Consider the following 57,671-nt stretch of genomic DNA (forward strand, 5'->3'; position numbering starts at 1 on the left):
CCTATAGGCATAATACCTCCAAGATTGAAGTAATGGAATGTATAGGAGATACGATTACCAAAATGGTTGGTAAGAGAATGATGTATTGTGAATTGGTGAGTTGAAGAAATTGAACTCTACTTTCCTTGATACTATTCTTTGGAAGACTTCTCCATCACATCATCCAGAAGACTATGCACATCTATCTGTAGATTTTTACAAATGTTGATGACCTCCGTGAATGTAAGATACCGTTCTCCTACTTCATATTTGTTGATGAAGGTATGAGGTGTATTCAGGAGTTCTCCCAAGTCTCGTTGAGTCATATTCAACTCTAAACGTTTTTCTTTTAATATTTTACGAAGATTTTTCTCTTCATTACTATTTCTGTTCCTCATTTTGGAACAATAACAGAGAATAAGATTGTACCAAATTTAGGTACAAAAGTATTTACAAGTCATTCGATATTCGGTAATAGGTCTTCAATGTTCCTAAAATGGGAACAAACCTAGATAAGAACTATGAAGACATTATCATCAGTAAAGGCCTTATTCATTTCCCTAAGCCTATTTGGTTCATACACCATTCCCTATTGTTTGGCGGCAAAAACTGCCGATGTCACGATTAATGGAGATATTATAGAAGATAACGAAAAACATCATAATACCTCCTCAAATGTTTCATGCGCTTTATTGATTTCTTCAGGATCTTCCTATACCGGAACTAATATTGTAATTTCTACAGTGTGTAGATCTAATTCTTTTGGGGATGCGGCGATTTACTCAAAAGGAGGAAAATTTCTCAATTTAGGAGCGAATTACGGTTGGTCCTCAGTTACCGTATCAAAGGGAGGCGTGTGGGGTAGTTACAGTTCAGTGATCGAACTGAGTGACATGACCGAAACATCTACTATCTACAATACGAAAATTTATAATTACGCAGATGAGGGAACAGGTATTCGCCTCTGGAATAATTCAAACCTTCTCCTTGATAATGTAGAAATTTATAATGCCTCAGATACGGCGATCCACGCGAGTAGAAACGCTACAATATCAAATAAAGGTAATGGAATTATTAGAATATCGACAACAGGAGATAATAGGGCTTCTATATCCGCAAGCGGAGATTCAAAAGTAACTCTTTATAACACACATATTGAAAATAAAAAATCCAGTACCAGTGGGGTCTTGGTTGGAGATAGTAGTACTATATCTCTTACAAATTCATCTATTTCTTCAGTTAATAACAACACACTGATTTCAGGTGCAGGAAATCTAGAAGTTAGTCTTAATAACGTGGATTTGTCTAAATCTAAAAATCAGAGAATATCCGCTTCATCTGACTTAACTGTTAATATTCAGAATGGTACTTCTTTCGATGGTTATACTTCTCAAGAAAATGATGGTTCAATTAACATAAATTTAACAAAATCAAGTTGGAACATAACTAAAAATTCTACTTTGTTTTCTCTATCACTAAATGAGAATTCATTTTTAACATTTAATTGCGGAAATGGAGATAAGTTCTACTATATATCCGCTGGTTCTGTTTTCATGGATAAGAGTAGTCAAATAAGGCTTGATCTTGATGAGACGAAAATTTTGAGTATGATCTCTTCCGGTGATGAATTCCAACTATTTTCGGGCGATTTGACGAATTATGATCTTTCAGATATTGATATGTTCAACTCTGACGGATCATATAAATTAACTTATGAAGAAGGGGAATCGGGAAAGGGATGGTTCAAATTAATAGGATATGACGTTGTTCCCGAACCATCGACTTCTACCATGAGTCTATTAGGAATTATGTGTATTATTTTGAGAAGACGGAGGGTTTGATAGAAAAAAGGAAGATCAACTTACGATCTTCCTTTTTTCTATATTGTTCACCTTCAAATAATGAGGATGTGACGAAAATATTATAAAATAGTTTGGTTAGTCAAGTATGTAGGTCCCAAAAATATTTTTTCAAAAGACTCCCACGCGTTCCGCATTCCAGAATTCCCGCGCCTTCCCGATGCCGTATTTTCCCTTCCGGCCGTATCGGTTTCCAGTTTGTGGACGAGTTGTCCCTCCAACGGGAAATTTTTGAAAAGAATGATTCCCCCGCGGCAGAAAAATGGGTGGGAAAGGATATCCCTTTGAAAAAATGAATTAAAGAATCAGAGCGTCCCCTGACTGGAATTCCGGAACGGTCACCAGGGCTCTGCCGTCTTTTAACGCCACTACCTGCACCTTGCGTTCCTGCATTCCTGACGGCGTTTTTACCTGGATGGAGCTGCCGTCCCTGACGGCGGAAGCGGGAATCCACGCGGAAACGGGAACTTGAACGTTGATGGCTACTTGAAGAGCCATATTGACGGGAGCCACTTGCCACTCGGAAACATGGGAGGCATTCGGCTCCAGGGAGGCAATCAACACGGCGGAATTGCTTTTGGAATCCAGCGCCGCATCCACCGCCGTAACGCGGCCCAGCCACTGCAGCCGTTTTCCATTATTCAGCACGCAAGAGGCGGTCAGAGCCGTATTCACCTTGCCCTGCTCATCCCTGGGCAATGCGGAAAATTCTTCCAGCGGAACGGGAATCCGTATCATCCGCTCCTGAAGAGGAATTACTTTCCCCACCGGCTGCCCGGCGACCACGCGGGCACCGGCTCCCACAGAGCATTCCACCACCTGGCAGGTATAGGGAGCTTCCAGCACCGTATCCCGGAGGGCCTGTTCTGCTTCCGCCACATACGCCTCCGCGGCGTTCAGCCTGGCGTTTACGGCTCTGCGCTGCGGCACCCGGAGCACCAGTTCGGATTCCTTTCCGCTTTTGGAGACGGAGCTGTATGTCTTTTTGATGGCTTTCAGGGCTTCCGCCTGCTCCGTAGAAACATCCAGGCGGGCCTGTTCCAGTTCCGCCTGAGCGTTCGCCAGCCGGGCGCGGTATTCAAATTTTTCCAATTCCATCAGGGGGGTTCCCTTCAGGACAATTTCCCCCACATTAAACAGGGGATGCACTTTGTCCACCTTTCCGGAAACGCTGGGAGAAAGCATCGTCAGGTAGGAGGCCTTCACGATGCCGGGCGCGGAAATAAAAAGAGTGTTCGTCTGCAGCCGGAGGGGTGTCTCCGTTCCTGCGGGCGCGCAGCCCCTGTTTCCGGAGGAGGAAAAAGAGACGGACGGCTCCGTTACAATAGCCGTGCCTATCAGAAGCGCCACAATCCCCAGGCCGATGCCTATGGACCAGGACGTTCCCTTTTTTTGAGGGGCCTCGCTCATCAACAGCTCCGGGGGAAACGCGTCCCGTTATTTGGGATATTCCGTCTCCATGATGTGGGAATAGGCCTCCGCCGTTTCCACAGCCACGGTTTCAATATTCTTCATCAACTGGGCAAACTGGGCTTCCGTGAGGTCCATGCCTTCCAGAACGAAGGACTGGCGGTAATAAACATACCCGCTGTTGGGGTCCAGCTGAAAGGCGCCGGCCGTCTGGTCCGCGTTCAGTTCGCTGAGGATAATGCTGACTTCCACACGGCGGTTTTCAGGAACCTTGGCGGCAAAAAGCACGTCAATGACCAGCGTCTCCGGACGTTCAATCATGGTGTACAGGAGGCTCACCGGGGTGAACGTATCACAGGGGACGAATGCGATGCCTGTCTTAATGTTGTGGTCATCAGCGGAAGTAATCCATTCCGTTTCTTCCCCTCTCTTTCTGAGAACGGTGTACACACGGTCCAAAAGGCTGAGATGCTGGTTTTCCATATTGAAAATTGTTTAACAGGGGGTTGCTTGCAAAGGCGCATGCAACGTACGCGCCCGTTTACTGAATTCAAGCTTACTGGCATCCTTCTGATTCGTCAAGCTCTCCTGACGTAAAGAAATTGAAAAAACACGTATGCGGACGGCATAAAAATACAGACGCCGTCCGAAAAGGGCGGCGTCTGGAAAAAACGCGTGCACCGGGAGTTCCGGCTTCTTTCCGAGGTTCTTTTTACAGGATATCCCCGGGCTGGTAGCCCGCTCCGTCCGGAAACCTGTCCGTCACTTCCTTCACCATGGAGCGGAATGCTTCCACCTGGGCGTCAGCCATGCCCGTAGCGGAGGAATTGGAATCAAAAATGCGCTGAAGGTCCGCCCGGTCTATTCCCAGGCGCCCGTCTTCCGCCAGGCGGTCCAGCAAATTGTTTTCCATGATTTTCCCGGCCCGCAGGTCATTGGAGACGGCCACGGCATGTTCCTTGATCACCTCATGGGCGGTCTCCCGGCCAATGCCGCGCTTGACGGCCTCCATCAGGATGGTGGTTGTCATCAGGAAAGGCAGGTAGCGGCGCAATTCCGCAGCCACCACGGCCTCATACACGCCCATCTGGTTCAACACGGTCAGGAAAGTTTCAAACAGTCCGTCCGCAGCGTAAAAGGAATCAGGCATGACGACACGGCGCACCACGGAGCAGGAAACGTCCCCTTCATTCCACTGATCCCCGGCCAGCCCGGAAATCATCATCAGGAAACCCTTCAAGATGACATGGAAGCCGTTGACGCGCTCGCAGGAGCGGGCGTTCATCTTGTGCGGCATGGCGCTGGAGCCAGTCTGTCCCTTGGCGAACCCCTCCGTAGCCAGTTCATGGCCGGCCATCAGGCGCAGGGTCTTGGCGAAGGAGGAGCAGCCGGAGGTGAGTTCCACCAGCCCGGAAACCACGGAGAAGTCCAGAGAACGCGGATATACCTGCCCCACATTCATCCACTTGGCAGGGATACCCAGGTGGGCGCACACGCGGTCTTCCAGTTCCAGCACGCGGCCGGCATCCTGCCCGAAGAGGGAAAGCTGGTCAAGCTGGGTTCCAACAGCGCCCTTCAGTCCGCGCACGCTGTAACGGTCCATGAGGGAAATCCAGGAACCCAGGCCGTGCACGATGTCTTCCCCGAACATGGCGACGCGCTTGCCCATGGTCGTGGTCTGCGCGGCTACATTGTGCGTGCGTCCGGCAATGGTCACGTGCTTCCATTGTTCAGCCAGGGCGCTCATGCGGTTCAACACGGCCACGGCCTTGTCCCGGATGATTTGCATGGACTTCCATATCTGGAGCTGTTCCACATTTTCCGTCAGGTCCCGGGAGGTCATTCCCTTGTGGATATGCTCGCATCCGGCCAGTTCACAGAATTCTTCTATGCGCGCCTTCACATCGTGGCGCGTCACGCGTTCACGCGCGTCAATGGAAGGGAGATTTACCTGGTCTTTCACCCGTTCATAGGCCTCAATCACCCCGTCCGGAATATCCAGCCCCAGATCCTTCTGGGCTTTCATCACGGCAATCCAGAATTCGCGTTCCAGAATGATGCGGCCCTCTGCGGACCAGATGGATTTCATGGCGGCGGAGGCGTACCTTTCAGCCAGGACATTGGGAATCACGCTCATATCAAAATGTGTATATGCGGGGGTTATCAAAAACGGTGAGCCGCCATGATCATGACGGAAGGGAAAAAAGCAAGCACTTTCCCGCAGCTTCACGGATTAGGGACGCCGGGGAATTCAAAGCCATTCCTTTTATGAACTTGATTCAGTATTGCGCCTCCCTCCCAATAAAAGTTTCAGGAACAGGCAAAAATTTTTATTTCCGAATGCCGGAATCGCAACATCTCCGCTTATCGCCATGTTCCTCATTCCCCTGGCGGCGGTTCCAGGCCGTACCTGGCATAACCGGAGACGATTTCCTGAAGGATGGCGGAAATTTTTTCCAGGGAACGGACAGGAACGTATTCATACTTTCCATGGAAGTTGTGGCCTCCGGCGCACAGGTTGGGGCACGGCAGCCCCATGAAGGAGAGGCGGGCTCCGTCCGTGCCTCCGCGCACAGGGACGATTTCCGGCCTCACTCCCACGGCTTCCATGGCCCTGCAGGCATGTTCCACCAGGTGCATGTGCGGAAGTATCTTTTCCTTCATGTTGTAATAGGAATCCGTAATCTCTGCCTTTACCGTCCCCTCCCCGTATTTACGGTTCAGCAGGGCCACGCATTCCTGCATGAATTCCTTCTTGCGCTCAAAGGCCGCCCTGTCATGATCCCTGATGAGGTACTCCGCAGCCGCCTGTTCCACATCTCCCCGGAGTGAATCCAGATGATAAAAGCCCTCGTACCCTTCCGTAAAAGCGGGATTCTGGAACGCGGGCAGCATTCCCTGGAATTCCATGAGAACCAGGCAGGCATTCAACATCCTGCCCTTGGCGCTTCCGGGATGAATGGAAGAGCCCTGCACCGTCACCACTGCGGAAGCCGCATTGAAATTTTCGTATTCAATTTCCCCCAGGGCGCCTCCGTCCACGGTATAGGCGAAATCCGCACCAAATCGCGCCACGTCAAAGGCATCCGTTCCGCGTCCTATTTCCTCATCCGGCGTGAAGGCGATCCGTATCTCGCCGTGAGGCCGTTCGGGGTTCAGCAGGAAGGAGGCTGCCATATCCATGATTTCCGCCACACCGGCCTTGTCGTCCGCGCCAAGCAGGGTAGTTCCATCCGTCACGACCAGGTCCTGGCCCAAATAATCCGTCAGTTCGGGAAAAACGGCGGGGGAAAGCACCATTCCCTGTTCCGGATTGAGCAGGATGTCTCCGCCGTCGTACGAGCGCACGATGCGGGGCTTCACTCCGCTGCCGGAGACTCCCGGAGCCGTATCCACATGGGCCACCCAGCCGATGACGGGAACATTCCCCTCCACGTTGGAAGGGATGGAGGCGTAAACAATTCCGGAATCATCATCCAGTTCCGCCTGCGCTCCCATGTCCTTCAATTCCCCGGCCAACAGCCGGGCCAGCTCCGTCTGGCCGGGGGTGGATGGCACGGTGGCGGAATCCGCGTCCGACTGAGAGCCCACGGAGACATACTTCAAAAAACGGTCTAAAACGGAGATGTTCATGGGAAAAATCAAGGATTGGCAAGAGTCTACCACCCGCCCCCGCGAACACAAGCACAAGACACGGTTTATTCTTGCGATTCAGGACGGTGTGCCGTATGTAAACAAAGCTTCTCCCCATGATGACTCCTCTCCCCCTTGGCATTACCCTTGCTTTGTCCCTGACCTGCGGCTCCATGCCCCTTCTGGCCCAGGGGTCGTATATGCCCGGCCCCATGCCCGCCACCGCCGGGACAAAGCAGGATCCAACGGACATGTACCTGGAGGCGTTGAGGCTGGTGACCCAAGCCGCAGGACTGGTGGAAAAACGGGATTATATAGGAGCCATCCGCCTGACACAGCAGGCGGAAGACAAGTTCGGACGCCTGGCTAAGTCTTATCCCCAATGGCGCCCCAACCTGCTGCAAACGCGCCGCCAGCTCAACAGGGAAAATCTGGACCAGTGGCAGAAGCTGGCCCAGCAGCAGGCCGCCGCCTCTTCTTCATCCGGCCTGGAGCTGGAACGCCCGGCCTCCGTGCCGAAGCGCCCCAGGCCAAAACCCAACATAGCCCTCCCTCCCGGCTACAAGGGCGTGGAATTCCCTACCCGTCCCGGAGAATCCCTGATCAATACCATCCCGTCCCCTTCCGTTTCTCCCGGGGCGGCTCCGGAAGTGGTGGAGAGCAATTACGAACGCATCCGCAGACTGCTGGATAAAACCACCATGGAGAACAATGCTCTGATCCAGGCTCTCAAGCGCACCCGCCGGGAGCAGGAGGAGATTCTGGCAAAACTGGCCGTGGCATCCGCCGGAGAATCCGTTTACCGAGATGAATTGCTCAAGGTCAAAAAGCAGATGGAGGATGAAAGAAAGACCAGCAACAAGCTTATTCAGACTCTCACCAGGAGAGTGGAGGAACTGGAACAAAATGTCACCTCCCTCAGCCAGGACAAAGCCCGTTATCTGGCGCAGATCGCCGATCTTCAGCTGCAGCTCAAGGAGTACCAGGACAAGCTGGACAAAGTGACGGATGAGAAAAACGCCCTTCAGAAAGACCGGGACCAATTGGCGGCCCTGGTGGAGCTCAACAGCCCGGACAAAACAAAAAACCTGTTGGACCGCAACCTGACGCTGGCGGCCCAGCTCAAGGATGCCCAGGACAAAATCGCCGCTCTGGAAACAGCCAAATCCGATTCCGAAGAACAGCGGAAAGCCAACCTGAAAGCGTTGGAAGAGGCGCGTGAGGAATCCGCAGACCTGAAACAGAAACTGATTGCCATCCGGGATGAAAACATCGGCTACCGCAAACGCATCACAGAGTTGAATACCAAGCTCATCAATGCGGATGTGGAACTGTCCAAGCTGGAGGCCAATCCGGAAAAAAGCCCGCTTCTTCTGGAAGAAAACCAGCTGCTGCGCTCCACCATCGCCAAGCAGCTCCGCATACTTTCCGTGCAGGACCAGAGCCGCTCCCTGCTCATCAGCACTTATAAGCGGCTGCATCAGGAAAATCCGGACACGGCGGAAATAGCCTCCCTGATGGACAATGAAGAAGCCATCAAGCTCACTCCTGCGGAAAAACAAATTGTCAACGCCATTGCCAGGGATAACAATATCAATGTTCCCCTGACGGATCAGCAGAAGGAAAAAATCAACAAGCTGGCACAGGCCCTCTCTGCGGAACGCGGCAAGGCCGCCCAGCTTGCTCGGGATTTGGAACTGGCGCGCAGTCAGATGAAGACCAAAGCGGACAAATCCGCCAGAAACGACAAGAAACAGGCGGAAGCCCTGGCGCGGGCCCAGAAGGCCCTGGAACAGAAAAACATTCAGGTGGAGGAACTCACCCGGCAGATGGAAGAACTGAAAAGCCGTTCCGCCGAACAGGCCCGCCTGGCCGCCATCTCCGCCGGAACCATTACTCCGGACCAGGAAAAAGCGCTGAACCGGAGCATGGAAGCCACGGTACGCCGGAAGCTGGAGGCGGAAGCCCTGGGGCAAGGCGCCGCAGAAGCCTTCGCCAAAAAACGCTATGCCGCCGCAGAACAGCTGTACCGGACTTTGCTGGACTTCCAGCCGGCTCACGTTCCGGCCCTGGTCAATCTGGGGACCATTCTGCTTCAGCGCAACAAGGCGGAGGAAGCCATCAAATTTCTGAAAAAAGCCACGGAACTGGACGCCTCCTCCTCCCCCGCATGGTTCATGATGGGGGTGGCCCAATACCGCGCCGGGGAAGACCACCACGCCATCGCCTCCCTGACGGAAACGGTCAGGCTGGATCCGGCCAACGCTCCCGCCCTGCTTTACCTGGGCAACCTGGAAACCAGCGCCGGGAACTATGAAAAAGCGGTGGCCCACTTTGAAAACGCCCTGAAAATCCAGCCGGAATCACCGGACGCGCACTTCAACCTGGCCTGGACCTATTCCCGGCTGGGCCGCACGGCGCAGGCACGCAAAAGCTATGATGCAGCCATCCGCTGCGGAGGCTTGCCGGATTCCGACCTGGAGCTTGCCATTACCGGAACCACCACCCTTCCCCGCAAAAAACAGGCTGCGGACCAGAATCCCGCCTCCGCCGCAAAAGAGGACGGCCCCCAGCTGGCCGCGGCAATAAGCGATCCGTCTGCCATTCCCCACGACGCCAATGAAGTGCCTGCTCATGTGGCGGAGGATCCGAATGCGCAGGAAAAGCCGTCCGCCGGTCCCAAACAGGTCGTCGTCAGCCACCGTCCGGAAACCGACCCCATCTCTCTGGCAGCCCAAATGAGGGAAACTGCCCCTGCGGCGGCATCCGCACAACCTCCGGCAGAAGCCGCAACTGCCGCAACGGAAACGCCCAAGCCGGAAAAGCAGGAACCTCCGCGCAGGAAAAGCCGTTTCCGAATCGGTTCCTGATGGAATTCTTCCCTTTCCCACTAAATAAAGCCATGTATCACGTTTCCATTTTAGGACTGGGCCTCATTGGCTCACGGATTGCACGCCATATGGCCGGAATGGGCGACAAGGTCACCGTCTGGAACAGAACTCCGCGGGAAGATTTTCCGGAAGCGGTTCCTACCCCGGCGGATGCGGCACGCGCTTCCAAAGTTATCCAGCTCTACCTGAAAGACAGGAATGCCTGTCTGGAAGTGTTTGAACAAATGAGAGGGGCTCTGACACCGGAGCATATCATTCTGAACCATTCAACCATTGACCTGGCGACCGTCGGCAAACTCTCCCTGATGAGTTCCGCCATCGGCTGCACGTATGTGGATTGCCCGTTCACCGGCTCCCGTTTGCCCGCGGAAAAAGGGGAACTGGTTTACTACGTTGGCACGGATTCCACCACACTGGACCGCATACGCCCCGTGCTGGAGCACAGTTCCCGGGACATCCTGCACCTGGGCGGCATCGGAGCCGGCACCGTCGTCAAACTGGTTACCAACATGGTCTCCGCCACCATGGTGCAGAGTTTGAGCGAAGCCCTGGCCATCTCCCAGGCGTACGGCATTTCCCCGGAAATGCTGGGCCAGGCCATTTCCCGGAACGTCATCGCCTCCCCTCTGGCTGCATTTAAGCTGCCCCTGATGGCAAAGCGTGACTTTTCCACCCATTTCTCCCTGGACAACATGAGGAAAGACAGTATTTACGCTCAGGAACTTGCCGCAGAAAAAGGAATCCACCCGCCTGTTGCCGCCCTGGTTTCCTCCATCATGGGGAGGCTGTGCCGGGAAGGTCGCGCGGAAGAGGATTTCAGCTGTCTGGCGGAACAATTCGACTAACTTTTTCCGTTGATGAAATTCAGGGGAACATGCGTCTTTCTGTTGACGGCTCTTCTTCTGCTCCCTGCCGGCCGGGGACAGGAACGAAAGGAGCCTGGCAATGATTCTTCCGCGGAAGTGCGGCAGACGGAAGAAGAATCAGCATCCGTCCAGGATGCGGATTTTATTGATGACGCCTCGGACCGTCCAGTATTGCAGGGCAGTTCCAATGTAAACCCCGTCGTTCCCCCTTCACCTTCGGCAAGGACCGCCGCCGGAGCGGAGGAACAGCCCGCCAAAAGGCAGCCGTTCACCAGCGTTTCCACCTCCAAGCAATTCCACGTCACCGGGATGGACTCCCTGCTGGCCGGGGCCATCGCCACCCGGGCGGATGCCATACGCACCGCGCTGCTAAAAGTCCTCAAGCAGCCTGACGAATGGAAAAACGGCATCAACATCCGCCTGGTAGGAGAGCCGGGAAGCCCCGTTCCGGCCAACCCCGTCCGCATGCAAACCGTCATTGTAGGCAATACCCTCTCCTATAGCATTTTCATTCATCTGGGCCACGGCATCAACCAGGACAGCCTGCGCCGCGCCATCGTCTCCACCCTGCTTTATGAAATGATGCTGCGCACAGTGGACCCGGAAGGCCTGCCGGACAACGTCACGCTGCCCCCCTGGCTGATTGCCGGGTTGGAACAGGCTGTTCTGTGGCACAATAATGAAGCTGACCGTGCCATGTATTCCACCCTGTTCCAGCAGTCCGGAATTATGACTCCGGAAGAAATCCTGAATTGCCGGGAACCGGAAAAGGAACTGGATGCGACCTCTTACGCGGCCTATCAAACTTCCTGTGGAGCCCTGGTGCTTTGCCTGCTGAACCAGGAAAACGGTCCGGAAGGAATGAAACAGCTTCTGGACCAGGCTATTCTGGGCAATGACGATCCCAGAAACCTCATCAAACGCCATTTTCCGCAGCTCAGCCTGACCCCCACTTCCCTCCATAAATGGTGGACGCTTCAGCTTTCCCGCATGGCGACGCCTCCCCTGACGGAAACTCTCACGATTACGGAAACGGAACGTCATCTCCAGGAAGCCCTTACCCTGGTCAAGTATGATCCGGATACCCGCACCACCGTCACATTTCCCCTGGATGACCTGGAACAGGCCCGTTCCCTGCCGGATCTGAACAGGCAGCTTTCCAACGTGGCTGGCAGCCTGCTCAACCTCAGCAGGCGTTCCTTTCCTTCATACCGGCCCGTCATTGTAGAATATGCCAAGCTGGTGGCCCTGATGCAAACAGGGAAAGTCAACAGCCGGGAAGCCGTCCCCAAAATCAGCCAGCTTCGGGAAATAAGAAACCTTTCCATGAAAACCGCCCGCCGCGTCCGGGACTATATGGACTGGTATGAAATCAACACGCGGTCCGGAACCGGCAAGACATTCGCTTCCTACGCGGCAGCCGTGAAAATCCTCCGGGAACAGGAACAGCCGGCCAATACCCCTGTTTCCCGCTACTTGGACGACATTGAAAAACTGTACACCCTCCCGGCCAGGGCTCCCGTGCCCTCCCTGCATGGGAAGGATTAAGGAATTAAGGAAAGGCGTTCTGCGGCGGAACCATCCTGCCGTCCCCATCAAGAGCGCCGCACTTCTAAAAAAACGGCTTCCTGTGCCGTGCAATGTTCTATCTTCACGGCATCACAAAATGCCGATGAGTTCTCCCCGGAAGCCGGATGGTGCGGAAATCTGGTGCTATGAAGAGAATTGCTTGCCGGAACATGCCAAATCACCGGCAGAAACCATGCATCACGTCATGAACCAATAGACTGTCCGTCAGCGTTTTGAATCATTCTCTGCATCAGCGCTCATCCCCGCCGCAGAAACGCGCATTTTTTTATGTGGTCTTTTTTTATTCAGAAAGATTCAGGGATTGTCTTTCCCAAGATGATTTGCAATCATCACCCCGAATTATTTTCATATCACTACATAATATGGACACGTCATTGAAACTCCACGGCCTGGTGGCCGCCGTACACACTCCGTTCAAGGCGGACGGTTCCCTGAACCCTTCCAGCGTTGACGCCCAGGCCAAGTTGCTTGCCTCCCAGGGCATCAAGCTTGCTTTCATTACCGGCAGCACCGGGGAATCCTCCTCCATGCAGCTTGAAGAACGCAAGGAAATCTATTCTGCCTGGAAGGAAGCCTCCGCCAAGCATGGCGTGGAAGTTATCGCCCATACCGGTTCCAACAGCGTCTGGGACGCCCGGGAACTGGCCTCTTTTGCCCAGGAATGCGGATTCGTGGCCACCAGTTCCCTGGCCCCGTCCTACTACAAGCCCGGCACTGTTCAGCGCCTGGTGGAATGCTGCGCCTTCGCCGCCTCCGGCGCTCCCGACCTGCCCTATTATTACTACGATATCCCCGTGCTGACGGGCGTACGCTTCAATCCGGTGGATTTCATCAGGCTGGCCAAGGAACAGATTCCAAATTTCGCAGGCATCAAATTCACCAATCCGGATCTGGCCCTGTACCAGACCACGCTGAATTACGACGAGACCGTGGATATTCCCTGGGGTGTGGACGAATGGTTTACGGGCGCCCTTTCCGTGGGGGCCAAGGGCGCTGTGGGGAGCTCCTTCAACTTTGCTCCGGCCCTGTACCAGAAACTCATGAAAGCCTTTGCGGAAGGCGATGTGGAAACGGCGCGCGACTGCCAGTGGAAATCCGTTCAGATGATCAATATCCTGGCCTCCAAGGGCTATATGGGCTGCGCCAAGGCTCTGATGGGCTGGCTGGGCGTCGATCTTGGCCCCGCCCGACTTCCGCAGGGCAACCCGACCGCAGATCAGCTGAAGGAACTCCGTTCCGAACTGGAAGGCATCGGCTTCTTCCAGTGGGCTTTAAACTGAACCCCGGAACCTGACTGACATGGCTGCAACTCTTGATATGCCCTCTTTGGGCAAGTTCTACCGCCGCCAGCTTCTGGAAGACGTTCTGCCGTTCTGGTTCCCCCGCGCCTACGACGAAAAAAACGGTGGTCTTTACCACTGCTTTGACGCAGACGGCACGCTGGTGGACTCCGACAAATCCGTCTGGGCCCAGGGCCGCATGGCATGGATGCTGCTGACAATGTACAACAGCATCGAAAAGAATACGGACTGGCTCAAATGGGCGGAAAGCGCCTTGGAATTCCTGAAAACCAAGTGCGTTGACCCGGCGGACGGCCGCATGTTCTTTCATGTGGCTGCCGACGGCACCCCCATCCGCAAACGCCGCTACGCCTACAGCGAATCTTTCGCCGCCATCGCCTTTGCAGCGCACGCCAGGGCGACCGGCAGCCGGGATTCCGCCCGTGAAGCCCGCCACTGGTTCGACATCTTCACGGACAACTGCTTCACTCCCGGCAAAATGGTTCCCAAATTCACCGGGGAACGCCCTACGACCGGTCTGGGCACCCGCATGATTACCCTGAACACAGCTCAGGAAATGCGCAAGTACCTGGAAGATGACGACGGCTTCTATACCGGCTGGACAGACCGCTGCATCAACGACCTCCGCACCCTGTTCATGAAACCTGACATCCAGGCAGTCATGGAAGTGGTGGGAACGGACGGTTCCATCATCGACCACTTCGACGAACGCACCCTGAACCCCGGCCACACTACGGAGGGTGGGTGGTTCGTGCTGGAAGAAGCCCGCCATCGCGGCAATGACCCCGAACTCATCAAGGTGGGCTGCGACATGATCGACTGGGCATTCGCCCGCGGCTGGGACAAGGAAAACGGCGGCATGCTGTACTACACGGACGTGTACAACAAACCCGTTCAGGAATACTGGCACAACATGAAGTTCTGGTGGCCGCATGATGAAGCGCTCATCGCCATGACGCTCGCCTACAAGCTCACAGGGGAAGAACGCTATGCCATCCGTCACGACATGGTGCGCAACTGGGCTTTCTCCCACTTCCAGGACGTTCAGCATGGCGACTGGTTCGGCTATCTGAACAAGGACGGTTCCAGGGCTAACACCCTCAAGGGGAGCCTCTGGAAATCCTTCTTCCACCATCCCCGCGCCATGTGGTGCTGCGCCCACTACTGCGGCGCCATTTAAGAAGGCGTCAGGCGGTCATTCCATATCCATGGAACGGCCGCTTTTTTATGCCCTCAATACCAAAATTCAGAGGGTTCCGGATAAAACAATCTATCCGTTTTCCACCCTCAACACAGGATAATATCCTCCGTCCGCACCACCACATCGCCGGGATCCAGCATGGAATTAATCAGGGAACAGAAGCGGAATTTGCCTATATCTTCCGCTCTTACGGAACATTCCTGAATGTCTCCGCGGGACAGCAGGAAGGCGCGCTTGGTTCCCGGGAGCAGGAAAGTTTCCGGAGTAACCCAGAAAGACCCGTCCCCGAACACCACGTTGCTGTACCGCGTATCCGTCACCATCCCGTTCCGGAGAATCAGCGCTTCTTCGTCACAGCCCAACGCCGCCCCTGCCGCCAGAAGCCCTGTCCGATCCTCCCACTTGCATGAGTAATCCAGCCCGGGCATTTCCACACACGTCAGCGTCTTCACCTGCCGGGGACGGTAGGGCTCAAAGGAGGTGCGGCGCACCCTTCCCCGCGTATCATACGTGATATGGCATTTGTAAACACCACGGCCCTCCGGGCCGGGACAGTCCGAAAGAACGGAAGCCAGATCGGGGACGGAAGCTCCGTCCGAACCATGAACGCCGATGGCGGCCTCCATCCTCCGCTGGTGCCAGGGAAGCAGACAGGGAGCGCCATTCTCCCATTTAACGGTTTCAAAAATCAAACGGCACATAAACTTTGGCAACAGCTTCCTGGTATTCCTCTTCCATCCGGCTCATGACGGTAATTCCTCCACCGCTCTTGTATACCATTCCCCGTTCATCCTCCTCCATGAAGCGGATGGAGACGGCGGAATCCAAATCCCGCCCGTTGAAAAAGCCGAAAATTCCGGTATAAAACCCCCTCTCCATATCCTCCGCTTCCGCGATGGCCCGGCAGGTGGCTTCCTTGGGCGCTCCGGTCACGCTCCCGGCAGGAAGCAGCTTCAGAAGGATTTCCCCCAGGCGGGAACGCCAGTTTTCCGGCAACAGCCCGGAAATCTCGGAACTGCATTGAAGAATAGGCCCTTTGGACGTTTCTACAGGGCTGATATAGCGGTAACGCTTCACCCTCACGCCGGTTGCCACCATGGAAAGATCATTGCGCATCAGATCCACAATGGTGGCGGATTCCCTATTCTCCTTTTCATCCGTTTCCAGCCAGCGGCGCGCTTCCTGCGTAGCGGACGGAACCGTTCCCTTCATGGGAAACGTGGAAATGGAGCGGCCGCGCACCGTGACAAACGGTTCCGGAGAAAAGCAGACGCAGCCGCGGCCGTGCACTCCGGAAATCCGCGCGTCCGGCCCCAGCAGCATCCGGTAAGGCGCGCGGGCAAACCGGAACAGATGGCGCAGCGTCAGGTTGGTTTCCACGGGGGTGGACACGCATAAATTCAGCAGGTAGGAATCCCCCCTCATCAGATGGTTCCGGACGGAGGCGAAGGATGCCGCATACCGGGACACGGGATGGGGGGATGGAATGAACCGCAGCCGTTCCGGAAGCGGAGGGCCGCCGTCCTGATTTCCCATCGTGCCCAGCGGCAGGGAAAAAGCAGCCATGCGCTCCCCCTCCGTTTCCGAAGGTTCAAACAGCAGGTTATGGCCCATATCATGGGAGATGACAAAAAAGAACGGACACTCCGCACGGCCCAGGGCATTCATGCGGCTGATGGTCTGTTCCCGTGTGTACATTGTCGGGAATTACTCTATCATGTGCGCGCCATGAGTCAACCGAACGTCTGGATCATCGACCACCGGGATTCCTTCACCTGGAATCTTGCGGAACTCGTCAGAATGACGGGAATGGCCGTTCCGCGCGTGGTTTCCAATGAATCCCCGGAACTGGAACAGGCGGTTCAGGCGGGGGAAAAGCTTATCCTGTCTCCCGGTCCGGGAACGGTGGAGGATGCCTGCCACCGGGCCACCTTCCGTCTTCTGGACCGCCTGCCCCGCTTTACCCCGGTGCTGGGCGTATGCCTGGGGCATCAGATCCTGGGCGTGCGCTTCGGAGCCCGTCTGGAACACCTTTCCCGCCCCCTTCACGGAGCGCGGGAAGTCATATGCAGGACGGAGCAGTGTCCCCTCCTGGAAGGATTGCCGGAGCAATTTCCTGCCGCGCTTTACCATTCCTGGCGCCTTGCCGCTTTTCCCTGGCCGGCGGAGCTGATTGTCACGGCGAGGGATTCCGGGAAAAACGTGCAGGCCATCCGCCACAGGCACCTCCCCCTTTACGGCATTCAGTTCCATCCGGAATCCATCCTGACGCCGGACGGAGAAGCGCTGCTCCGGAACTTCCTGTCCCTTCCGGCAGGCAGCAGGGAAAAACGGCGCATCCAATGATTCCACCCCAGCCCCCGGCATCAGGGATGAACGGGACAAGACTGGAAGGTGTCTCACTCCCGTGCGGTTCCGGTTCCCATGCCCGGCCGCTTCAGAGATAACGTTTTTCACCTTTATGAATGCACAGGACGAACTCAAGATCAGGGACATGGAAATCCTGTTCCAGCCCTTCCACTCACGCAAGCTCAGCACTCCCACCCGCATCGTCCTTCCGGCCATGACCCGGGGATTTTCTCCCAACGGGGTTCCCACGGACCAGGTAGCCGCTTATTACAAAAGGCGGGCCAGACATGAAGTAGGGCTCATCATCACGGAGGGCACTTTCATTGACGAGCCCAGCGCCTCGCCTTCCTCCAACTATCCCAATTTCTTCGGGGGCGCTTCCCTGCGGGGATGGAAAAAGGTGCTGGAAGCCGTCCACACCACGGATTGTAAAATAGCCCCGCAACTCTGGCATGTGGGCATGGCCCGGCCCTTCAAGGGAGAAAACCTGCCCAATCCGGAGTTGCCGCCCATCGGCCCTTCCGGAATTGACGTAAACACGCTGGAACAGACGGCGGAACCGATGAGCATCGCTAAAATTGAGGAGGTTATCAATGCTTTTGCGAGGGCGGCTGCGGACGCCAAGCGGCTGGGTTTTGACGGTGTGGAACTGCATGGAGCGCACGGCTACCTGATTGACCAGTTTTTCTGGAAGGAGACCAACAGGCGCACGGACGAATACGGAGGCGACCTGGTAGGCCGGACCCGTTTTGCCAGCCGCATCATCCATGCCGTCCGCAAGGCAGTGGGCAGCCAGTTCCCCATCATCTTCCGCTTCTCCCAATGGAAAACAGTCCATTATAACGCCAAGCTGGCGTATACCCCCATGGAACTGGAAGCTTTTCTGGCTCCGCTGACGGATGCGGGCGTGGATATCTTTGACTGTTCCACGCGCCGGTTTTGGGAACCGGAGTTTGAAGGTACCCGCCTCAATCTGGCCGGCTGGACCAGGAAGCTTACCGGAAAGCCCACGATCTCCGTCGGCTCCGTGGGGCTTAAGGGAGATTTTACGAATGCCTTTGACGGGGGGCCGGAAGCGGAGGCCGCCAGTGTGGAACCTCTGGTGGAACGGCTGAAAGCAGGGGAATTTGACCTGATTGCCGTAGGCCGCGCCCTGCTGGCGGATGCGGAATGGGCGGAAAAAATACGCCATGCGCGGGAAAAAGATATCCACCTGTTTACGAAGGAAGACCTGAAAACGCTGAAATAACGGATCAGGCCTCTTCCCCCATTTCCGCAGTAATCATCATTCCCGCAGAAGAGACCCTTTTATTTCTTCCTGACGCGGACAGTCAGGTACAACAGCCGCAAAAGAACCAGGGCCGGAATCTGAAGCGTCAGCAAATACCACGGAGCGGAACCGAAATATTCCAGAACAGTTCCAGCCGGGGCATACCGGGTAAAACCGTAATTCGTATCCAGCCAGATATTCACCGGAATAATCAAAACCAGGTAGGCGTCGCACAAACCCAGAGCCCGCATGTCGTCCCACGGCCGCGCGCGCCATTGCAGGACGGCGGGAAGGTAAAGGGCGGAAATCAATAAAAGCCCGTGCCCAACGAAAAAGGCGAAAAAGGCGGCGGAGGGAAAACCGTCGTGAAGCATGGGTGTAATCAGTCCCTGGACGCTCGCCGTCAGCACGCCGAAATACGCCACGGCGCATGCCCAGGGCGTGCGGAACCACAGGGCAATAAAACAGACCAGCGTCATCAGACTGCAAAAATGCAGCGGAAGCCTGTCCTGCCAGGGTTCCCAATGTTCTCTGACGATGCGGCCGAATGTTTCCATCAGAAACGTCAACAGGAAAACCCCTCCCAGAATCTTTCCCACAAGCAAACGGCTCTCCATCCGGAGCCGCCGGCATCCCCACAGGAGCCCCCCTGCGGCCAGGGCCACGATGCCCAGGGCAGCCCAGTGCGGCAGGCTCCAACGGACAAACAGGGGCGCCATTTCTCCGGTCATAAAAAGATCCATCAACGGGAGGGAGGAGGTTCCGGGCACGCATGAAGTTTGGCGCTGATGGCCTCCACCTTAAGACGCAGAACACATACGGAACGGACCATGCCGGGGGTAAAATCCGCATCCCTGCCCGTCTGGTGCAGCATGATGCGGCGCAAGGCATGCATCTTTTCCTCATCCTCCCGGAGAAATTCGACGACGCCACGCCCCATGACGCAGCCGTAGGCGTAACTGTACCGGCACGGCATATCCCCCTCCAGCAACACATGATCCCCATCCATTTCAAAAGAAACCTCCGGACGGTTTTGCAGGATATCCAGCTTTCTTCCTTCCCTGGCGCAGTGGAAAAACAGGCTCAGGGAACCATTTTTTTCTTCATAACCGAAGTTGAGAGGAACTACATACACCTCCCTGCCGTCCCACAGCCCCAGGCGGCACACCTTAAACCGGGCGATCATTCCCAGCAAATCCCCATGCCGGGTTACTTCCCTGTCTTTTCTTCTCATAAGCCGGCGTCCTCCATCCGTTCATTCATCCAAAAAACGGCATGTTCGTCCGGCAGAAAACCATTCCGCACGGAAGAACAGGGAGAACTCGCCTGAATGTACAACATTCGAAAGCCTCTGCCCCTGAAAAGAGACGCCGGCGTGCCAGAATCTTCCGAAATAGCATGGAGCGGAACCAGACAGGGACGGAATGTAGAACGGCTACTCATGGCGACGGAAGATGAAACGCAACAAAAAATACAGGGAAAAGACCTCCGGGAAAAGCTTTTTGCCCTCTTCTCTACGCATTTCCGGAACCGGGATGTTCATCATGAAACGGGAATATCCGCCACATCCGCAAAAATACCCTCTGCCGCGCGGCATAAATCCACAGGATTCAACTCAATCTGGCTCCCCAGGCGTCCGCCGCTCACCACCATTTCCGGCAGGGCCTCCGCGCTGGCATCAATTACAGCAGGGTATTTCCTTTTCATCCCCAAAGCCGTGCAGCCGCCGCGCACATACCCCGTCACGGCGGTAATATCCTTCACCGGAAGCATGGAAAGAGCCTTTTCTCCCACGGTGCGGGCAGCCTTTTTCAAGGAAAGCTCCGCGCCTATGGGTATCACGAACACGTAATACTGCCGAGGAGCTCCCTCCGTTACCAGCGTCTTGTACATTTTCTCCTCCTCCAGGTTCAGTGCTTCCGCCGTATGCCGCGCATCCACAAACTCGCGGCATTCATAGGAATAATGCCTGTACGGGATATGCAGCGCATCCAGCAGGCGCATGGCATTTGTCTTTGCCTCCTTCTTTTTGGACATAAACTTGAAAAGGGAACGTCCCGGTAACATAGAAAAAAAGCCTTCCTTTGACAAGGCCGAGCCCCCCAACGGACCCATGAAAAATTGGAACGGAAACGGGAATTTCTCTGAAAGAGCGGTAAGGACAGCAACGCCGTTCCCCCAGTGCAGCCCGTTCACAGCGGAGAATTTCAGAAACGGAGGACGGCGAAAAAGAAAAAGGAAAAAACGCCTCATTTCCTCAGAACCCTTGACTTGCCGCTGGCAGAAAAGATAACATCCGGTATCATGGAAGATTATCGTGTCCGGAGAAGCCTTGGAGAACATGTCCTGCGCTGCTCCGTCCTGATTGCTGCGCTCTTCATCATGTCTCTGGGCATCGCTTTGTCCACCAAGGCTGACCTGGGAGTCTCCCCCATCTCCTGCACGCCCTATGTGCTCAGCCTGGCATTCCCTCTAACCATGGGGACCGTCACCATCCTCATGCACCTGAGCTTTGTGGCCGTGCAGGCGGCCCTGCTGAAAAGGCAATTCCGTCCGGCGCATCTGCTCCAGATTCCCATAGCTTTTATCTTCGGCTTTCTGACGGACTTTTCCATGTGGATCATGGCGCCTCTGGAACCGGACGGATACCTGTGGTCCGTTATTCTCTGCCTGTTCAGCTGCGTGGTCATCGGGTTCGGCGTCTTTCTTCAGGTTAAGGCGGATTCCGTTCTTCTGGCAGGGGAAGGCATGAGCCTGGCCTTCGTCAAACTCTTCAAATGGGAATTCGGAGCCGTAAAAACCGGGATGGACTGCACGCTCGTCTGCATCGGACTGTCCTGTTCCCTCATCTTCCTGCCCGGACTGACAGGCATACGGGAAGGAACCGTGGTGGCCGCCGTCCTGGTGGGAATGATCGTCCGTTTTTTCAACAGGCACGTCTTCTGGCCGGACAGGCTCCTGGAACGGCTGGCGCGCCCCGGAGCAACAAGCGAGCTTCCTCCGCTGGCACAAACGGCCGCTTATGCTCCGGACGCCCCTCTGGTCATTTCCATTGACCGGGAATACGGTTCCGGCGGCCATGCCATCGGGAAAATGCTGGCGGAAAAGCTGGGCATCCGATTCTACGACTCGGAACTGGTGTACCTCACAGCCTCCCGGAGCGGCCTCACTCCGGACTACATCCGCAAGCACGAACAACAGCTTTCCAGCCGCTTCCTGCACGAACTTTACGCCCAGAACTATGCCTACACGGCGGAGGAAATGCCCCCTGAAGACGCCACCTTCCTGGCACAGAGCAAAGTCATCCGGGACATTACGGCCAGTCAGGCATGCGTCATCGTGGGCCGCTGCGCCAACTTCATCCTGAAAGGGAGACCCAACCTGTTCAGTGTTTTCCTTCATGCGGACCGGACCACGCGCATGCAGCGCGTTATTGAAAACTATGGGGTAGAACCTGGCGGGGCAGCCCGGGCCATGGACATCATGGACTCCCGCCGCCGCACCCACTGCCTGCACTACACCGGGCAGGAACTGGGCAATGCACGCCTCTACGACTTGTGCGTCAACACGTCCGATTACGGCCTGGAACGCACGGTGGAACTGATTCTGGAAGCCATCAATACCAGAACCGAACAATCTTCCGCTGTAGAAACGGTTCCCGTCCGCTCCGCATCTTTTCCCGAACCGGAGGAGGACCGCATTCCCGGAGAAATATCCCTGGCCTGACAGGGGCAAATGTCTCCAACAGCCAATACTTATGTAACAACTGCCCTCCCGGCACCTTGTTCACCGGTAACAGAATCCGTTGTCTGAAAAAACTGCCTGGCCGATAAATAGGAAACTCTCTCCCCCTTTCCATAATCCCCGCAAAGGGAAAGATTCCGTATCTCCTTCAGATGAAAAACCGGCTGGAAAACGAATGGCCCCTTCCACACAAAAGGCTGCCCCTCCCAACTCCCCGTTTTTTGCCGGCTGCATAATTCAAAACAACAAAAGGCAGCCTTTCTGAGTCCAAAAAACATGAGACTCTGGTCACTCCACCCCTCTTACCTGGATGCTGTCGGCCTGGTTGCCCTGTGGAGGGAAGGCCTCCTGGCACGCAAAGTTTTGCAGGGGCAGACAAAAGGATATATCCATCATCCTCAGCTTTTCCGCTTCCGGGAGACGGGAAACCCCATTCATGTCCTGGATTTCTACCTGAAAACCGTCCATGACGAATCCATCCGCAGAGGCTACAATTTTGATTTAAGCAAAATTTCTCCCTGCGAAAACCGTCCCCCTGCCCTTCTCCTGCCGGATAAACAGCTCGAATACGAATTCCTTCATCTTCTGGACAAGCTCAAGGAAAGGTCCCCCCGGCAATATTCCCTGCTGCAGCAAACGGCCTCCATTCTTCCCCACCCCATTTTCCAAGTAGAACCCGGAGATATTTGCTGCTGGGAGAAAAGGCTTTTTTATAATTAAAACGACCGCATTTCCCACTCCGACAACGGTTTTATTCCAATAAAGCCCTTTGTTTTTTTAAAGCCCATGCGGTGAGGGAAAAGGCTCATGGCCTCTGAAGGATCGGCAGCCTTAAAATTAATTTGAGAAAGAATAGCACGAGGCATACACACTGACAAAATGGTCTGTTGCACCATATGCCCAGTGGCCTGATCCAATACATCCGTTTGAACATGCACTGCCACCCTTGAAAGCGGCAAGAATGAAAATAATTCACGGGCAATTCTTAAAGCACATCCACATACGTAGTCTTGATACAGCTCACAAAACCTGGTCCGGGGCATATTTTTCACGCTTAACTTGCCCCTGGCAGTAAGGGTCTTAATCTGTTTGGGAACAACAACCTCTCCATCTATCGTCAAATAAATAACAGCAGTATCAGAATCAGGAATTGCAAAATGAATCTCGCATCCTATTTCCTGAATTTCATTCAAAGGGTTAATTTCCAAAATAGCCTGCTGATAGGCTAAAGTATCTCCCCGATTAATAGATAACGCCAGTTCATGAAGCGCCGACCACTGACTGAATTTAAGCTCATAACACTCAATGGATTTTTGATAATTATACTCATCCATTTGCTTCGCATGAACGACTTTTTGTTCAAGATCGGATCTGATTTTTTCAACTTTTCCGCACATGCGGTGGAAAAACTTAGGCCTGTACATCCTAAGTTTTTGCATAGCAATACGTTCTTCCTTATCGTTTTTTACCGGATACGCCGGAGGGGGCTGATTAACTATTTCCCCCCAGTCAAACGAATCGCCTACTTCATGATGAATTGTAGTTAATTGGCTGATACGCTCCTCAAATTTTTCGACTTCCATTTGCGCTCTCACTAATTCATCATGTTTTTGCTGAAGAGCCAATTCCCTTAGGGCCAGTTTTTCCTGCCTTGCGGCCTCACGGGCCGCTCTTCTGCTCGCTGCTTCGAGTTCTCTTAAAAGTCTGCTGATAGTTGCCATATTCTTAAAACAGGAACTGTTTTACCTAATTTGTAAAGACTATAAAGATAATCTTTCCGGTATAGATCAATTCCTCATGAGCATGCTCTTTAATCCATGCCTGGCAAAATGGAAAAGGCCTTAAAGCGTTTGTGCTTTAAGGCCTTTATTTGGTGGAGCATAGCGGGTTCGAACCGCTGACCTCTTCAATGCCATTGAAGCGCTCTACCAACTGAGCTAATACCCCTTTGACTTTCGTCTTGGTGCGTCCTGTTGAGGACGGGGAGAAATTATCATTTCCAAAGCGGGCATGCAAGCTTTTTCTACAAAAAAATTGCCCCGGGATGTTTTTTCCGGAAAATACTGAATCCGGAAAGGACTGCAAATCCCATACAGACGAAAACAGGGACAGTCTGAACAAATATGTTTGAATGAGATTCATTCCTGTTTTACCTTTGCATAAATGATGAAACGTCCTCTTTTTATTCATCGTATGATATTCGCCTGCGCTCTGGCAATTTTGTCCCTGTCCTGTTTCGTTCACGCCCAGGAGACTCCTGTTGCGGAAGGACCGCCGGCCCAGACGGAGGACAGCGGCATTTCCACTCCCCGCAGAGTCGCCGGACTGGGCGTTCTGGCATTCCTGATCGGCTGGATGATTTGGAGGAGCAGTTCCAGCCGCCAGAAGGACGGAGGCCATGACCAGGAGGCACCCCGGGAATGACGCCGTTTTTGAAAGGTTGCCCTGGTTCCTGCCGTAGTCGTTGCAGGAAAGGAGTCTCCGGCCATGAACATTATTCTACCCATCCTGAGCTTTCTGTGCGGTGTCATGCTGACGGAAACAGCTTCCGGCTCTTCTGAGGAGGGAAAGCCTTCTCCCGGCGTAGTGCAGGAATTGTGGTTCGGCATTCCGGGGGCATCCGTAAAGGACCTGACCCACAGGAAGATTTTTGAAACGGCGGCCCCGGATGTCCGCACGATCAGCCATCTGGATGTGGAAAACCAAGGAGACAGGTACGGAGCCCGTTACTCCGCCCTGCTGAAAGTCCCGGCAAGCGGGAAGTACCGCCTTTACCTGTCTTCCGACGATTCCGCAGAGTTATGGCTGGGCAAGGATGCCACCCAGAAGGACATGGCCTGCATCGCCACCGTCAAAGGATATTCCGACATCCATAATTGGGGCAACCAGCCCAACCAGGCTTCCGAACCTGTCCAGCTGGAAGCTGACCGGTTTTATTTTCTTCAGGTGATTCACAAGGAGGATGGAGGCCCGGACCATATGTCCGTCGCCTGGTCCGGGCCGGGCATCCCCGCCCCTGTCATCATTCCTGCCACGGCGCTGTTCATACCGCCCGGTATCTTGCCGGAAGAAAAAAAACAATCCCCAGCCAAAGCGGACTGAAAGGTTTTTTGATTACCTTCCCGCCGAGGAGACATCATCAATTTGCCGACGAGAAAATAGATATTTTCCATAAAACTCCATCAATCAATCATTTCCAATACGAAAAAAAACCGGACCTCCCTCCATCGGGGAAGCCCGGTTTTTTCTCGTCGTATATCATGTAGTTAATTGAAGCGGCCTGACACAGAAAAATGCCAAAACACCTTCTGAATCCAAATCTAGCGGATTTCTAATCCGAGGTCAAGTTCCCAGTTTGAAAGGAAAGGCTTTGAGAAAAAGTCCCGATGTTTCACGGGGCTATCCATCTTGGAGTAAAAAACCTCTCTCTTTTTCAAGTGAAGTATAAGAAGGAAAAAGGAATTTTTGCTATTCATGTCGTTTCAAAATCCGGGAATCATTTGTTTTCAAAGATTCCCTTCTCTTTGAATTCATAATGACCAGCATTGCTTCTCAGAGGAGAAAAGCTTCTCTCCCTGAAAATTTTTTATCATGATGAAGGTTGCGGATTAGAAATCCGCTCTTCATTTCTGGAAAAGAAAATGTTTCTTTATCGGGTAATATTCAGAATGCCTGCCAGCAAATAATGTTACTGAAAAAGTACGCTTTCATCCCTTCCCTATGTTCGGCATGAATGAATTTTCCGCTATTGAAACATAAATAGTCATTCCAGTTATACACATGTTATTATCATTTTATTCATAATTTTTCTTCCTTTTTCTCCAGTCCCCGCATTCTTTTTCCCGGGAACAGCGTGAAACAGGAAAGGGACATACGGAAACGGAATAAAAAAATGGAAATTTCCCATCCTTCCAGAAAATCCGGAATGAAACATAAAATTTTCACAGGCGTTTTTACTTTCCGTAAATCATCCCCATACCTTTTCCATTCCCTTGAAAACAGGTTCCTTCCATTTCCCCGGAGCAATACGGGAAAAACGTGACGACAATTGTCCTTGTTCCAATGACGGACGGGCGGTAGATTTTCCGCGCCATATGAGCAGAGCATCCAGAACAGAACGCCTTGATTACCTGAAAGACCAGTTACGTAAAAGGGTTGTCATCCTGGATGGCGCCATGGGCACCAATATCCAAAAATTCAGGCTGGGAGAGGGAGATTACCGCGGAGAACGTTTTGCGGATGCGGAATGCTATCCCAACGATTTAAAGAATAATAACGACCTTCTGGTTCTGACCAGGCCGGATATCATTCTTGATATTCACCGCCGCTTTCTTGACACGGGACGGACGGATATTCTGGAAACCTGCACCTTCGGAGCTACCAGCATCGGCCAGCATGATTATTTCTGGCACCGTCCGGAGGAAGGCAGCCACAAGGACCAGCAGTATTTCCAAGAGGTGGTGGACGCCCCCGAATTGAAGGCCCTTGTCCGGGAATTGAATTTGGCGGCAGCCGCACTGGCCCGGCAGGCATGCGACGAAGCGGAAGCTGCAGACGGCAAGCCCCGCCTGGTGGCCGGGTCCATCGGCCCCATGCCCGTCACCTGTTCCCTGTCCCCCGACGTGAATGATCCCGGTTTCCGCGCCGTGAATTTCCGCCAGCTCAGGCAGGCGTACCGGGATCAGGCGCTGGCCCTGCTGGAAGGGGGGGTGGACATGCTGCTGGTGGAGACGATTTTCGACACGCTGAACGCCAAGGCAGCCCTGTTCGCCATTGAAGAAATTTTTGAGGAACAACCGGAAAGCTCTGTTCCGGTCATGGTATCCGTAACGCTGACGGACAAAGCCGGACGCACGCTGTCCGGCCAGACGATTGAAGCATTCTGGAACTCCATCCGCCACGTTCGCCCCTTCTCCGTAGGCATCAATTGCGCCCTGGGGCCGGACCTGATGCGCCCCTTTGCGGAAGAACTGTCCGGACTGGCAGATTGCCACATGTCCATTTACGCGAATGCCGGGCTTCCCAACCCGCTCAGCCCTACCGGCTACGACCTTCTGCCGGCGGATATGGCCCGGTTCATGAAGGAATACGCGGAACAGGGCCTGCTGAACATCGTGGGCGGCTGCTGCGGAACCACTCCGGAGCATATCGGCGCCATTGCGGCTGCCGTGGAAGGAATGCCTCCGCGCGTTCCGGCTCCCCAAACGCCCGCGCTTCGCCTGTCCGGATATGAAGCGTACAACCATACGCGGGAAAAAAACACCCTCTTTGTCGGGGAACGCTGCAATGTGGCGGGTTCCCCCAAATTCGCCCGCCTGATTCGTGAAGGAAATTACGAGGAAGCGGTATCCATTGCCCGGCAGCAGGTGGAAAACGGCGCGCTGGTATTGGATTTCTGTTTTGACGACGGCCTGATCGACGGGCCGCAGGCCATGGTCCGCTTCCTGAACCTTGTTTCCGCAGAGCCGGATATCGCCCGCGTTCCTTTCATGGTGGATTCCTCCAAGTGGGAGGTGCTGGAAGCGGGGCTCCAATGCATGCAGGGCAAGGGAATCGTGAATTCCATTTCTCTGAAGGAGGGGGAAGAAGAATTCCTGAAGAAAGCGGCGCTGATTAAAAAGTACGGCGCAGCGGTCGTGGTCATGGCGTTTGACGAACAGGGGCAGGCCGCCAATTACGAGGACCGCGTCCGCATCTCCAGACGGGCCTATGACTTGCTGGTAAACCGGGTGCAGTTTCCTCCGGAAGACATCATTTTTGACCCGAACGTCCTGACCGTAGGCACCGGCATTGCGGAACACGCCGATTACGCTCTTGATTTCTTCAAGGCCGCAGGCTGGATCTCCCGGAACCTGCCGCATGCCCACATTTCCGGCGGCATTTCCAATGTCTCCTTTGCTTTCCGCGGCAACAACCCGGTGCGGGAAGCCATGCATTCCGCTTTCCTGTACCACGCTACGCAGCAGGGTCTGGACATGTGCATCGTGAATGCCGGGATGCTGGAGGTGTACGACAATATTCCCAAGGACAGGCTGGAGCTGATTGAAGACGTTCTGCTGAACCGGAGGACGGACGCCACGGAACGCCTGACGGATTACGCGGAAAAACTGGCTGCGGAAAAAACCGGAGACGGAAAGGAGAAAAAAACCGTACAGGCCTGGAGGGAGCAGGACGTTGCCAAACGTCTGGAATATTCTCTTATCAAGGGCATTACCGAATTTGTTGACGCGGATACGGAGGAGGCTTTTCAGGAGCTGGGGTCTCCGCTGAACGTGATTGAAGGCCCTCTGATGGCCGGCATGAAGGTCGTCGGGCAACTGTTCGGGGACGGCAAAATGTTCCTGCCGCAGGTGGTGAAAAGCGCCCGCGTCATGAAACAGGCTGTAGCCTGGCTCACCCCCTATATAGAAGCGGACAGCAAAGGAGCCGCCAAAGCGGGAAAAGCCGTAATCGCCACCGTGAAGGGGGACGTGCATGACATCGGCAAAAATATCGTCGGCGTGGTGTTGGGCTGCAATGGTTTTGAAATGATTGACCTGGGCGTCATGGTCCATTGCGATACCATTCTGGACCGGGCGGAAGCGGAACAGGCGGACCTGGTGATGCTTTCCGGGCTGATCACCCCTTCCCTGGAAGAGATGTCCCATGTAGCCGCGGAGATGGAACGCCGGGGGATGACCATTCCCCTGATGGTGGGGGGAGCTACGACGTCAGCCCTGCATACGGCCCTGAAAATAGCCCCCCATTATCAAGGAGCCGTGGTGCATACGGAGGATGCCTCCCAGGTGGTTCCCGCAGCCGCCTCCCTGGTGGGAGAAAAAAAGGATTCCTACATTGCCGCCCTGAAGGCCCGGCAGGAGGAATTGCGCAACAATCATGAAAACAAACCCGCCCGGGACCTCCTGCCCCTAGAGAAAGCCAGGGAATTGCGCTGGAAGGGAGCGGAAGGCGGCTATCTCCCCCCCGTTCCCGCCCGTCTTGGCCCGGTTTCCATCGGCAGCCTGCACAGCTCCGTAAGCTGCGGCTGCTGCAGTGACGACCCACGTTATTACGTAACTGTTCAGGAGCTTATCGAGCGCATGGACTGGACGCCTTTTTTCCACGCCTGGGAGCTGCACGGCACATGGGACCGCGCCCGCCGGGAGTTCCGCACCAAAGACCCGTCCAAGGCTGAGGCGGCCGCAGCGCTGTACCAGGACGCCCTCCGCCTGCTGGAACAGGCCGTGAAGGAAAACCGCTACCAGGCGCGCGGCGTCATAGGCATTTTCCCGGCCAATTCAACAGCCAGCCATGACGACATCACCGTCTGGGCTGATGAATCCAGAACCATTCCCCTGGCTACGCTGCTGACGCAGCGCCAGCAACTGGACAAACAGGGGAAACCCCGGCTGGCGCTGGCGGATTTCATTGCTCCCGAAGGCGTCAGGGATTACGTGGGGGCCATGGCGGTCAGCATCCACGGCTCCCGCCGCTGGGCAAAGGAATGGGAAGCCAGAAACGACTCCTACCGCGCCCTGCTGGTCAGCTCTCTGGCGGACCGCCTGGTGGAGGCTTTCGCGGCCATCGCCCATGACAAGCTGCGCCTTTTGTGGAATATTCCGGAAGGGTCCGGCGTGCGTCCTGCCTGCGGGTACCCCAGCCAGCCGGACCACCAGGAAAAGGAAACCGTCTTCACCCTGCTCCACGCCCGGGAGGAAGCGGGCATGAGCCTGACGGAAACATGGATGATGCAGCCCGTTTCTTCCGTCTGCGCCCTCGTCTTCTCCCATCCGGAAAGCACTTATTTCTCCGTGGGCGTCACTGGGGAAGACCAGCAGGAGGATTACGCCTCCAGAAAGCGGGCCTCCCGGCCCTGACCTCCCCTTTCCCTTTTATGCAGCATACCGACCAGATACAGGCCCTTTCGGAATTCCTGCTGGAATACGCCACCACCCTCATGGGCGCGGGAGTGCATACCAACCGCGCCGTGCGCAATATTTCCCGCATTGCCGCCGCGTATGGATACAGCGCGGACATGACCATTTTCCAGCGCAATATCACCATGAGCCTGATCTGCAAGGATGACGAGACGCTGCGCCGCACCTCCGTCCGGAAACTGAAACCCCTGGCGTTCAACCTGAACCTGATCCAGCAGCTCAGTGAATTGAGCTGGCTCCCGGTGGACAACAACGTCAGCATTGCGGAAATGGAACAGGCATTCCGCTCTATGGTGCGCACCAAAAGATTTTCCCGCTGGACGGACCTGCTCCTGGTCAGCGTAGGCAACGCCGCCTTCTGCCGCCTGTTTAACGGAGACCTGTGGGCCATGCTGACCGTGTTCGCCGCCACCATGCTGGGCTTTCTGGCCAAGCAGCAGCTTACCCGGTTGAAATACAATCCGCTGGGGGTCATCATCCTTTCCGCCTTCACCGCCTCCATGGCGGCCGCGTGCGCCGTCCTTTTCCAGATAGGCTCCACACCGCAGATCGCCCTGGCGACCAGCGTCCTGTTCCTGGTGCCCGGCGTCCAGATGATCAACTCCATCATGGACCTGATGCACGGCCACATCCTGATGGGCATCTCCCGCGGCATCCATTCCATCATGATGATTGCCTGCATCGCCATCGGCCTCTCCGCAACCATGCTCATCGTAGGGGTAAACAGCTTATGAATCCGGATCTTATTTCCTCCATCCTTCTGGACGGGCTGATGGCCGCCATTGCCGCCACGGGATTTGCCGTCATCTCCAATCCGCCCAGGCGCGCCATTGCCGTTTCCGCCGTTCTGGCGGCCGTCGGCCACGCTTTCCGCTTTTACATGCTGCACTCCTGGACCATTGACATTTCCAGCGCCACCTTCATTGCCGCCTTCACCATAGGCATGCTGGGCGTCATGACGGCCAAGCTGGTGAAGTGCCCGGCGGAAATATTCGCTTTCCCTTCCCTCCTGCCCATGATTCCCGGCGTGTACGCCTATAAGACCATCCTGGCCCTGATGCAGTTCATGCAGGAGAACCAGGACGCGGCCGTCATGAACCGTCTGATTGTGGACATCTGCAAAAACGGCATCACCGCCTTCTTCATCATCTTTTCCCTGGTTATCGGAGTAGCCATACCCATGCTGATGTTCAAACGGTTGAGCTATACACGCATCATCAAGCCGGGGCATTGACCTTCAAACAAGGGAGACAGGGCATTTTTCTCTTGCCAGACTGCGTCCCGTGTGGTTTACTACGCCCCGCAACGGCAGAAACGCCTGAGCAGACAGCCCCATAGTGTAATTGGTAACACACCTGATTTTGGTTCAGTATTTCTAGGTTCGAGTCCTGGTGGGGCTGCCAATCCAACCCTCCTTCAAGGAGGGTTTTTTGTTGCCTTTTTTCAGGATTCATCCTCTCCCGGAGCAAGCTTGAACGCCATTCCCCCATCATCCGCACAGATTCTTGAAAATCCAGCAATCGTCCTGCCGCGCATGGAACATGCGGGGGTGGAGGGAAATGCCGGAAAGAAGGGTATTCCATGAGCATCGCACACACGGCATTCCGGGACGGTAAAAGCTCTTGCGTTACAGGGATTTTTTTGCATAATCCCCCGGCAGGAATGACGGAAAAACCTATACAACTTGGGCTTGCCGGGCTGGGAACGGTCGGTTCCGGCGTTTACGAAACGCTGTGCCGCAATCATGCCCTTCTGGAAGCCCGGAGCAAGATTCCTTTCAGGCTTAAGCGCATCGCCGTGCGCAACCTGGAAAAGCCCAGGGAAACCGTCGTTCCCCGGGAACTGCTGACGGACGATTGGCAGGATTTGGTAAACGACCCGGAGATAGACATCATTATTGAGCTGATTGGCGGAACGCGCCAGGCTTACGACCTGGTGACGCTGGCCCTCCGTGCCGGCAAGCCCGTCGTTACGGGGAACAAGGCTCTTCTGGCCGAGTACGGAGCGGAGATTTTCAAGCTTTCCGCGGAAATGGGCACCCCCATTTATTTCGAAGCGTCCGCCGGCGGCGGCATCCCCATTATCCAGAGCTTGCAGAATTCCCTGATTTGCAACCACATCAATTCCATTGTGGGCATTATCAACGGAACGTCCAACTATATTCTCTCCGCCATGGGGGAACACGGGGCCGATTACGCGGACGCCCTGGCCCAGGCACAGAAGCTAGGCTTCGCGGAAGAAGACCCCTCCCTGGACGTCAACGGCTGGGACGCCGCCCATAAGGCGCTCATCCTGGCGATGCTGGCCTACGGAACGACCATTTCTCCGGATAAAATTTACGTCAGAGGCATTGAGAATATCACCAGCCGGGATTTCGAGTTCGCCAAAAAACTGGGCTATACCATCAAGCTCCTTGTCGTCATCCGGTACCATGAGGGGCAGGATGACGCCCTGGAACTGCGCGTCCAGCCCTGTTTTGTCCATGACTGGCATATCCTGGCTTCCGTGAACGGCGTGTTCAACGCCATTTCCGTCAACGGGGACATTGTGGGGGAAACGCTGTTTTACGGCCGCGGAGCGGGCAAGAACCCCACAGCTTCCGCCGTCATCAGCGATATCATCACCGCCATGCGTGAAAGCCGCTATCCGGAATACCATACGGGCTTCAATCCCTATGCCAAGGCCTGCGGGATCATGCATATCAATGATACGGTCACTCCGTATTACGTCCGCTTCCAGGTGGCGGACCAGCCGGGAGTCATTGCGGAAATAGCCCGCGTTCTGGCCACCTTCGGCATCGGCATTTCCGCCACCTCTTCCGCCCCCAGCCATATTGATGAAGGCGGAGCCCCCTGGAACGACCTCGTTTTCATCCTCCATTCCTGCCCGTGGGGCCAGCTCCAGAAGGCTCTGGAGGAAATAACCCGCATTTCCTGCGTGGCGGCGGAACCCCGCGTCCTGCGCATAGAACATCTTCTTCCTCAATCCTAACCTACATATCATCCTGTTACATGGCTCTTATCGTTCAAAAATTCGGGGGCAGCTCCGTCGGCACCATTGACCGCATCCGCAATGTAGCGCGCCGCATCCATGAAACCGCCAGGGAAGGCAACCAGGTGGTCGCCGTCGTTTCCGCCATGAGCGGCGTGACGGACAAGCTGATCGGGCTTGCCAGGGAATTGTCTGAAACGCCTTGCGAACGTGAACTTGACGTGCTGATGGCCACCGGCGAACAGCAGTCCATCGCCCTGCTCTGCATGGCCCTGCATGAACTGGGTGAAAAAGCCATGTCCTTTACGGGGGCGCAGGCCGGAATCACCACCTTCGGCAGCCACACGCGGGGGCGCATCCACAGCATTGACCCGACGCTGATGAACAAGTACCTGCAGGAAGGCAACATCCTTATCTGCGCCGGCTTTCAGGGGGTTACGGAAGAAGGAATGGTCCAGACGCTGGGCCGCGGAGGTTCCGACCTCTCCGCCATCGCCATCGCGGCCGCTCTGAAAGCGGACGTGTGCCAGATTTTTACAGATGTGGACGGCGTCTATACCTGTGACCCCCGCGTGGTCAAAGACGCCAAGAAGATACAAACCCTTTCATATGACGAGATGCTGGAAATGGCTTCCAACGGGTCCAAGGTGATGCAGTCGCGTTCCGTGGAATTCGCCAAAAAATTCGGTGTCGTCTTTGAAGTTCGCAACTCCATGAACAACAACCCCGGTACAATCGTGCAAGAAGAAACCCCCTCCATGGAAGCCGTCGTCATCCGAGGCATTTCCATTGACCGCAACCAGGCCCGCGTCACCATTACCGGCATTCCGGACCAAATCGGCTACACGGCCCAGATACTGGGCGCCCTGGCAGAAGCGGAAATCAACCTGGATATGATTCTGGCCAATACTGCCCACGACGGCTATGTCCGCCAGTCCTTTACGATGCCCTCCAACGAACTGGGCCGTGCCCAGGCCGCCCTTAAACCGGTCATGGCCGCCCTCGGCTCCACCGTCAAGGTGGAAACGGAAGCGGGGCTGGCCAAGCTCTCCCTGGTCGGCATCGGCATGCGTTCCCACTCAGGCGTGGGAGCCACCGCTTTCAAGGCCCTGGCGGATGCCAACATCAAGACCGGCATGATTTCCACCTCGGAAATCAAGATTGCCGTGATGGTGGACGAATCCGATATTGAGGAAGCGGCCCGGGTAGTACATAAGGCGTTCAACCTGGGAGCCTGATTTTTCAGTATTTATCAACTCGTTTTTCCGCGCCGGTTCACGTCCCCGTGAACCGGCTTTTTCATGCGGCAAAAAAAGCAGCCCCTTCCCGGAAGAGGAATGCCATCCCCCCGTTTCCTGCCAATTCCCGAATGAAGGAAGAGCGTCTCTCTCCGCATGCTGTTGCGGGCGGAATGGCCGTCACAGGAATACAGGAGAATGATGCCGCCCTTTCCCTGTTCCGGTTTTACCGGCTTGCCGCCTGCGTTTTTTCAGCGTTCACATAAAATCCATACCTCCAGAAACGGAAATTCTCCGGTTCTCCACGCAGGAAAGGGAAGTCCTTACAGGTACGGAGCAAAAAAGGCACAACAAACAAAAGGTTCATTTACAGGGAATCAACCGCCCCCCGCACCGCACAGAGGCTGCCGCAGCCCATCCCTTCTATTGCACCCGTATCGTCTGCTCAATCAGTTCGTTCAGGCGCGGCGCAGTAATGCCGCCAACCATATCCTTCAGCTTCATCCCTTCCAGATACAGAACCGTCAGCGGGACGGCTTCCAGGCCATATTTGCGAGCTATGTCCGGATAGGCATCCGCATCAATCAACACGGCAAATGCCTTGCCGTCCTGCGATTCGGCATAAGATTTTACCGCCTGGACGTAATCCATGGCCGGGCGGCTCCACGAAGCGTAAAAAACAAGGAGCACCTTGCGGCCGGATAGTTCCGTAAGCTGCCGCATGTCCTCACCCTTGTAATCCATCCATACGGGGGCCTTTTTCTTAGGTTTTGAAGGAGGGAGGACTTTTTTGGGAGGGTCAAACGTCCTTTCCAGAGGGCGCGGAGCGGGCTTTTTTTCCGCATAACGGGCGCGCCGTTCACTGGAATCGTCGCACCCGGTCAGACCGGCCGCCAGCAAACCGCAGACCAATATGAACAAGCCCTGTTTCATCCGCAGGCAAGTATGCCCGGAGAAGGCGAATTTGCAAGCCTGAAACCCGTCCCGCTTTTCGCGTTGCCCCTCCCCCTTCTTTCTGTTACGGTGAAGGTTGCATGAATGGCGTCCCTCCACTGGAATTCGCAGGGGTTTCCCACTGGGCGGCCCTGGCCGTCCTCCTGGCGGCGGGAGCCTGCATCCTGGAGCTGGGGCAGTCCTACAAGAAAACCGTCAGAAACCGCACTACCTTCTGGCTGGGGGCGGCCTGCCTGTTCAGCCTGGTTCCCGACCTGGCCGCCATGCTGGCCGATGAACCGGAAAAGAACTGGACATGGATGCTCCCCCTGCATTTCTGCTCCGTCATGCAGGTGGTGTGCGCCCTGAGCCTGTGGATACCCTCCCGGCGGCTGCGCTCCGTGGCCTATTACTGCGTGCTGTGCGCAACCCTCCAGGGGCTGGTGACTCCTTCCGTGGCCCATGATTTCCCCTCATGGACGTATTTTGCCTTTTTCCTTTCCCACGGCGTGACAGTCATCACGGCGCTTTACCTGCCTCTGGCTCTGGAATGGAAGCCGGCGCGCTGGGACTTCCTGTGGGCTTTTTTGCTGGCGAATGCGTACCTGGTGGCCATTCATCCCGTCAACATGCTCCTGGGAACCAATTACGGGTTTACCGTGGCCACTCCCGCCGGAGGGTCCGTGCTGGACTTTCTCGGGCCATGGCCCTGGTATCTGCTGTGGATGCAGGTTCCGGCGCTGGCGCTGATGTATCTGCTCACACTCCCCTTCCGCCGTTATCCCAGGGGCCGCACGGGCAGTTCCCTGTTCCGCCATTGAAAGGGAATCTTTCTTCCCAGCCCCGCCGCTTCCGACGGAATCCCCGCAAAACGGCCCGCCCGCTTCCGGAAAAAAGAGCCCCGGAAAGTTCTTTATTGTATAATCGGCTTGAGGATGCCGATGTAGGTGTCCGATGTCCCTGTTCCGCGATAAATGGAATTAATCCTGATCTTGATGGTATGCACAGGCTGCCTGTAATACGGAGGCACGACGATCTGCGGAGTCCAGTCATCCCGCAGCGTGGCGTCAAAAGTATAAGTCCCGTTCAGCGTCACCTGAATGCCTTTGGGGCGGCTGAACATGGAGTAGGCAATATTCGGGTGCCTCCGGGCTTCCGAATCCTTTTCCGGGTCGGTCACCGGGGAAATGCCGGTTTCCAGCATGATTCCCAGCAGCCGGCCGGGTTTCCTGAGCCTGATTTCCAGGGTTTCCCCCTGGCCGTCCCCGGAAACGCTTTCCGCCCAATAACCGGAACTTTTTTTCAGATTGTCCGGGGAACATGGAACCCCGTAGGGGTCCCTGTCCAGGGTGGAGCTGGCAGTCACGTCATACTGGTCCGTCAGGACGCCCCTTTCTCCGCGGACGGTAATCCGCCCATCCTTGTCCAGCACCCACCCGGGCCCCGGAGTAAGCACCAAGGAGGGAGCGTAGGGCCTGCCGTCCGCTCCCAGCAGAGACCAGGTATAAACGCCTTTGGGCGTCGTCACGATGGATTTGGCATCCGCAGAGGGATCCAGCTTGACGGACTGGTTGGTCATCTCCGAGCTGTACACATTGACCACCGCCCTGGGGGTGCCCCCTGTCCAGGTCATTACCGGAGAGGTAAGCAGCGTCAGGCGCGGTTCCCCCATGTGGACCTTCGGTTCCGGCGTAATGGCAACGTCCTGCGTATAAGGAACGGAGAACTGGAAGGTAAGAACATGGATTCCCGCCTTGTTGGGAACCTGGGCCACCAGCCAGTGAGTTATGCCGGCAATGGGAAACATGGAGGGAGCGTCCGCCTGTAGATGCCGCCCCTCCACCAGGGAAAAATCACATTTCAGATCATCCACGGATGTGACGACGTCCTGCACCGCTTTCGTAAAAGGGAGGCTGCGTATGGGTTCCTGCCTGGCGGCATTGGCCTGTTCATCAGGCGGTTCGTACTGGAACGGCACGCCTACGGAAATGGTTTTCCCCCTGATTCCCCTGGGAATATCCAGCGCGCAGGTGTAAATGAGGAAAGCCTGGTGCTGCTTCAGGGAAACAGTAACGTCCAGCGCGTTCAGCCGGATTCCGTCCGCCTGCGTCAAATCCATGGGAACGGGCAAGCCGGGAACCGGAGCGATGCATTGAAAGGATATCTCCTGCTGGCGGGGGCGGTCCGCTTTTTCCGCGGCGGTCTGTTCCTTCTGCTGGGGTTCGGCGGCCATGCCCGGCACGCAGCATGCAATGCCGGCCAGCCAGATCAGGGTAGCCAATCTCATGGCCGTTAGATTAACGCGTGGCAGCCCGTTCATCAAGTCCATTTAGGGGAGGGGGAAAAGGCCCCTTCCGTACCCGCCCTTTTCCCTGAACAAACAAGGGCGGCCCTCCTTTGAACCAGCGACGCCCGCAGCAGGAAAACATTCGTTCCAAACTCCGGAATTGGTCGCTTCATGCCCTTGGAAGCGGGTTCCGGGGTTCCGCCGGGCCATCTTTCCGCTTCTCCGGCAGAAAGATGGCACATGACAGGTAAAAACCAACTGAGGGGCATCGGAGGGCCTTTCCCGCCACAAACCAACATAATTAACTCATTAACAACAATCGGTATCCATTGTTGCGTATTTGCAGAAAGACCGTGTTCTTCCGCTTTCCGGGCGCCGTTAACGTACTCTTATTACCAGGTTTTTTTATGAAAAGCCCGTTTCCGTGGGAGAGGCAAAACGCCCAGCCGCCCCCTCTTCGCCAAACAAAAAAAGAAGCATGCGGAAGACAGAAAAAATCACGCAAGACAGGAGAATTTTTTCTAGAAAACAGGACAAACAATACAATATATAGTGTATATAAAAAAATACTGTACAATATTTCCTTTTCATCAGGATTATTTTTCAGTAGATAATGCACACGCTACGCGCCGCCGCCCCATGACGAAGCGCAAGCCTACGGGATTATTCCCAAACCTTTCTACTTCGCAATCCAATGACCACAGACAACTCGCAAACCATACTCAAACTGCGCACAGGCCAGGAAATCATCCTCCCCCAGAGGAAAGACCTGCTGGGCGGTTTGAAATTCACCAGAAGATTTTCACACAATGAAGTCCACCCCTATGATGAAGTGGACTGGACGCGCCGCGACGTCCGCATTATGGATTGGAAAACCGGCAAGACCATTTACGAGCGCCTGGGTCTGGAAGCTCCGGCCCACTGGGATGACAACGCCGTCAAAATCACGGCGGACAAGTACCTTTTCGGCAGCGAACCCGGCTCCCTGGAATATGAAGACAGCTTCCGCAATATCTACGACCGCATTTCCAATACCTATACCGTATGGGGATGGGAGGAAGGCTACTTCGCCACGCTGGAGGACGCGGAAATTTTCAATGAGGAAATCAAGGCCATGCTGGTACAGCAGATATGGGCGCCCAACTCCCCCGTCTGGTTCAACATCGGCCACTGGGAGCAGTGGCGCTGGGGACGCCCGGACCTGAGGGAAAACTACACAGGCCACGGCAACAAGGCCTACCATACCAAGGGAACCAAGAACAATCTGAAAACCTTCATGGTCCAGTCCACGTATGAATACCCCCAGTGTTCCGCCTGCTTCCTGACGGAAGTGGGAGACAGCATGGAGGATATTCTGGACCACCTGACGACGGAAGGCCGTATTTTCGCGTCCGGTTCCGGCGTGGGCATCAACCTGTCCACCCTCCGGTCCTCCAAGGAGCCCATCAGCGGCAAGGGCCGCTCCTCCGGCCCCATCTCTTTCGACCGCGGCTGGGACCGCATGGCCGGAGCCATCAAATCCGGGGGCAAGACGCGCCGCGCCGCACGCATGGTCCTGATGTTCAGCGACCACCCGGATATTTTCGAATTCATCAATACGAAAAACCGCCAGGAAGACATCGCCAAGGTTATCCTGCGCGAACACAACGTGCATGTGGAGCTCAAGCAGATTGCGGAGACCAAGCTGGTTGCCGGCACTCCGGCGGAAAAGGCCGCCGCCCGCGTCATTCTTTCCCTTCCCCTGGCCACCCGGAACAGTTTTGACCCGCACATGGACGCCCTGCTGTACGGGGAAACGCTTTCCCACCAGAACGCGAACCATTCCGTTTCCCTGAAGGGGGATTTCTGGCAGGCGCTCGCCAATAACGGCAATACCTACACGCGCTGGGTCACGAATCCGGCCCACATCGAACAGACGTTCCGCGCCCAGGAACTTCTGGAAGCCATGGCCCAGTCCATCTGGGACAACGGGGAACCCGGCGTGCACAATAACGACGTGATCAACCTGTGGAATCCCGTCAAATCCATCGGCACCATCACTACGTCCAATCCCTGCTCGGAATACGTCTTCCTGAACAATACGAGCTGCAACCTTTCCTCCTTCAACGCCTATCGATTCCTGATCAAGGGAGAGGACGGCAAGCCCGTTTTTGATGCGGACGCCCTGACCCACGCCGCCCGCCTGGCCATGGTCTGCGCGGACCTGAATGTGGAACGCGGCGGCTTCCCGATTGAAGAAATCGCGGAGGGCACCTACAAGTACCGCACCACGGGCATCGGCTTCGCCAACGTGGGCGGCTCCCTGATGGCCCTGGGCGTGCCTTACGATTCCGACGAAGGCCGCTGGATTGCCTCCCAGCTTTGCAGCGCCCTGACGGCGGCCTGCTGGACGGCCTCCGCGGAAATGGGCGCGGAACTGGGTTCCTACGTGGAATACCCCGCCAGCAAGAAAGACCTGCTCGCCGTGCTGCGCCTGCACAACGCAGCCCAGAAACTGGCAAGCGCCCTGCCCTCCCAGAAGGACTCCAAGACGCTGGACGACCTGATTGAGAACATCATCGCCAATGCCGGAGGGATCCTGCCGGAAGCGCAGGGGCTCACCGCCTCCTATGCCCTGCATGCCTACCTCAAGAGCTTCAAGGCCCCCACCATGATGAACAGGGAGCGCATCGCCCCTGCGGCCAAGCTGGCGGAAGCCGCTTCCGACATGTGGGCGAAGGTGATCAAGGCCACGGCGCACCGCAACGCGTTTGTTTCCGTGATGGCACCCACGGGCACCATTTCCGCCCCGCTGGGCTGCTATGATGAAGGCACCACTTCCATTGAGCCGGATTACACGCTGGTGAAATGGAAGCAGCTGGCGGGCGGAGGCTCCCTGAAGATGTTCAACCGCCTGGCCCTGGAAGGCCTCCGCTCCCTGGGTTATCCGGAAGACTTCGTCAATGAAGCCGCTCTGGAAGTGGCGGGCCTGGACGGCCTGATTTCCGCGTTCCAGGGGAATATGGATTACGTCGTGAACCAGCTCATTGTGGACCCCTGCAATGACCAGGCCGGCCCCGTGCGCCTCGCGTGGCGCCGCCTGCTCTCCGGCACGGAATCCCGCAGTGAAATTCAGGAAAAAGTGGCTTATATCAGCAACCCGGCCAACATGGCCGTGCTGACGGCGGATGAACTCGCCGTAGTCAACGGAGCCGCCCATATTGAATCCATACCGTGGCTGAATAAAAAGGACCTGCCGGTCTTTGACTGCGCCGCCACCAACGGCAACGGCATCCGTGCCATTTCCCCCGCCGGCCATGTGCTGATGCTGGGCGCCCTCCAGCCCTTCATCTCCGGCGCGTGCTCCAAGACGGTCAACATGCCCGTCTCCGCCAGCGTGCAGGATATTTACGATTCCCTCATCATGTCCCACGAGCTGGGCGTGAAGTGCATCGCCATCTTCCGCGCCGGCTCCAAGGCGAATGCCGTTTACGTGGTGGATACCCCGGAAACGCGCATGTTCAAGGCCAACCACGTCTGGGAACAGCTGGTGAATGCCGGCTCAGACGCCATTGACGAAATCATCGCGGAGGCATCCAAGCCGCGCCAGCGCAAGCTGCCCGGCCGCCGTCTGGGCCAGACCGTCAAATTCTCCGTAGGCGGCCAGCTGACGGGCTACCTGACGGTAGGCGTCTATGCGGACGGCACCTGCGGGGAAGTTTTCGGACGCCTGGGACAAGTCGGCTCCTTCGCCTCCGGCATGTTTGAAGCTTACTGCAAGCTCCTCTCCACCGCCCTTCAGTTCGGCGTGCCTCTCAAGGAAGTGGTCAAGGGTTTCCGCAATTACTCCTTCGAACCCTCCGGGTTCTGCCGCGTGGGGGACGATACGGAGGCGGACACCTGCACGGAAATCCGCTCCTGCGCTTCCGTGGTGGATTTGATTGCCAAGATTCTTGCGTGGCTTTTCCCGGAAAGCAACGGCTACCGCCTGCGGGACGTATTCTCCATCCCCATCGTCAGCCTTCCGGGCCAGGCTCCGGATACGACAGTAAGCGTGCTGCCCCCCCGCATCATCACCGCTCCGGCGCATCCCGCTACTCCGGCCCTGCCGGAAATTCCCGCCGGAAAGGTTCCGGAAGGAACGATGCTCAACGGCGCCTCCCTCTGCCCGCAGTGCCACTCCCTGGCCTATGTCCAGGACGGCAAATGCAAATCCTGCCGCTCCTGCGGATACAAGGACGGCGGCTGCGGGGAATAAACGGTAACCAGATCATTCCAGACCCGCTCTTTCCGGGCGGAATCCGGCTGCTGCCGGGTTCCGCCCGGTGAATTTACGGAAAAGGTATTTTTTCCGGGAGAGACGATTTTCCGGCCTTCCCGGCCCCCGTCCAGCATGAACTTTCCGGAAAAAGCGAACGGAAACTGCCGCGCGGGGAAAAGGAATGATAGGCGTTTGCCTTGAAATCCGGCAGCATTTCATTCATAGTCCGCCGCATGCGCCTGAAGCCGCACCTTTATTTTCCATGAAACCCTACTATACTCTGGCTGACCTTCTGGATGAAGGACATCCGTTTGACGCCGGGGAAACCGTTCCCGCCAGACTGGCCGTAATCGGTTTCCCCATTGCCCATTCCAAATCCCCCGCCATGCAGCAGGCCGCGCTGGACGCGGCGGGCATTCGCGCCCGGTATATCCGCATCCAGGCCGCTCCGGAAGAATTCGGAGAAGTGGTGCGGCTTCTCAGGGAAAGGGGATTCACGGGGGCCAACGTGACGGTGCCCCACAAGCAGGCGGCCTGTTCCCTGTGCAACGACACGGACGCCCTTTCCCGCGTCACCGGCTCCGTCAATACGCTCGTCTTTCAAAAGGACGGTTCCGTCTCCGGCTTCAATACGGACGGCCCGGGGTTCGCCCGCGCCATCCGGGAAGAATTTTCCGTGGATTTGCGCGATTTGAAAGTGGCCCTTCTGGGCTCCTGCGGCGGAGCCGGGCTTGCCCTGGCCTACACCTGCGCCATGCAGCGCTGTGAACGGCTGACGCTGGCCGGAAGATCGGAAGAAAAGCTTCAGGAGCTTAAAAACAGGCTGAGTTCCTTTTTCATTGACGAACACAGGCTGGAAGGAGCCTCCGACCGCCTGGCGGCCCACCAGAACAATACGCCCCGTTTCAATGCCGCCGTGGAGGATGCGGATCTGATCGTCAACGCCACCTCCCTCGGCCTGAAGCCTACGGACCCTTCCCCCGTGCCCCCCGCACTGCTTTCCGCCCACCATCTGGTTTACGATTTACAGACGCATGACGATGCCTTCCAGATGGAAGCCCGCTTTCAGGGCGCCAGAGTTTCCAACGGCCTTTCCATGCTGGTTCACCAGGGGGCCCTCTCCTTTGAACGCTGGTTCGGCATCAAGCCGGATATTTCCGCCATGCGCCGGGCTCTTGAACAAAAGCATGACTGACGCCCCCCCCCATTTTAACGTCCATGCTTTCCGGAACGCGCTGGTAGAATGGTTCAGGCGCGAAGGGAAAGACTACCCGTGGAGGCGGACAACGGATCCGTGGCACATCCTGGTTTCCGAGCTGATGCTGCAGCAGACGACCATTCCCACCGTTCTGGGAAGATATGACAGATGGATGCGCCAGTTCCCCACTCCGGCGCATCTGGCCGCCGTGGACGAACAGACGGCCCTGCGCTCCTGGGAAGGACTGGGCTATTACCGCCGCGTGCGTTCCCTCCAGGCCATCGCCAGGGAAATCGTCAACAAGTTCGGAGGACGGTTCCCGGACAACGCGGAAGGGTTGAAACGCCTGCCGGGCATCGGCCCCTACACATCGGGAGCGCTCCTCTCCTTCGCCTTCAACAAGGCGGCTCCCATTGTAGACGCCAATGTCGCGCGCGTCCTGGCCCGCATTGACAATTATTCCGTTCCCGTGGATTCTACGGAAGGCCAAAAATACCTGTGGAGCCGCGCGGAAAGCCTGGTGGATCCGGAACATGCCCGTGAATTCAATTCAGCCATCATGGAACTGGGGCAAACCTGCTGCAGCATCAGTTCCCCGGACTGCCTGCTGTGCCCCGTGCGCCCCTTCTGCTCCGCGGAACGGCCGGAAACGCTTCCCGTCAAAAATCCCAAGCCGCAAGTCACCCGGGTGGAGCACCACGACATTCTTTACATCCGCGGCAAATCCGTCCTGCTGGCCAAATGCCCGGAAGGCAAGCGCCATGCCGGCATGTACCGCTTCCCCCAGAGGGAGGACGACCACACCCTTTCCCTGCCCCATGTCCTGAAACAGACCTACAGCATTACCCGCTACAGGGTGACCCGCTACATCCACCATGTGACGGATACGCCTCTCCTCAGGGAAGGAGAGGAATTCGTGCCGCTGGACAAAATCCACGGGCTGCCCATGGCATCTCCGGACCGCAAGGCGCTGAACTCCCCCGCCCTGGGCAAACTGCTGGACCATATCAGATGAATGACAGATTAACGCCGGAACTTGTCCTCTCCGCCTACTGCCAGGGGTGTTTTCCCATGGCGGACCCGGAAACGGGAGAAATCTCCTTTTACGAACCGGACCCGCGCGCCCTGATTCCGCTGGACAACCGCTTCCACATCCCTCACGGCCTCAAACGGGCTTTGAATAAAAAACCTTTTGAACTCCGGATGGATACCGCTTTTCCGGAGGTGGTGCATGCCTGCGCCCGGACGGAGCAGCCGGAAGAACAATGGATAGACGGGCAGATTGAAGAAGCATACGGCAAGCTTCACGAGATGGGCTTCGCCCACAGTGTGGAATGCTGGGACGAGGAAGGGCTGCAGGGAGGCCTGTACGGAGTAGCCTTGGGGAAGGCTTTTTTCGGGGAAAGCATGTTCCACCGGAAAACGGACGCCAGCAAGATTGCCCTGGTGGCCCTGGTGCAATACCTGCGGGCGCATCGGTTCCTTTTCCTGGATACCCAGTGGACTACGCCGCATCTGCTGAAATTCGGAACCTATGAAGTGCCGGCCAGGGAATACCGGAAGCTTCTGAAGAGGGCGCTGGAGGAACAATAAACTATATTTTACTGTCCGGTGTAAACGGTCATGAGATTGATTCCCAATTATGGGAGATCCGGCAGCGCACCGGATTTCATAACTTGTTGATGATTTTTCTTCGGGCTCTGCCATCAATACTTGCCCCCCAAGCCGCCCCCTACGCCCAAACGTTCAGGAAGCATGGCTCCGGCATAAAAAACTCCGGAATCAACATCAACGGCACTCCGGGAAAGACTGCGGAGCATTTTGGGAAAGATGCACTTCCTCTTCCGCCAGGAGAGCTTCGGCCCATGATGCCATTAACATGATTTTTTGCAGCAAGGCGGAAGCCCAGCAAATATGCCCAAACCAAACGCATGGAGCAGTTTGGCCCGCAAGGTTCAAGCCATATCTGACAAGACCGATCCATCCGCTAAAAAAGCCCGTGGTTCCGAAGAACCACGGGCTGTTTATTAACCCTTAACAAAAAGGTTTATTCCTGTTCCAGAGCAGCCTGGGCCGCGGCCAGACGGGCGGTCGGGACGCGGTAGGGCGAGCAGCTCACATAAGTCAGGCCCAGCGTGTTGCAGAACTTGACGGAAGCGGGGTCGCCGCCGTGTTCGCCGCAGATGCCCAGTTTGATGTCCGGGCGGGTGGAGCGGCCGAGTTCCACGGCAATCTTCATCAGCTTGCCGACGCCGTTCTGGTCAATGGAAGCGAAGACGTTCTTCTTGATGATTTCCAGTTCCTGATACTGCGGCAGGAAGGAACCGGAGTCGTCGCGGCTCATGCCCAGGCCCGTCTGGGTCAGGTCATTGGTGCCGAAGGAGAAGAACTGGGCGGTTTCCGCGATTTCGTCAGCCGTGACGGCAGCGCGCGGGATTTCAATCATGGTGCCGACGAGGTAGTCCACTTTGACGCCTTTTTCCTCAAATACCTGCTGGGCCACCTTGTCAATGATGGCTTTCTGGATGTCCAGTTCCTTCTTGAAGGCCACCAGAGGAACCATGATTTCAGGCACCACGGCAAATCCTTCTTCTTGGGAGACTTCCACAGCGGCTTCAAAGATGGCGCGGGCCTGCATTTCCGTGATTTCCGGATAGGCGATGCCGAGGCGGCAGCCGCGGTGGCCGAGCATCGGGTTGAACTCATGGAGTTCGGACACGCGGCGCATGATGACTTCCACAGGCATGCCGATTTTCTGGGCCAGGTCAAGCTGCTGTTCCTTCGTCTGGGGAAGGAATTCGTGCAGGGGCGGGTCCAGAAGGCGGATGGTGCCCGGCAGACCCTTGAGCGCCTTGAAGATGCCCTTGAAGTCCCCCTTCTGGTAGGGAAGGAGCTTGGAAACGGCGGCTACGCGGTCGCTCTTCTTGGTGGAGAGGATCATTTCACGGACGAAGTCGATCCGGTCCCCTTCAAAGAACATGTGTTCCGTGCGGCAGAGGCCGATGCCGGTGGCGCCGAAGGCGATGGCGGTTTCCGTCTGCTTGGGAGAGTCCGCATTGGTGCGCACTTTCATTTTGGTGCAGTCGTCGCACCACTGCATGAGCTTGGCGAAGTTCTGGTAGGTGCGGCTGTCTTCCGGCTTCATGGTCTTGGAAATCAGGACCTGGATGATTTCAGAGGGGGAAGTTTCCACCTTGCCGGCGTATACCAGGCCGCTCGTTCCGTCAATGGAGAGGTAGTCACCTTCGCTGACGGTTACGTCGCCAACGGAAACGGTGCGGTTGTTGTAATCCACAATGATTTCATCCGCGCCGCAAACGCAGACTTTGCCCATCTGACGGGCAACGAGGGCGGCATGGGAGGAAACGCCGCCGCGGGCGGTCAGGATGCCTTCAGCGGCAATCATGCCGCGCAGGTCTTCCGGAGAGGTTTCCAGACGGACCAGCAGAACCTTTTCACCTCTGTCCGCGGCTTCCACACAGCGTTCCGCGTTCAGGTAGATGCGTCCGGTGGCGGCGCCGGGCCCGGCGGGAAGACCGCGGGTCAGAACCTTGGCACTCTTGATGGCTTCACGGTCAAAGATGGGGGTCAGCAGCTGGTCCACCTGGTCCGCAGGAATGCGGCGCACGGCGGTTTTCCAGTCAATCAGGCCCTGTTCCACCATTTCACAGGCAATGCGGAAAGCGGCCACGCCGGTGCGCTTTCCGTTGCGGGTCTGGAGCATGTAGACGGTGCGGTCCTGAATGGTGAATTCAAAGTCCTGCATGTCATGGAAGTGGTTTTCCAGCACTTCGCGAATGCGCACCAGTTCATTGAAGGCGGCGGGCATCACTTCATGAAGGGCAGCAACGGGGGCGGGCGTACGCACGCCGGCCACGACGTCTTCACCCTGGGCGTTCATCAGGAATTCGCCATAGAATTCGTTTTCGCCGGAGGCGGGGTTGCGGGTGAACGCCACGCCGGAACCGGATTCCTCACCCGTGTTGCCGAAGACCATGGCCTGCACGTTGACGGCGGTGCCCCATTCGGACGGAATGCCGTATTTCTGGCGGTACACGATGGCGCGGTCATTGTTCCAGGAACCGAACACGGCGCCAATGGCTCCCTGAAGCTGTTCCCAGGGGCATTCCGGGAATTCATGGCCGGTGCGTTCCAGCACCAGGGCCTTGAAGCGGGAGACAAGTTCCTTCAGGTCATCGGCGGAGAGCTTGGTGTCTTCCACGTCCTCGCTGCCGAAGCGTTCTTTCTTGATGGCGGCGATGGCGGTTTCAAAGGGTTCGTGGTCTTCATCCGGGGTTTTCTGCACACCCAGCACCACGTCGCCGTACATCTGCACGAAGCGGCGGTAGCAGTCCCAGGCGAAGCGGGGGTTGTTCGTAGCCTTCACCATGGCTTCCACGGATTTTTCATTCAGGCCGAGGTTCAAAATCGTGTCCATCATGCCGGGCATGGATTCACGGGCGCCGGAACGCACGGCCACCAGCAGGGGCATAGCTTCCGTATCGCCGAACTTGCGTCCCAGGATCTGTTCCATTTTGGCAATGCCTTCCTTGACCTGCGCGTCAAGCTGGGCGGGATAAGTGCAGCCGTGATCGTAGTAGTAAGTGCAAACTTCCGTAGTGATGGTGAATCCGGGAGGGACAGGAAGGCCGATGCGGGCCATTTCCGCAAGGTTGGCGCCCTTGCCGCCCAAAAGATTTTTCATGCTGCCATTGCCGTCGGCGGACCCTCCGCCGAAAGAATAGACGAATTTGTCAGTAGATGCGCTGCACGCGCAGGAATTGGTGGACATATCGATTATTGTAGTCGAATTAATGATTCTGCCCAAACATCGACCAAAGGAGCCAACAAAAGACCCAATAGCGAGTTAGGGTCGAATAAGGATGCCTTCGGCTCCTTGCTTTGTCAATCCGAAATTGTACGGAAAACAAAAATATTTTTCAGAGTTTTTGGGGAAAAGAATGCATGCCAAAACCCTGCTTTTCCAGCCTGTCCCGTCCGGAGCCGCTCTTCCTCCGGGCAACGCCGCTTCCTGTTTTCCGGCGGCTCCGGAATTACCTGGGAAGAAAAGCGCAGCGAGTTTCTTTTCATGGCTGCCCGGAAAAGAAAAACGGACGCTTATCAACCGGATAAGCGTCCGCCGGAAATAATATGCCCTGTTTTTTATGCCTTGCAGAAGGTGTCTTCATCCGCACAGTCAGCCTGAACCCACTTGACGGAGGAATCACCGGAAGCTATATGCACAAGGCAATGGTACACGGCTTCCTGGTCCGCATCCAGCCGGGCAGCCATCTGGGCGGCGGTTTCCGGGGCGGTTCCCAGAGCCCCCCTTACCCTGCCCAGCAGGGCCAGGAAGGAACCCGCCGCTTTTTTGCCGGCTTCCACGCCGGGCTGGTGGTAGGCGTTGATGTTGACCAGAGAAGCATAGAAGGAGACGGCGCGCTCAAACAGGGCAATCAGCATGCCGAGCGTTTTGGCGTTCACCTCCGGGATGGAAATGGTGATGGAGGAACGGCCGGATTCCGCCAGCGCCTGGCGGGTGCCGCGCAGGAAGCCCTGGAGGAAGTCTCCGCACGTGGCGCCCGCCTCCACTTCCACCGCATCCGCGGAACATTCGCGCACTTCAATGAAGGTGGCGAAGAAGTTGTTCACGCCGTCACGGAGCTGCTGCACATAGGCATGCTGGTCCGTGGACCCCTTGTTGCCGTACACGGAAATGCCCTGGCAGACTTCGTTGCCCTCCAGATCCAGCCGTTTGCCGAGGGATTCCATAATGAGCTGCTGGAGGTATTTGGAGAAGAGCACCAAGGCATCCTTATAAGGGAGAACCACCATATCCTTTTCCCCCTTGCCGCCGGTAGCCTTGTACCAGGCCAGCGCCAGTTTCATGGAGGCGTTGCATTCCACACAGTCCCGGCGGGTCTTTTCGTCCATCAGGCGCGCGCCTTCCAGCAGGTCATCCACGTTCACGCCCTGAAGCACGGCGGGAACCAGCCCCACCACGGACATGACGGAGGTACGGCCACCCACCCAGTCTTCCATCGGGAAACGCTTGAGCCAGCCTTCCGCCTCAGCCGTTTTGTCCAGCCGGGAACCCGCTCCCGTGACGGCGACCGCCTGGGGTGCGAATTCCAGCCCGTTCTTCCTGAAGAAATCCTGGGCCACCAGCATGCCGTTGCGGGTTTCCGGCGTGCCGCCGGATTTGGAAATGACGATGACAAGCGTTTCTTCCAGAGGGAGGGATTCCAGCACCCGGTACATGCCGTCCGGGTCCGTGTTGTCCAGAAAGAACATGTCCAGCCCTGCCGCCGGGATAGCATCCGCCACCAGTTCCGGGCCAAGAGCGGAACCGCCGATGCCGATGACGAGGGCGGCGGAATATTGTTCCGCGCGGGGAGGCGTTATTTTGCCGTCCAGAACGTCCCGTCCAAAGGCTTTGACGTCCGCCAGGGGACCATCAATGGCCGCCTTCAATTCCGGCGTGGGAGCCAGGGAGGAGTTGCGCAGCCAGTAGTGCCCCACCATGCGTTTTTCATCAGGATTGGCAATGGCGCCGGATTCCAGCGCCTTCATGTCGGCAAACGCCTTGTCTATCCGCCCCTGCATGGAAGACAGGAACGTATCGTCCAGCGGAAGTTTGGAAAAATCAAGGGAGATGCCCAGTTCAGGGTAGCGAACGAGTTGTTGTGCGTATAAGCTCATGATGGTCATGGGTTGGAAAAAGAATTACCGGAGTTTTTTCAGGACGCTTTTGGCCTGCACGTCTCCCTGGTCCGCCGCTTTCTGGAACCATTCCCGGGCTTTGGCCATGTCCTTGGGCAGGCCGAAACCGGTCTGATACATCACGCCCAGGTTATATTGCTCCGAGGCATAGCCTTCCGCAGCCGCCCGGCGGCGCGTGCGGGCCTGCTCCCTGGCTTCCGCAGCGGTTAGTCCCAGAACCCGCGCCGCATCCGGCCACGCAGCTCCGAATCTGGAGGCGGAAGGGGCATAGCCGGCAGCTCCGGCCTTGCGGTGCATTTCCTCCGCTTTTTTCTTATCCCTCTTCACGCCGTATTTGCCCTGGTCATACAGGAACGCCATGCCCCAGTAGCCACGGGGGCAGCCCAGTTCCGCCGCCTGCTGGAAACATTCAAAGGCATCTTTATACTTTTTGGAACCCATGGCGAGCACAGCGTCGGAAATGTGGAGTTCCGCCTCCTTCAAACCGGGAAATTCCGGGATGGCCGCCCATTCCCTTTTCAGTTCCTCCCTGTCCCTTTTGGACTTGGGAGGCATGCCGGAGGGACCGGAAAAACGGAAAAGGGGGAAGTAGCCCTCCATGGCTCCCATGTTGCCCAGGCCGGACATGAGGAAAACGCCGGGAGATACCTTCCACATGTGCATGTACTGGATGCGGCCTTCCTGAAGAGATTCCCTGGCCACCCATTCCGGCATGTTCACCGGTTCCCCGAACTGTTCCGTCAAGCCCACCAGAAGGGCCTTATAGGCGGATTTCAGTTTGGTTTCATATTCGGAACCGCGGTGCTTGCTCCGGGAATAGAAGACAACGGCCCTCAAGCCGCCGGAGGGGTCATAGTCAAAGTTCAGGGCAAAGGTCTGGCCGCCTATGGCCTGCCTGGTTTTAAACACGCCGTTGAGTCCGGTGCGTGCGAGGAGGGCATCCGTGGGCGGACCTTCAAGCTGCTTGCTCCGCCTCAGGGTTTTCAGCACCTGGTCCTTGTCCATTCCCACCTCCAGCCCCTCATAGAGAGCGGCAAGAAGAGGGGCACACGTGAGAGCGAAGAGTCCAGCAACATAGGCTAGTTTTTTCATAGAAAAAAGTAATTGGACGGCTTTCTATCAAAGCGGAAGCATTTTCAAAAGGATAAAATGCGTCAGCCACAGAGAGGAAAATTTTTCATAAAATATTTATTTCCAATCTATCCACAATCTTTTCAAATAATCCTCCCCGGAGAAATCCGGAGGCATGGGGTCACGGGTCAGGCGGAAACCGGGAACGGCACGGGCCACCATCCTGCGGAAGTCCTCGTGGCCCAGCTTGCGGCAGTTGCTGGTGCACAGCATCCAGCCGCCCGGTTCCAGGCATTCGCGCGCCAGGGCCACCAGCTCCCCGTAGTGGGATTCCACCCGGAACACCTTTCCGCGGTCATCCCGGGAAAACGTGGGAGGGTCCAGAATAATGCCGTGAAAGGTTCGCCCCTGCCTGGCGAACCTTTCCAGCCAGCGGCGCGCGTCCCCCTTGCAAAAGTACTGGCCGGAGGGGTCAATGCCGTTCAGAACGAAATTTTCCCTGGCCCAGTCCAGGCACGGCTGCGCCAGATCCAGCGTGGTTGTCTGCGCTCCCCCCAGGGCCGCGTAAACGGAAAAGGCCCCCGTATAGGCAAAGGTATTCAGCACCCTCATGCCCGGAGCGCTTTTTTCCCTCACCCGGCGGCGGTGGTCGCGCTGGTCCAGAAAAATTCCCTGGGAATAACCGGCGGACATGTCTATTTTGAAACGCACTCCCTGCTCCAAGGCCGTAAATTGCAGGGGAAGGAGCGGCCCGGCGATCTGGACGGGCGCTTCTTTCTGGTTTTGTTCCAGTTTTTTGTGGAATACGGGCAGGCCCGTATCCCGGAGTTCGCTTTCCAGGTCCGCAGGAATGGAACATCCGCGCGTGGAGACGAGAATACGATCCGCCATCTGATCCACAAAGACACCGGGAATTCCATCCCCTGCCCCGTCCATGACCCGGAACATATCCGTATCCGGCGGAATCAATTCCCTGTTGCGTTCCACGCAATAATGATAATTTCTCTCCACGGCGGAGCAAAGAGTAACGGATGAAGAACGTTCCCGCAATGTCAAAGAAGCAGGAGCCTCATTTCCTCCGGAGCAAGAGTTCCGCCAGGAAAAACGGTCATCTGGACGGCCCTCCTTCATCAACAGAGACATTAAAAAAATCGCCTGCAAGGCTGGACCTTGCAGGCAAAAACGCCTTTAACTGCTGGCAGGACAAGGTTTTCAGGCTTTCCGGCGGCGGCGAACCATCAGGGCCGCCAGCCCCAGCAGACTCAGGGATGCCGTAGCCGGTTCCGGAACCTGCAAGCCAAAAGCGTTGAGAATGTCTGTATCCGTGGCTTCGGTATTAAACGTCGCCAGCTTAATGTTAGTGAATGTCTCCTTCGCCGTGTTCGTCCAGATACTGGATTGATCCCATTTCAGAGAGCTTGTACCGGAGGTGAAATTAAAAGAAACTGTTCCCAAGGTTTGAGTTCCACTGTACAGGGTAGCTAAGGCAGAGCTTCCATCCCCGCTTTTCCGCATAATCAGCGTGAGAAGAAGACTGCCTCTTTCAGTTGTCGCCGACATATTAAAACTCTGACCTGCATAGGAGAATAAACAGGTATACTCGTCGTTTTTGGAGGAGGAAGTCAGCTGTAGTGCATTACCAGACGCCCCCCCGGTGGCACGTGAGGTCGAGAAAATATTTTGGAGAGAGGAAGTATTTCTTGTTTCCGTAAGCTGAAAAGAAATGGCGAAATTGTCCAAGGGCGTTTCTGTTGTTCCTTCACTCCTCCACGTCAATGACGAATTGCCAGAGGAAAGAACACCGTTCTGAGGTTTAATAAGACTCAGAAGCGTAACAAGATCAGGACTTTCTGCGTTGACCCACCCGGGCAGCAAAACCGCCGTCATAATAGACGATACAAATAATTTCTTCATCACGGACAGCTTATAGCCGGATTGACTATTCGCTGTCAACTTTTTCTAAAAGAATTTATGCAGATAATAGGGAGGGAAAGCCTGATAAAAAATACAGAAGAACAAAAAATGTCCGCAAGCATCTTGCTCCGCAACTCATTCATGAATTCAAGAAATGTTTGTGATTTCATTGAGAAGAAAGGAATTTTATGTTGTTTGAAAGTTATTGACATTTAACAACTTAATTATCTCATTATTGTTTCTGAATTTTTACAGCAGTGCTGAACTGCTTCAGCGGATAGTCAATCCGCCCGCAAAAAAGAGGCCGGATTTTTCATCCGGCCTCTCGCAACAGGTATTTACCTGATAAACAGGAAATTCCGTTTAGTCAGCGTACTGTTCGTTAAGAGCTTCCATTATTTCCCTGGAAGCTTCCGGAATGTTGGTGCCCGGGCCGAAGATGGCCACAGCTCCGTGTTCCTTCAGGAAGTCATAGTCCTGGGCGGGAATAACACCGCCGCAGAAGACCAGGATATCCGGACGGCCCTGCCTGGCAAGTTCTTCCACCAGGGCGGGAAGCAGCACCTTGTGGCCCGCGGCCAGAGAGCTCATGCCGATCATGTGCACGTCGTTTTCAATCGCCATTTTGGCAGTTTCCTCCGGCGTCTGGAAGAGCGGGCCCACGTCCACGTCAAAACCGAGGTCGGCATAGGCGGAGGAGACCACCTTGGCGCCGCGGTCATGGCCGTCCTGGCCCATTTTGGCGACGAGGATGCGGGGACGACGCCCCGTGCGTTCGGCGAAGTCATCCGTCATCTTGCGGACTTCCTCCACCAGCGGATCTTGACCATAGGATTGAGCGTACACGCCGGTAATGAGTTTGATTGGTGCTTTATGACGCCCGAAGTGTTTTTCCAGGGCGGAGGAGATTTCACCCAGGGAGGCGCGGGCCTTGGCCGCCTTGATGGCAAGGTCAAGGAGATTGCCTTCCCCCGTGCGGGCGCATTCGGACAGGGCTTCCAGCGCGGCTTCGCACGCGGCGGAGTCCCGTTCCGCGCGCAGTTTCTGCAGGCGGGCGATCTGGGCTTCCCGGACGGTGGTGTTGTCCACTTCCAGAATGTCGATTTGGGCTTCCTGCTCCAGGCGGTATTTGTTGACGCCGATGATGGGTTCCTTTCCGGAGTCAATGGCGGCCTGGCGGCGCGCCGCAGCTTCTTCAATGCGCATCTTGGGCAGCCCGGTTTCAATGGCCTTGGCCATGCCTCCGAGTTTTTCCACTTCCTGAAGGTGGGCCCAGCCCTTGCGGATGAGCTCATTGGTCAGATATTCCACATAGTAGGAGCCGCCCCACGGGTCGATTACCTTGCAGATGGTGGTTTCATCCTGAAGATGAAGCTGGGTGTTGCGGGCGATGCGGGCGGAAAAGTCCGTCGGCAGGGCAATCGCTTCGTCCAGGGAGTTCGTGTGCAGGGACTGCGTATGGCCGCAGGCGGCGGCCAGGGCCTCAATACAGGTGCGGGTGACGTTGTTGAACGGGTCCTGTTCCGTGAGGGACCAGCCGGAAGTCTGGGAGTGCGTGCGCAAGGCCAGTGACTTCGGGTTCTTGGGGTTGAACTGCTTGATGAGTTTGGCCCACAGCACGCGGGCGGCGCGCATTTTGGCCACTTCCATGAAGTAATTCTTGCCCTGGGCCCAGAAGAAGGAAAGACGCGGCGCAAAGGCGTCAATGTCAATACCCGCCTTGATCCCGGTGCGGACATATTCCAGGCCGTCCGCAAGGGTGTAGGCCATTTCCAGGTCCGCCGTAGCGCCGGCTTCCTGCATGTGGTAACCGGAGATGGAAATGGAGTTGAACTTGGGCATGTACTTGGAGGTGAACTCAAAGATGTCCGCAATAATCCTCATGGAGGGATCAGGCGGGTAAATGTAGGTGTTGCGCACCATGTATTCCTTGAGAATGTCATTCTGGATCGTGCCGGAGAGCTGGTCCAGCGTGCAGCCCTGTTCCTGGGCGGCGACGATGTAGAAGGCCAGCACGGGCAGCACGGCGCCGTTCATGGTCATGGAGACGGACATTTTGTCCAGGGGAATGCCCTTGAAGAGGATTTCCATGTCCAGGATGGAGTCCACGGCCACGCCGGCCTTGCCCACGTCACCCACCACGCGGGGGTGGTCGGAGTCATAGCCGCGGTGCGTCGCCAGGTCAAAGGCAATGGAAAGGCCCTTCTGGCCCGCCGCCAGGTTGCGGCGGTAGAAAGCATTGGATTCCTCAGCCGTGGAGAAGCCGGCGTACTGGCGTACCGTCCAGGGGCGCGCCACATACATGGTGGCATACGGTCCGCGGAGGTTGGGAGCCACACCGGCTGTAAAGTCCAGGTGCAGGCAGTCGTCGTACACGCTTTCCGAGTAGGTGGGCGGCACGGGAATTTGTTCATTGGTCATCCAGGTTTCCGTTTCGGAAGCCGGGGACGGGGCACCAGCCTTGATTTCAGGATAGGAGGCGGATGCAAAATCAGGAATATTGCTCATTGGGTGGAATAGGTTGGTGGTTGTTAGAGGCCGATTTTGTTTTGAATAGCTTCAACGGTGTTGTAGCAGTTGGCCTTGACGTGGATGAAGATGTCCACGCCGGCTTCCTTGAATGCTTCCACATAGTCGGCCGGATAACCGGCAAGGGCCACCATCATGTCCGGTCTGGTCTCCCTGAGCGCCTTGCAGAAGGCGGGGACGATTTCCGGATAAGTGTCATCCGTGGAGCAGATGACGCATACGGCACAGCCGCTTTCCGCAGCCGCCCTGGCCGCGTCTTCCGGAGTTTGGAAGCCGGACGGATAAACCACATCCAGACCGCCGGCGCGCAGGAAGTCGCGGGAGAAGTCCGCACGGGCCTTGTGCTGGCGAAGCGGCCCCATGTTGGCGAAGAAGACCATCGGCCGGGAACCCTTTTCCTCCACCCAGGCGTCAGCCTTGGCGAGCAGGGATTCAAAACGTTCCGCCAGGCGGCGCTTCGGCAGGGCTTCCATTTCCAGAGGTTCGCCGCACTTACAGTCAACCCCGGCCACCAGGGCCTTGTTGATGAGACAGGTGGAAAAGCCTTCTCTGGCGGCCTTGCAGGCGGAGTCCACGCTCATTTCCACTTCCGGGAGCTGGATATCCGCATTCTTGCAGCAGCCGTGCCCCTTGTGGGCGGAGCAGCAGGAGCCTTCCGTCGCCTCCAGTTTCTTCTCTGCCAGGTTGACATACTGGTTGACGCCCACGATGGACTGCCGGCGCTGGTCCGCCAGTTCGTAACGTTTGGCGGCGGTGGCGTTCACCTTCTTCTGGATGCTGCCGGCTTTGAGAGCCTTGACGATGCCGCCTTCCTTTTCGATGCCCTGGAAGAATTCCCATATCTTCCGGGAGGCTTCATCCGTCAGGTTTTCCAGGTACCAGGAACCGCCGGCGGGGTCAACGACCTTGTCCAGATTGCATTCGCCCAGCAGAATCAGCGGGCAGTTGCGGGCAATGCGGCGGGAGAATTCGTCCGGCATGCGCACGGCAGCGTCAAAGGGCAGAACGTCAATACTGTCCACGCCGCCCATGATGGCGGAGAATGCCTGGGCGGAGCCGCGCAGCAGGTTGACCCAGGGATCCACCTTGGAGAGGGTCCAGAAGGAGGTGCGGGCATGGAGCTTGATTTTGGCAGCTTCCTCGCTTCCTCCGCATTCTTTGACGATGATGGCCCAGAGTTCGCACAAGGCGCGGATTTTGGCGATTTCCAGGAACAGGTTGGCGCCGATGGAGACCGTAAAGCGCATGTGCGCCGCAGTTTCATCCACGGAGAGGCCGCGTTCCTCCATGGCGCGCAGATAGGCCACGGCAGTGGACAGCATGGCGCCCACTTCTTCAAAAGCGGAAGCGCCGGAATCCGCGTAAGGCAGCCCGCTGACGCCGATGGTCTGGAAGCCGGGAGCGTTGGCGACGGCCCATTTGGTCATTACGGCCATCTGGTCATAGTAGGCGCAGATGCCTTTTCCCCCGCAAAGGGAGCCCTTCATCACAGCTTTCCCCACCGGGTCATACAGAACGCCGCCCCTGAGATCCGCCGTCTTGACGCCGGCGGCCTTGCAGGTGTTCAGGAACATGGAGAGGGTTCCCAGGCCGCAGGAACCGGGAGTGACATATACGGGAAGCCCGTCCAGCCGGACGCCCTTGAGAGCCGTATCCCAGTCAGCCTGCTTGCGCAGTTTCAGGCCGCATTTGCAGTTGAGCTGGATGTTTACGGCGGTCAGGCCGCGTTCCAGGTCATGCAGAAGCTTGGCGTTGAAATCCTCAGGAGAGGAAGCGGGAATGCTCTGGGCGATTTCGCAGGGCTTTTCCATATAGCCCAGGGCGCGCGTTCCGCGGCGGTATGGAAATTGCCCGGCAGGCATTACCGGGGAATGTTCATCCCATTTGTTATAGATGGGATGCAGGGTAATTCCCTCCACAAGCTTGGTAAAAAGCTTCTTGTCAAAATCAGCCCCTTTCAGGGCAGCGACTGCTGCCTCGCGCCATTCGGCGTATGTGGCTGGTGCGAATTCTCCGAAATCAATTTCCGGAGCCGTTGTTTTATTTCCCTGTTGCATGGCGAAGTCAATGGGTAAGGCCTAATATGTTGGTTTTTAACTATGCGCAAACCAGGCCAAGTTTAAAGCGCAACATTATTTTAGGAAATCAAAGTGTAAAGTCCAGCGAGAAAAATCCTCCCGTCCGCCTGCAAATGCGAATTTGCTTCATCACGCGAGGCAAACTTGCAAAAACGATGTCCATGGCGTAAATACGGGAATAAGCATGCCCCCTTCCACTACCGTCAAACTCCCTCCCCAGCTGGTCAGGCAGCTCCGAACTTTCCGGCGCCGCCTCAGAACGGTGAAGATGCTGGAAGCCGTATGCCTTGCAGGCATTGCCGTCATTCTTTCCTACGCGCTCCTGTACCTTTCCGACAGATTGTGGGAGACGCCTCCCGCCGTCGGCTGGCTCCTGTTTTTCATCGCCGTGTCTGGCCTGGCGGTGTTTATTCCCTGGTGGAGTTTCCGGTGGGTGTGGCAGAGGCGCACGGAAGCCCAG

Annotated in this window: 43 protein-coding genes and 2 tRNA genes (1 of these 45 running past the window's edge); 24 read left to right on the forward strand and 21 right to left on the reverse strand. The window is 56.2% G+C overall.

Annotation, left to right across the window (positions count from 1 at the left end; genetic code table 11):
• Positions 1-131: 131 nt before the first annotated feature.
• Positions 132-377, reverse strand: coding sequence for a helix-turn-helix transcriptional regulator (locus BHW66_RS00005; RefSeq protein ID WP_123051955.1), 246 nt, complete (start codon positions 375-377; stop codon positions 132-134).
• 123 nt (positions 378-500) lie between these two features.
• Between BHW66_RS00005 and BHW66_RS00010 the strand changes: the two genes are divergently transcribed.
• Positions 501-1,820, forward strand: coding sequence for a PEP-CTERM sorting domain-containing protein (locus BHW66_RS00010; RefSeq protein ID WP_217730119.1), 1,320 nt, complete (start codon positions 501-503; stop codon positions 1,818-1,820).
• Positions 1,821-2,135: 315 nt separating this feature from the next.
• Here the strand turns inward: BHW66_RS00010 and BHW66_RS00015 are convergent, their stop codons facing one another.
• The 4 genes from BHW66_RS00015 to pepT form a co-directional block, all read right to left on the reverse strand.
• Positions 2,136-3,248 carry an HlyD family efflux transporter periplasmic adaptor subunit gene (locus BHW66_RS00015; protein ID WP_128153544.1) on the reverse strand — a complete coding sequence of 371 codons (1,113 nt, stop codon included), beginning with the start codon at positions 3,246-3,248 and terminating at the stop codon, positions 2,136-2,138.
• Positions 3,249-3,275: 27 nt separating this feature from the next.
• The gene (locus BHW66_RS00020; protein ID WP_022197192.1) at positions 3,276-3,731 is read right to left on the reverse strand and encodes a YbjN domain-containing protein; all 456 of its coding nucleotides are present in this window, start codon (positions 3,729-3,731) and stop codon (positions 3,276-3,278) included.
• A gap of 229 nt (positions 3,732-3,960) precedes the next feature.
• Positions 3,961-5,385, reverse strand: coding sequence for an adenylosuccinate lyase (gene purB / locus BHW66_RS00025; RefSeq protein ID WP_102758425.1), 1,425 nt, complete (start codon positions 5,383-5,385; stop codon positions 3,961-3,963).
• Between the two features lie 242 nt (positions 5,386-5,627).
• Positions 5,628-6,881: a peptidase T gene (gene pepT / locus BHW66_RS00030; RefSeq protein ID WP_046436373.1), complete on the reverse strand. Its 1,254-nt coding sequence runs from the start codon at positions 6,879-6,881 to the stop codon at positions 5,628-5,630.
• A gap of 116 nt (positions 6,882-6,997) precedes the next feature.
• Between pepT and BHW66_RS00035 the strand changes: the two genes are divergently transcribed.
• The 5 genes from BHW66_RS00035 to BHW66_RS00055 all read left to right on the forward strand — a co-directional run bounded on the left by BHW66_RS00035 (position 6,998) and on the right by BHW66_RS00055 (position 14,709).
• Positions 6,998-9,751 (forward strand): tetratricopeptide repeat protein, encoded by a 2,754-nt coding sequence (locus BHW66_RS00035; RefSeq protein WP_102758426.1) that lies wholly within the window; start codon positions 6,998-7,000, stop codon positions 9,749-9,751.
• Positions 9,752-9,783: 32 nt separating this feature from the next.
• A complete protein-coding gene (locus BHW66_RS00040) occupies positions 9,784-10,617 on the forward strand; it encodes an NAD(P)-dependent oxidoreductase (RefSeq protein WP_180975773.1) in 834 nt (277 codons plus the stop codon).
• 12 nt (positions 10,618-10,629) lie between these two features.
• A complete protein-coding gene (locus BHW66_RS00045; protein WP_012420972.1) occupies positions 10,630-12,186 on the forward strand; it encodes a hypothetical protein in 1,557 nt (518 codons plus the stop codon).
• Positions 12,187-12,590: 404 nt separating this feature from the next.
• Positions 12,591-13,508, forward strand: a complete 918-nt coding sequence (locus tag BHW66_RS00050; protein ID WP_012420973.1) for a dihydrodipicolinate synthase family protein — start codon at positions 12,591-12,593, stop codon at positions 13,506-13,508.
• 19 nt (positions 13,509-13,527) lie between these two features.
• Positions 13,528-14,709 (forward strand): AGE family epimerase/isomerase, encoded by a 1,182-nt coding sequence (locus tag BHW66_RS00055; protein ID WP_012420974.1) that lies wholly within the window; start codon positions 13,528-13,530, stop codon positions 14,707-14,709.
• Between the two features lie 107 nt (positions 14,710-14,816).
• Here BHW66_RS00055 and BHW66_RS00060 read toward each other — a convergent pair whose 3' ends face one another.
• A complete protein-coding gene (locus tag BHW66_RS00060) occupies positions 14,817-15,431 on the reverse strand; it encodes an aminotransferase class IV (protein ID WP_012420975.1) in 615 nt (204 codons plus the stop codon).
• Positions 15,412-16,428: an aminodeoxychorismate synthase component I gene (locus BHW66_RS00065; RefSeq protein ID WP_012420976.1), complete on the reverse strand. Its 1,017-nt coding sequence runs from the start codon at positions 16,426-16,428 to the stop codon at positions 15,412-15,414. The genes BHW66_RS00060 and BHW66_RS00065 overlap by 20 nt, the downstream gene beginning before the upstream one ends.
• Before the next feature lie 30 nt (positions 16,429-16,458).
• Between BHW66_RS00065 and BHW66_RS00070 the strand changes: the two genes are divergently transcribed.
• A complete protein-coding gene (locus BHW66_RS00070) occupies positions 16,459-17,076 on the forward strand; it encodes an aminodeoxychorismate/anthranilate synthase component II (RefSeq protein WP_046436284.1) in 618 nt (205 codons plus the stop codon).
• 115 nt (positions 17,077-17,191) lie between these two features.
• Positions 17,192-18,328 (forward strand): NADH:flavin oxidoreductase, encoded by a 1,137-nt coding sequence (locus tag BHW66_RS00075; protein WP_042449258.1) that lies wholly within the window; start codon positions 17,192-17,194, stop codon positions 18,326-18,328.
• Between the two features lie 59 nt (positions 18,329-18,387).
• Here BHW66_RS00075 and BHW66_RS00080 read toward each other — a convergent pair whose 3' ends face one another.
• The 3 genes from BHW66_RS00080 to ybaK all read right to left on the reverse strand — a co-directional run bounded on the left by BHW66_RS00080 (position 18,388) and on the right by ybaK (position 20,386).
• Positions 18,388-19,092 carry a TIGR02206 family membrane protein gene (locus BHW66_RS00080; RefSeq protein ID WP_046436286.1) on the reverse strand — a complete coding sequence of 235 codons (705 nt, stop codon included), beginning with the start codon at positions 19,090-19,092 and terminating at the stop codon, positions 18,388-18,390.
• Positions 19,092-19,583 (reverse strand): pyridoxamine 5'-phosphate oxidase family protein, encoded by a 492-nt coding sequence (locus BHW66_RS00085; protein ID WP_046436288.1) that lies wholly within the window; start codon positions 19,581-19,583, stop codon positions 19,092-19,094. Before BHW66_RS00085 ends, BHW66_RS00080 begins: the two co-directional genes overlap by 1 nt.
• Positions 19,584-19,891: 308 nt before the next feature.
• On the reverse strand, positions 19,892-20,386 hold the full coding sequence (gene ybaK, locus BHW66_RS00090) for a Cys-tRNA(Pro) deacylase (protein ID WP_046436375.1): 495 nt from the start codon (positions 20,384-20,386) through the stop codon (positions 19,892-19,894).
• 267 nt (positions 20,387-20,653) lie between these two features.
• On the opposite strand from ybaK, the gene BHW66_RS00095 reads away from it, so the two are divergent.
• Both BHW66_RS00095 and BHW66_RS00100 read left to right on the forward strand, forming a co-directional pair.
• The gene (locus tag BHW66_RS00095) at positions 20,654-22,075 is read left to right on the forward strand and encodes a cytidylate kinase family protein (protein ID WP_102758427.1); all 1,422 of its coding nucleotides are present in this window, start codon (positions 20,654-20,656) and stop codon (positions 22,073-22,075) included.
• 294 nt (positions 22,076-22,369) lie between these two features.
• Complete coding sequence (locus BHW66_RS00100) at positions 22,370-22,813, forward strand: pyrimidine dimer DNA glycosylase/endonuclease V (protein ID WP_046436292.1); 444 nt, start codon at positions 22,370-22,372, stop codon at positions 22,811-22,813.
• On the opposite strand, the gene BHW66_RS00105 is transcribed toward BHW66_RS00100, so the two are convergent.
• Both BHW66_RS00105 and BHW66_RS00110 read right to left on the reverse strand, forming a co-directional pair.
• Complete coding sequence (locus BHW66_RS00105; RefSeq protein ID WP_046436294.1) at positions 22,810-23,814, reverse strand: hypothetical protein; 1,005 nt, start codon at positions 23,812-23,814, stop codon at positions 22,810-22,812. The two genes, BHW66_RS00100 and BHW66_RS00105, sit on opposite strands and share 4 nt — an antisense overlap.
• Positions 23,815-23,964: 150 nt before the next feature.
• A tRNA-Ala gene (locus BHW66_RS00110) sits at positions 23,965-24,040 on the reverse strand.
• Between the two features lie 246 nt (positions 24,041-24,286).
• On the opposite strand from BHW66_RS00110, the gene BHW66_RS00115 reads away from it, so the two are divergent.
• The 8 genes from BHW66_RS00115 to BHW66_RS00150 all read left to right on the forward strand — a co-directional run bounded on the left by BHW66_RS00115 (position 24,287) and on the right by BHW66_RS00150 (position 34,238).
• On the forward strand, positions 24,287-24,517 hold the full coding sequence (locus tag BHW66_RS00115; RefSeq protein WP_046436296.1) for a hypothetical protein: 231 nt from the start codon (positions 24,287-24,289) through the stop codon (positions 24,515-24,517).
• A 63-nt stretch (positions 24,518-24,580) separates the two neighbouring features.
• On the forward strand, positions 24,581-25,195 hold the full coding sequence (locus BHW66_RS00120; RefSeq protein ID WP_012420987.1) for a PA14 domain-containing protein: 615 nt from the start codon (positions 24,581-24,583) through the stop codon (positions 25,193-25,195).
• A 992-nt stretch (positions 25,196-26,187) separates the two neighbouring features.
• Positions 26,188-29,949 (forward strand): methionine synthase, encoded by a 3,762-nt coding sequence (gene metH / locus BHW66_RS00125; RefSeq protein WP_046436300.1) that lies wholly within the window; start codon positions 26,188-26,190, stop codon positions 29,947-29,949.
• Positions 29,950-29,966: 17 nt separating this feature from the next.
• Positions 29,967-30,743, forward strand: coding sequence for a threonine/serine exporter family protein (locus BHW66_RS00130; RefSeq protein WP_046436302.1), 777 nt, complete (start codon positions 29,967-29,969; stop codon positions 30,741-30,743).
• On the forward strand, positions 30,740-31,243 hold the full coding sequence (locus tag BHW66_RS00135) for a threonine/serine exporter family protein (RefSeq protein ID WP_012420990.1): 504 nt from the start codon (positions 30,740-30,742) through the stop codon (positions 31,241-31,243). The genes BHW66_RS00130 and BHW66_RS00135 overlap by 4 nt, the downstream gene beginning before the upstream one ends.
• Positions 31,244-31,337: 94 nt before the next feature.
• Positions 31,338-31,412, forward strand: a tRNA-Gln gene (locus BHW66_RS00140).
• A gap of 178 nt (positions 31,413-31,590) precedes the next feature.
• Positions 31,591-33,000 carry a homoserine dehydrogenase gene (locus tag BHW66_RS00145; protein WP_253822207.1) on the forward strand — a complete coding sequence of 470 codons (1,410 nt, stop codon included), beginning with the start codon at positions 31,591-31,593 and terminating at the stop codon, positions 32,998-33,000.
• A gap of 20 nt (positions 33,001-33,020) precedes the next feature.
• Complete coding sequence (locus BHW66_RS00150) at positions 33,021-34,238, forward strand: aspartate kinase (RefSeq protein WP_012420992.1); 1,218 nt, start codon at positions 33,021-33,023, stop codon at positions 34,236-34,238.
• A gap of 423 nt (positions 34,239-34,661) precedes the next feature.
• Here BHW66_RS00150 and BHW66_RS00155 read toward each other — a convergent pair whose 3' ends face one another.
• Positions 34,662-35,171 (reverse strand): thioredoxin domain-containing protein, encoded by a 510-nt coding sequence (locus BHW66_RS00155; protein WP_012420994.1) that lies wholly within the window; start codon positions 35,169-35,171, stop codon positions 34,662-34,664.
• 101 nt (positions 35,172-35,272) lie between these two features.
• Here BHW66_RS00155 and BHW66_RS00160 point away from each other — a divergent pair, with 101 nt between their 5' ends.
• A complete protein-coding gene (locus BHW66_RS00160; RefSeq protein WP_012420995.1) occupies positions 35,273-35,992 on the forward strand; it encodes a TIGR02206 family membrane protein in 720 nt (239 codons plus the stop codon).
• A 92-nt stretch (positions 35,993-36,084) separates the two neighbouring features.
• Here BHW66_RS00160 and BHW66_RS00165 read toward each other — a convergent pair whose 3' ends face one another.
• Positions 36,085-37,458 carry a hypothetical protein gene (locus BHW66_RS00165; protein ID WP_102748578.1) on the reverse strand — a complete coding sequence of 458 codons (1,374 nt, stop codon included), beginning with the start codon at positions 37,456-37,458 and terminating at the stop codon, positions 36,085-36,087.
• Positions 37,459-38,152: 694 nt separating this feature from the next.
• Between BHW66_RS00165 and BHW66_RS00170 the strand changes: the two genes are divergently transcribed.
• From BHW66_RS00170 to aat, 4 genes are all read left to right on the forward strand, one after another.
• Positions 38,153-41,695 (forward strand): adenosylcobalamin-dependent ribonucleoside-diphosphate reductase, encoded by a 3,543-nt coding sequence (locus BHW66_RS00170; protein ID WP_046436307.1) that lies wholly within the window; start codon positions 38,153-38,155, stop codon positions 41,693-41,695.
• A gap of 265 nt (positions 41,696-41,960) precedes the next feature.
• Positions 41,961-42,893 carry a shikimate dehydrogenase gene (locus BHW66_RS00175; RefSeq protein ID WP_046436309.1) on the forward strand — a complete coding sequence of 311 codons (933 nt, stop codon included), beginning with the start codon at positions 41,961-41,963 and terminating at the stop codon, positions 42,891-42,893.
• The gene (locus BHW66_RS00180; protein WP_286688797.1) at positions 42,886-43,911 is read left to right on the forward strand and encodes an A/G-specific adenine glycosylase; all 1,026 of its coding nucleotides are present in this window, start codon (positions 42,886-42,888) and stop codon (positions 43,909-43,911) included. Before BHW66_RS00175 ends, BHW66_RS00180 begins: the two co-directional genes overlap by 8 nt.
• A complete protein-coding gene (aat, locus tag BHW66_RS00185; protein ID WP_046436311.1) occupies positions 43,908-44,489 on the forward strand; it encodes a leucyl/phenylalanyl-tRNA--protein transferase in 582 nt (193 codons plus the stop codon). Before BHW66_RS00180 ends, aat begins: the two co-directional genes overlap by 4 nt.
• 454 nt (positions 44,490-44,943) lie before the next feature.
• On the opposite strand, the gene ppdK is transcribed toward aat, so the two are convergent.
• The 7 genes from ppdK to BHW66_RS00220 all read right to left on the reverse strand — a co-directional run bounded on the left by ppdK (position 44,944) and on the right by BHW66_RS00220 (position 57,190).
• On the reverse strand, positions 44,944-47,688 hold the full coding sequence (gene ppdK / locus BHW66_RS00190; protein WP_046436313.1) for a pyruvate, phosphate dikinase: 2,745 nt from the start codon (positions 47,686-47,688) through the stop codon (positions 44,944-44,946).
• Between the two features lie 371 nt (positions 47,689-48,059).
• On the reverse strand, positions 48,060-49,607 hold the full coding sequence (locus BHW66_RS00195; RefSeq protein ID WP_286688798.1) for a glucose-6-phosphate isomerase: 1,548 nt from the start codon (positions 49,605-49,607) through the stop codon (positions 48,060-48,062).
• Between the two features lie 15 nt (positions 49,608-49,622).
• Entirely contained in the window at positions 49,623-50,711 is a 1,089-nt protein-coding gene (locus tag BHW66_RS00200) for a tetratricopeptide repeat protein (RefSeq protein ID WP_215444545.1), read from the reverse strand.
• Between the two features lie 96 nt (positions 50,712-50,807).
• The gene (locus tag BHW66_RS00205; protein WP_256151006.1) at positions 50,808-51,701 is read right to left on the reverse strand and encodes a class I SAM-dependent methyltransferase; all 894 of its coding nucleotides are present in this window, start codon (positions 51,699-51,701) and stop codon (positions 50,808-50,810) included.
• A 201-nt stretch (positions 51,702-51,902) separates the two neighbouring features.
• Positions 51,903-52,604 carry a PEP-CTERM sorting domain-containing protein gene (locus tag BHW66_RS00210; protein ID WP_286688799.1) on the reverse strand — a complete coding sequence of 234 codons (702 nt, stop codon included), beginning with the start codon at positions 52,602-52,604 and terminating at the stop codon, positions 51,903-51,905.
• 363 nt (positions 52,605-52,967) lie between these two features.
• Entirely contained in the window at positions 52,968-55,112 is a 2,145-nt protein-coding gene (scpA, locus tag BHW66_RS00215; protein ID WP_046436322.1) for a methylmalonyl-CoA mutase, read from the reverse strand.
• A 23-nt stretch (positions 55,113-55,135) separates the two neighbouring features.
• Entirely contained in the window at positions 55,136-57,190 is a 2,055-nt protein-coding gene (locus BHW66_RS00220; protein ID WP_286688800.1) for a methylmalonyl-CoA mutase family protein, read from the reverse strand.
• Between the two features lie 205 nt (positions 57,191-57,395).
• Here BHW66_RS00220 and BHW66_RS00225 point away from each other — a divergent pair, with 205 nt between their 5' ends.
• Positions 57,396-57,671, forward strand: partial view of a hypothetical protein gene (locus BHW66_RS00225; RefSeq protein ID WP_253822203.1) — the beginning only. Its footprint extends 2,352 nt past the window's final position; only the first 276 of its 2,628 coding nucleotides appear in the window; its start codon is at positions 57,396-57,398; its stop codon lies off the right edge, out of view.

The organism is Akkermansia sp. 54_46, from assembly GCF_001917295.1.
GTDB lineage: Bacteria > Verrucomicrobiota > Verrucomicrobiia > Verrucomicrobiales > Akkermansiaceae > Akkermansia > Akkermansia muciniphila.

Excerpts from the sequence above, each read along its gene's own strand:
- BHW66_RS00005 (WP_123051955.1), bottom strand. The coding sequence starts at position 377 with ATGAGGAACAGAAATAGTAATGAAGAGAAAAATCTTCGTAAAATATTA.
- BHW66_RS00010 (WP_217730119.1), top strand. The coding sequence starts at position 501 with ATGAAGACATTATCATCAGTAAAGGCCTTATTCATTTCCCTAAGCCTA.
- BHW66_RS00015 (WP_128153544.1), bottom strand. The coding sequence starts at position 3,248 with ATGAGCGAGGCCCCTCAAAAAAAGGGAACGTCCTGGTCCATAGGCATC.
- BHW66_RS00020 (WP_022197192.1), bottom strand. The coding sequence starts at position 3,731 with ATGGAAAACCAGCATCTCAGCCTTTTGGACCGTGTGTACACCGTTCTC.
- purB (WP_102758425.1), bottom strand. The coding sequence starts at position 5,385 with ATGAGCGTGATTCCCAATGTCCTGGCTGAAAGGTACGCCTCCGCCGCC.
- pepT (WP_046436373.1), bottom strand. The coding sequence starts at position 6,881 with ATGAACATCTCCGTTTTAGACCGTTTTTTGAAGTATGTCTCCGTGGGC.
- BHW66_RS00035 (WP_102758426.1), top strand. The coding sequence starts at position 6,998 with ATGATGACTCCTCTCCCCCTTGGCATTACCCTTGCTTTGTCCCTGACC.
- BHW66_RS00040 (WP_180975773.1), top strand. The coding sequence starts at position 9,784 with ATGTATCACGTTTCCATTTTAGGACTGGGCCTCATTGGCTCACGGATT.
- BHW66_RS00045 (WP_012420972.1), top strand. The coding sequence starts at position 10,630 with ATGAAATTCAGGGGAACATGCGTCTTTCTGTTGACGGCTCTTCTTCTG.
- BHW66_RS00050 (WP_012420973.1), top strand. The coding sequence starts at position 12,591 with ATGGACACGTCATTGAAACTCCACGGCCTGGTGGCCGCCGTACACACT.
- BHW66_RS00055 (WP_012420974.1), top strand. The coding sequence starts at position 13,528 with ATGGCTGCAACTCTTGATATGCCCTCTTTGGGCAAGTTCTACCGCCGC.
- BHW66_RS00060 (WP_012420975.1), bottom strand. The coding sequence starts at position 15,431 with ATGTGCCGTTTGATTTTTGAAACCGTTAAATGGGAGAATGGCGCTCCC.
- BHW66_RS00065 (WP_012420976.1), bottom strand. The coding sequence starts at position 16,428 with ATGTACACACGGGAACAGACCATCAGCCGCATGAATGCCCTGGGCCGT.
- BHW66_RS00070 (WP_046436284.1), top strand. The coding sequence starts at position 16,459 with ATGAGTCAACCGAACGTCTGGATCATCGACCACCGGGATTCCTTCACC.
- BHW66_RS00075 (WP_042449258.1), top strand. The coding sequence starts at position 17,192 with ATGAATGCACAGGACGAACTCAAGATCAGGGACATGGAAATCCTGTTC.
- BHW66_RS00080 (WP_046436286.1), bottom strand. The coding sequence starts at position 19,092 with ATGGATCTTTTTATGACCGGAGAAATGGCGCCCCTGTTTGTCCGTTGG.
- BHW66_RS00085 (WP_046436288.1), bottom strand. The coding sequence starts at position 19,583 with ATGAGAAGAAAAGACAGGGAAGTAACCCGGCATGGGGATTTGCTGGGA.
- ybaK (WP_046436375.1), bottom strand. The coding sequence starts at position 20,386 with ATGTCCAAAAAGAAGGAGGCAAAGACAAATGCCATGCGCCTGCTGGAT.
- BHW66_RS00095 (WP_102758427.1), top strand. The coding sequence starts at position 20,654 with ATGGAAGATTATCGTGTCCGGAGAAGCCTTGGAGAACATGTCCTGCGC.
- BHW66_RS00100 (WP_046436292.1), top strand. The coding sequence starts at position 22,370 with ATGAGACTCTGGTCACTCCACCCCTCTTACCTGGATGCTGTCGGCCTG.
- BHW66_RS00105 (WP_046436294.1), bottom strand. The coding sequence starts at position 23,814 with ATGGCAACTATCAGCAGACTTTTAAGAGAACTCGAAGCAGCGAGCAGA.
- BHW66_RS00115 (WP_046436296.1), top strand. The coding sequence starts at position 24,287 with ATGATATTCGCCTGCGCTCTGGCAATTTTGTCCCTGTCCTGTTTCGTT.
- BHW66_RS00120 (WP_012420987.1), top strand. The coding sequence starts at position 24,581 with ATGAACATTATTCTACCCATCCTGAGCTTTCTGTGCGGTGTCATGCTG.
- metH (WP_046436300.1), top strand. The coding sequence starts at position 26,188 with ATGAGCAGAGCATCCAGAACAGAACGCCTTGATTACCTGAAAGACCAG.
- BHW66_RS00130 (WP_046436302.1), top strand. The coding sequence starts at position 29,967 with ATGCAGCATACCGACCAGATACAGGCCCTTTCGGAATTCCTGCTGGAA.
- BHW66_RS00135 (WP_012420990.1), top strand. The coding sequence starts at position 30,740 with ATGAATCCGGATCTTATTTCCTCCATCCTTCTGGACGGGCTGATGGCC.
- BHW66_RS00145 (WP_253822207.1), top strand. The coding sequence starts at position 31,591 with ATGAGCATCGCACACACGGCATTCCGGGACGGTAAAAGCTCTTGCGTT.
- BHW66_RS00150 (WP_012420992.1), top strand. The coding sequence starts at position 33,021 with ATGGCTCTTATCGTTCAAAAATTCGGGGGCAGCTCCGTCGGCACCATT.
- BHW66_RS00155 (WP_012420994.1), bottom strand. The coding sequence starts at position 35,171 with ATGAAACAGGGCTTGTTCATATTGGTCTGCGGTTTGCTGGCGGCCGGT.
- BHW66_RS00160 (WP_012420995.1), top strand. The coding sequence starts at position 35,273 with ATGAATGGCGTCCCTCCACTGGAATTCGCAGGGGTTTCCCACTGGGCG.
- BHW66_RS00165 (WP_102748578.1), bottom strand. The coding sequence starts at position 37,458 with ATGAGATTGGCTACCCTGATCTGGCTGGCCGGCATTGCATGCTGCGTG.
- BHW66_RS00170 (WP_046436307.1), top strand. The coding sequence starts at position 38,153 with ATGACCACAGACAACTCGCAAACCATACTCAAACTGCGCACAGGCCAG.
- BHW66_RS00175 (WP_046436309.1), top strand. The coding sequence starts at position 41,961 with ATGAAACCCTACTATACTCTGGCTGACCTTCTGGATGAAGGACATCCG.
- BHW66_RS00180 (WP_286688797.1), top strand. The coding sequence starts at position 42,886 with ATGACTGACGCCCCCCCCCATTTTAACGTCCATGCTTTCCGGAACGCG.
- aat (WP_046436311.1), top strand. The coding sequence starts at position 43,908 with ATGAATGACAGATTAACGCCGGAACTTGTCCTCTCCGCCTACTGCCAG.
- ppdK (WP_046436313.1), bottom strand. The coding sequence starts at position 47,688 with ATGTCCACCAATTCCTGCGCGTGCAGCGCATCTACTGACAAATTCGTC.
- BHW66_RS00195 (WP_286688798.1), bottom strand. The coding sequence starts at position 49,607 with ATGACCATCATGAGCTTATACGCACAACAACTCGTTCGCTACCCTGAA.
- BHW66_RS00200 (WP_215444545.1), bottom strand. The coding sequence starts at position 50,711 with ATGAAAAAACTAGCCTATGTTGCTGGACTCTTCGCTCTCACGTGTGCC.
- BHW66_RS00210 (WP_286688799.1), bottom strand. The coding sequence starts at position 52,604 with ATGAAGAAATTATTTGTATCGTCTATTATGACGGCGGTTTTGCTGCCC.
- scpA (WP_046436322.1), bottom strand. The coding sequence starts at position 55,112 with ATGAGCAATATTCCTGATTTTGCATCCGCCTCCTATCCTGAAATCAAG.
- BHW66_RS00220 (WP_286688800.1), bottom strand. The coding sequence starts at position 57,190 with ATGCAACAGGGAAATAAAACAACGGCTCCGGAAATTGATTTCGGAGAA.